This is a genomic window from Limnobacter alexandrii, assembly GCF_005871185.1.
GTDB classification, from domain to species: domain Bacteria; phylum Pseudomonadota; class Gammaproteobacteria; order Burkholderiales; family Burkholderiaceae_B; genus Limnobacter; species Limnobacter alexandrii.
The window spans coordinates 1,423,850-1,465,665 of the sequence record NZ_SWKN01000006.1; the positions used below are offsets into that span (position 1 = coordinate 1,423,850).

The following is a 41,816-nucleotide window of genomic DNA, read 5'->3' on the forward strand; positions in this document are numbered from 1 at the left end:
CACCAGCAGGCAATAACTGACCCTTTTCCAGCCTTGGTCTTCGGAATAATGCACAGAAGCAATGGCACGTTCCGAAAGGCCTTTCAGGCGATCAGACGGCCAGTGTTGTGGAACCAGTTTGGTGCCTTCCAGGTCGCGGATCCAAACGCGCACGGGCATGCCCTTGTCCAAGGCCAGCACAGTGTTTTGCAAATGCGGCTCAAGCACCACACCGTGTTTGAAAAACAGGGTCAAGGTGCTGGGTACCAGCAAATTGAAATAGTTTTGCAGCCATTTCAGGGTGAAGTCGGCTTTGTCTGAACCGTGCTTTTCAGCCTGTTCGCCAAGAAGCTGTGCCAGTTGGCTTTGGCCTGCCGTGTCCCATGACGCAAGCGTGCCCACCATGTGAATGTCGGTGTAGTGACTTTGAAGTTGTTCCCTGAAGATAATGCCGAAACTTTCCTGCAAGCTCAGGATATCTTCGTTGCTGACAGCTGTGCCGGCTTTCGATAAATCGAGTGTGCAGGCGGCAGGTTCGCGCAACATCCGAAAACCTGGGTGTGCGTGCTCAACATGTTCAAAGGTGTGTGCAAGCAGTTGGGTCATGCCCACAGCGCTTTCAAGTTCATACCACGCATTTTTGCGAATGCAATTGGTCAGCCGAACGTGAATGGAGCATTTCAAAAATACATCAAGCTCGGGTTGGTACAGGGTGCGCACCGACGAGGTGGGCCACACCACTTTGCCCAAGGCGCCCAAGTGGCGAATCAGTTTTTTTTGGCTTGCCTGCTGATAAATTCTGGAGCTTAGAACAAGGTCCACTTCCCAGGGGTGGCAGGGGTAGAGGCCCGTGCGCCCGGTCAGCACTTCAGACACTTTGTTGATCACCGGGTTGCCGAGTTCTTTCAGTAAAACGGGATCGATTTCAAACCAGTGCAACTGGAATGCGGCGCCCACCTCTGGTGAACACATCAGCAATTGATCCGCTTGAACACCTGAGCGGCTTTTCGGGCTGGGGTGAAACGGATGTCCCCATAGCAGCGATTGTTCGGTGTGCTGCACGGCGTTGATGCGGGGCACGTTTGCATGCGCCAAGAACAGTTGCATGTTGTCCAGGCTGTTGTGTATTTGGGCCTGCAATTCGATGTTCGGTTCGGTTTGCGTCAGCATGGCCATGTGCTCTAGCAGGGCTTCAATGGCTGCGTGGGTGCTCAGCACTTGCCACGGCTTGCCCATCGGTTTTCCGAACAGTTTCGAGCCCAGCTTGACCTGGTTCAGCGCGCCCCGTACTTGCACTTTGAAGGCAATTTTCAGCAAGGGGTAAGCGGTGCGAATTCTCACCGTTTCTCCTTCCAGTAAATCGCTTTGCAGGGCTTTGGGCAGGTCGCCTTGTGCGTGCCAGTCCACCAGTTGCTGAGGCACTGCGAATTCGCGCAGGTAGCAATTCAGAAGATGATTCAGGCTGTGGTGTTCGGCTTGGTGTTGCTGAATTCGTTGTTCAAATGTGGGCATGGGCGTGATCCTGTTTTTTGAATGTGGTGAACAAGTGGCATGGCAGCAAGGCTTGCCACAGCGGAAAGCAGAAAAGGCGAGGAAAGGTTCATGTGGTTGACTGCAAAACCGGCTGCAACGCCAGCGGCCACACCGGCCAGTTTTCCCACGCTGTCAAGCGAGCCAAACCAGGTGCCTGCGCGCGCTGCCTGAAAAGACTTGGCCACCAGTTGATGCGTGCCGTGGTAGCCCAGCCAAATGCCCACGCCAAACAGAACACGGGCAGCAGTAAGGGCCCAGCCGCTGTTGAATTGCCACTGCATGCACGCGGCCATGGCCAGGGCCAGCATGCTGAGGTGGCAATTCAATGCCCAGTTTGGCAGGCGTTTTTTCAGCAGCGGTTGAAGCAGCAGATAAACCAGGTGGGGCAGCACGTACAGCAGGGCAATGGCAGTGGTGCTGGCAATGCCCGGGGCTGCGTAGGGCAGGAAGTACGGGAAGGTGACCACCATGGCAAAGCAGAACAGGGCTTGCAGACTGCACACTGCAAAGGCAGATGCGTAGTGCACTTGGGTGGATTTGTTGCCCAAGGCATTGTTGGAGGCAGTGCCTGAGGTTGCTTTCGATGTGTGCGATGTGTGTGAATCGTTGGGCAGTGTGCAGGCATACAGTGCGCCCAGCATGGGCAGGGTTGCCAACACAATGTACAGGTGTTGTAATTTGACGTGTTGAACGCCAAAGGCCAACACCAAAGGCGCAGTAACCAGCGCCATGCGTGCGCTGAACTGCGTCCAGTTCAGGGTGTTGGACAGCGTTTCACGCGGCAAGGTGGTGGCCAGGTAGGAATTGGCGGCAGCCAGCGTGCCTCCCATCAAGCCTTGCAGGGTTAATGCCATGACCAGTTCCGGCACTGAACTTGAAACCCCGACCCACGCAAATGCAAGGGACAAACCTGCCAGCGCACGGATCAGCGAGAAACGCCTGCCGAAGCGATCGGCTACCTTGCCCCACAATGGGCCGCTGAGTGCGGTCAGCAGGGTGGGCCATGCAAACACAAACCCGATCCAGGGGCTGTTCGATGGCAGCCCCAAGTCGGTGAACAGCACGGGCAGGTACAGCGGCATCCCCAGCACGGTGAATGCGGCCAGAAAATGACAGACCAGTACTGCGATCAACACACGGCTCATGGCAGGTCTCGCAAGGGGTTGGGGCCTGTCATGCCGTAAAACTTGTTCACATCGCTTGCGCCGCATTCCTGTTTGCTCAACAGGCTTGCACTTTGCAGCAGGTACTTCACCGGGTGCATGCGTGCGCACAGCAACAGCTCGGTGGCCAGATCGGTGTCGAATCCTTCCAGGCGCAAGCTGTGCAAGGTGTTTTCGATGGCCTCGCGCAAGGTGAGCAAAGCCTGTTGGCGATTCAGGGCACCGCTTTGTGCCAGCCCATCGAGTACGGCAAGTAAATTCAGTTGCAGGGTGATGGTGATGAACATGTGGGCAAGCGGTGCTTCTTCGTTGACCAGAATGCGGGCGTCGTGCAGATCTCGCACATTGTGCCCCTGGCTTGCCGCGGCTGTTTCAAAGCGGCTTGGCCACAGGCGTGCGGCATCGTTGTCTTTCATCACAAGCGTAGGTGGCTGCCCGGGGCGCAACGACAGCACAGAATTCTGTTGATTCGATTCCAGCGCAATGCCGTGTTGAATCCACAAGCGAAGGTGCACGCCAATCATCAGTGTGCAATAGCTTGCCCACCAGCTTTGCAAGCCTTGCCCTTGTTGTTCCAGGTATTCAAGCAGGTAGGGTTTGCCGCTGGGCATGGGGCTGCACAACGTGGCCACGGTGGCCAGTGTTTCATCGGGCAGCTCAGGCGGGTACTGGCGGTGTAGAAAGCCAGCAATGTTCAGGTGCTTGTAGCAACCGGTGAACGATTCATCCACATGACGGTACAAACCTTTGATCCCTTCATTGGTGTGTTCGATCGACGCAAGTGCCCGGGCAAACCAGTCGCCATCCTTCAGGGTAGACGGCTTGATGTAGCGAATATTCTTCTGACCCAGTGTGGCAATTGGCATGGGCAGTTTGATGTGTGAGGCCGGGTGGTTCAGCACGGCCACAGTACGCACCGACAGCGTGGGTTTGACGGGCAAGTATGCCTGTGGTGCTTCAATGCTTTCCGGGATATCCCGTGCTATTGCTGCGCGCATCATGGGGTGAACCGGCAGCAGTGCGTGGCTGTTGCAAAGCGACTGCGGCAAGCCCACTTGTTCTAGTGTGGGCCACCAGGCCGGTTCAGTGCCGGTGCCTTCAAATTCGCTTGCAGGCACAGCAAACCAGGCCAATTCGAAAGTGGGGTTGAATTCTGGTGAAAAGGCTTTCAGTTCGCTTGTGTCCATCCCGAATTTTGCACGGGCGGTGGGGTAATAAGGGTGATCCAGAAAGCTGGCCATTTGGTCGGCGTGCAGCATGCGTTCAGCCCAGTTGCGTTGGCGTGAGTTGAAGTCCAGTAGGTGCTGCTGCTCTGTGTACGTTTGATCACACAACACGGTTTGATCAATGGCGGCTTGCACCTCCAATTCATAATTCCGGTATAGGGCGGCTGCATCTTCAGGTAGCCCTTGCGCCAGAAAACGAATCCATCGCCTTGCGCCTTGTTGTTCAATCCATTGGCTGTGTTGAAGTATTTCCCAGTGGGGGTTGATGGCCCTGTAGGCTTGCATGCCAGGGCTTTTTTTTACTTCGATCCGGCAGGCTTCGGGCAGGTGTTCAAACACCAGAAATGTGCGGTTTTCGAGTATCTCAATTCGCCCCGCGCTCAGGATGTAGCGAACGTTTTCCCGCAGGCAGGCATTGATCACCCTGAGCGCAATGCGCTGGTCGTGCAAGTTGTTCATTGAACGCTCCAGGGGTTGCGGTTTTGCGTTTCGCTGCGAAGCAGTTGAAGTTCACTGTCGGAATCGGCCTGAAAGGTGAATACACCAATGTAGTCTTTGTTGGAGTGGCTGATTTGTATGGCTTCCCCTTCCTGTTTGATCGCCCGGTACTGCACATCGGCATTGTTTTCAATGCGTGGTGCCTGGCGCAATGTGCCTGCCTGCTCGGCCACCAGGTAATCGATTTGTGCGCATTTGGGTTTTACACGGGGCACTTCAATTTCTTGCCCAAGGTGAGTTTGCAGAATGGATTTGAACCAGCCTTGCTCCACAAGCTGATCAAGCAGGAATTCGCGGTTGTCGCCGATGCTTCGGTAGTTGATTTCCACCAGAACCGGGCCGCGCGGTGTCACGATGAATTCACTGTGGCAAGCGCCTAGCGCCACGCCAAATTGCGTAAGAATGTGTGCCATGTGCGTGCGCCACTGCCGTGTGTGCGGGCCATTCCATTGCGCGGCGGTTTCAACAAAATAGGGTGGGTTGGACAGGCTTACATCAAACCCGCCGATGGTGTGCAGGTGTTTGCCATCGCCCAGCGTTTCAAGCGTAATCAGCGGGCCTTCCATGAATTCTTCAAGCAAGACGCTTTGCGATTCATCAAGCTGTAGAAGGTGTTGGGTCAGTTGCGCGGGCGTGTCGATGCGAACCACGTCCATTGATGCTACACCTTGTGTGGGTTTGACCACCAAGGGGTACGGCCATTCGGTGTGAACCGGGTCGCTGCTGCGAATGGTTTGGCTCCAGATGGTGGGCAGGCGAAGCGACTCAAGCCGTTTGCGCATCCAGTGTTTGTTTTTTGCGTGATAGCAAACCTTCCACGGCTTGGCGGGCAAACCCAGCAGCTCGGCCACCAGGGCGGTGCAGGTTTGAAGGTGGTCGCTGTTGGAGAACACCGCCTGGGGTTCGATGTTCAGTGTGGCAATCAGGTCGATCACTGCGATCGGGTTGAACACATCGCATTCATGAACGCGTACATTGGCTAGCACTTGCTGGTGGGCATGGCCGTGATCCGTCAACACAATGACGTCGTGATCCAGTGATCGTGCTGCGGGAATGAATCCATCGACGATTGCGTTGTTCAGCACATGGGTCAGGAAAACAAGGGTGGGTTTCAATTCAGGCTCCTAGGGGTGCGGCTTGGGATGTACGAAAAGATTGAAGGTTGCTTCGCAATGTTTTGCTGAACTGGCTTCGGTCTTCGCCACACAAAAAAAGATTGCAGCCCAGTTCTTGCCAGTGCCGCTGCTGGCCGGGCGTTCGTGGGTTAGGGCAAAAGGGCACATCGGCTTGAAGGCAAATTTGATGCATGTTGTTCAATGCATCGAACACGTTCGGGTGCAGTGGGTTCGGCCCAAGGCCCATGTTCAGTGCAAGGTCCAGCGCACCTTCCATGACAAAGCTGACATGCCCGGTGGCCAGCATGTGGGGCAGGGCGTTCAAGCCGGTTTGGCTTTCAATCATGGGCACCAGCAAAGTGTGTTCGTTGGCCTGCGCGATGTAGTCGTTCAAAGGCAGTTGCCCGTAGCCTGTCACTGTGCCGCCAGTAATGCCGCGCGTGCCCAGAGGGGGAAACCTCATGGCTTGTGCCAGCGTTTGAATTTGATCCGCGGTTTCTGCGCGTGACAACACAATGCCCATCGCCCCGGCATCCAGCACTTTGCCAATGAAGTTTGGGCGAATTTCTGCAATGCGTACCAATGGAATACAACGGTGGTGCCGACAGGTTTGAATGCATTCGCGCAGCGTATTTTCATCAAGCAGCACGTGTTCGGTGTCGATGATGACGAAGTCGTAGTTGCATTGGGCAATCATGTCGACAATGAGCGGGGATGGTAGGGAATTAAGCAGACCCAGCCAGGGCGATTTGCTGCTCGTTTGCTTGGTCAGCAGGGAAGAGGAAATCATCTTTAAATATGTAAATGAGAATGATTTATATTAGCATTGATTAAAATGAGAATTCAAAATATTTAACAGTTGATCACTCGAAATAGTGGTGGGGCTTGTTCCCTGTTTGCCAAAAAAATGACGTTTTTGAATTCAGTACAAGGAACAATCAGTAAAAATAACGATAATGAGAATGATTTTTATTAATAAAGGAAAATTGCAATGTCCTCTTTCGAAGTGTCTACAGACTCGCGACAGCGTCTTCGCGTTTCACCTCTGTCCATGGCAGTGGCAATGGTCTGTATTTCTTTAAGCCACAACGTTTTGGCTGAAACACTGGCCCCCGTTACAGTGCAGTCTGACTGGTTGGGCCCACCCACCGAAGAAAGCGTAAAAACCTACACGGGTGCACGCACTGTGCTTGAAAAAGAAGACCTGGAAGAGCGTGGCGCATTGAACCTTGAAGACGCTTTGCGCCGCGTGCCGGGTGTTCAAGTGCTGGATGAAACCGGTACCGGGATTTTGCCCAATATTGGTGTGCGCGGTTTGAACCCGTTGCGCAGCGAACGCTTGCAAATTCTGGTGGATGGTTACCCGATTGCAATTGGTCCCTACACCAACGTGGGTCTGTCTCTTTTCCCGGTCACGCTGCCCAGCCTTGAAGCTGTGGATTTGGTGCGTGGCGGTGCAGCAGTGCATTACGGCCCGAACAACGTGAGCGGTGTGCTCAATTTGGTGACCAAACCCATTCCGGCAAAAACCAGCCAAACCTTCCGCGAACGCCTGCAAATTTCCGAAGAGACCGGCAATGTGTTGACCGACACTTACTATCGCATTGGTGGTTTTGTGCGGGAAGACATTGGTTTGCAATTTCAGGCCAATATTGCGGATGGAAAGGGTCAGCGCGATCGCTCCGACACCGAGGTGCGCAATTTCATCGTGGATGGCGAGTATTACCTGAACGCCAACAATGATTTCAAAGCGCAATTGCAGTATTACGAGGTGCAGGCCGAATTGCCCGGTGCCTTGAGCCCGGCAGCATACGAGCAGAATCCGAACCAGTCCCAGCGCCCGTTTGATGCTTACGATGCCGACATGTGGCGCGCAACATTGACGTGGAACCACAGTTTTAATGACGATACAAAACTGACCTGGCGTAACTTTGCCCATCAGGCAGACCGCACTTTCTTCTTTAGCGATCCGATGGACCCGGCACTGCCTGCAACCAGCGTGAGTGAATCACCACGAATTTTCAGTGTGCATGGTACTGAGCCGCGCATTACTAAAAAAATTGGTAACCACACCATTATTGCTGGTGCCCGGTTTGTAGAGGAAGATGTTCGGTTCGACGTGACTCGCACCACATTGGCAACAGGTGCAGTTAACCCGTTGCGTCGCTGGGATTTTTCAACCACAGCCATGGCGTACTATTTAAGCGATTCAATTGCGTTGATGGACGGTCGTTTGAAAGTAACGCCCGGTATTCGCTACGAAGATGTTGAAACCCGTTACCGCGATTTGAACACGGGTGCACAGTTTCAGAATAACCCCGATGAATGGTTGCCCGGCTTGACCGTGGGTTATCAGGCCACGAAAGACGTGTTTGTGTTTGCCAACGCGCAACGCTCGCTGGTGCCTGTGCAAACCGCGCAGGTTACAAGGGGGGGTGATGTGGGCAATGAAACAGCTGAGAACTACGAGATTGGTTCGCGCTGGCAAATCAACCAGCAAGCCAATATTGCAGCGACCCTTTTCCGTGTGGATTATAAGGACCAAATTGTTTTCGACACTGGTGCATTCCGCAACCTGGGCGAAACACGCCAAGAGGGAGTTGAACTGGAAGGCCGCTGGAACCTGAACAGTCAAACCGAGTTGGGCATGAGCTACACCTATCTGGACACCGAGCAATTGTCAGGTGCCGACCAAGGTAAAGAGTTGCGCAATGCGCCTACCCACCACCTGGGCTTTGATGCGGTTTACAAGTTCGGCAAGTGGACAGCCAATGCCAATGCTCTGTATGTGTCTGAAAGCTTCAGTGATTCAGCCAACACGCAAGCTGAAACTGCCAACGGCAGCGCGGGTGAACTGCCTGCCTATACTTTGGTGAACATGCGCGTGGGTCGGGATTTCCCGATTGGTCAGGGCAGAAACGTGAACCTTGGTTTTGGTATCAATAACCTGTTTGACGAGCAGTACTTTTTCAGGGGTGTTGATGTGAGCACTATTGGCCGTGTGCCTGCACCCGGACGCATGTTGCTGGTTGAAATGCAGGTTGATTTCTGATCAGAACTTACCCAGTGAAAAGCCGGTGGTGAAGCAATTCATCACCGGCTTTTTTATTGCATGCCCCGTTGCTTGTCGATTTCGATTGATGCAACACCGCTGGCGCTGTTGCCCCAACTTCGCCGAATGTAAGTGACAACCGCTGCGATTTCGTTGTTGCTCAGTTCTACACGGTAAGGCGGCATGCCATGCGGGTAGGGTGTGCCCCGTGTGCTGGGTGAAAACCCGCCGTTGAGCACCATTCGAATTGCATTGACCGGGTTGGGGGCGATCACATTCACGTTGCCGGCCAGTGCTGGAAATTGATTGGCTTTCCCCTCGCCTTGTTCGCCATGACATTCCGCGCAGGTGTTGGCATAAATTTTTTCCCCACTCCGCATCAAGGGTTGCAGCGTGCGTTGTCCAAGGCCTGTTGATTCCTTTTCTGAAGGGGCTTGTGCTGGCAGACTTTTCAGGTAAACCGCCATGGCTTTGCTATCGGCTGCGGTGGCAAATTGCAGGCTGTGTGCAATCACCTCGCTCATTGGGCCGTAGGTAGAAGCGTGGCGATTGACTCCACTTTGCAAATACTGGGCAATGTCACTTTCACTCCAGTTGCCCAATCCATGCACTGGGTGATTGTTTAAAGCCGGTGCAAACCAGTTCAGCACCGGTATGGTGGCACCACTTAAATTCAAGTTGTTTTTCAAACCACCCAGCGTATTTCGGGGGGTGTGGCAGGCTGCACAATGGCCCGGGCCGTTGACCAGGTAGGCACCGCGATTCCACTCTTCATTTTTCTGCGAATTTGGCTGGTATTCGCCTTCCGTGAAATACAGGGCACGCCACACTGCCAACAGCGGGCGCTGGTTGAACGGAAACTGCAATTCGGGTTGCGGGGTTTTTTGCGCGATGGCGGGCAGGCGTTTCAGGTAAGCGAATAAATCGTCGACCTCGGCCCGGCTCATTTTGGTGTAGTCGGTGTAAGGAAATGCAGGATAGAGGTAGTCGCCGTTTTTGGAGACACCGCTGTGCATGGCTTTGTAAAAATCATCAGCCGTCCAGTTGCCCAAGCCGGTTTCAGGGTTGGGGGTTAAATTGCTGCTGTAGATTGGGCCAAATGGTGTTTCAATGGCGCGGCCACCTGCATAGGGTTTTTTAGGATCGGCCGTGTGGCAGCCTGCGCAGTTACCAAGGCGTGCCAAATACGCGCCGCGTTTTTCCTGTGCAGTGAGAACATCAAGCGCAATTGGTTCGCGCGATACAGTGGCAATATTCGGTGCGGCAGTGGCGGTGTGCGTTCCGCATTTCAGCGGAAACTCCAGGCTGTTGGCGGGCAAGGCTTTTGGATTTTTCGGCACAGGCTGGGCCGCTAAATAAGTGGTGGCCGTGTTCAATTGCTCGGAGCTTAAGGCTTTGACCAGTGCATGCATGCAATCGGGATCAGCGGCCTTGCGTTGCCCATTGCGCCACTTGCCAAGTTGCGCATTCAGGTAATCGCGTGGCAAGCCCAGCAAACCCGGCGTGTAGGGTTCGACACCAGTCAGCGCCTGCCCGTGGCAGGCTGCACATGCGGGTATTTTCTTGGATGCAACACCTTCAAATACCAGGCGTTTTCCTTGCTCCAGTTCATTGCTTGTTGCTGTGGTTTTCGCCGGTGCAGGGTAGGGTGGGTTTTGTGCTGCAAAGTATTTGGCCATTTGCAGCAGGTAGTCGTTCGACAAATGCTGAACAATTCCATTCATCGCGGCGTGCTGGCGGCTTCCATCGCGAAATGCGATCAACTGATTGTACAAATAGCCCTCGGGCTTGCCTGCAATGCGTGGGTAGTAACCCTCTGCGCTGGCACGCCCTTCAGCCCCATGGCAGGCCACGCAGGCCTGAACACGATCAGCCATGCTGGCCGCCAAATTGTTGGCGTGTGCATTGAAAGAAATCAGAAGAAGCAGGGCTGGGGCATACAAACGGGTGATCATGGTACGGCTCGGGCAGGACAACGCACCATTATAAGCCCGGGGCGATGACCAATGCCCCGGATATGCTTTGCTTCAGTTTTTAGAAGCGGTAGTTGGCGCTGAACACCACATTGCGTTCGACACCGTAGAAGCAGTCGCCACGAGACAGGCAGGTGGAGACATATTCCCGGTTGGCCAGGTTGGTGGCGTTCACTGCGTAGCGCCAATCGCCGGTTTCATAGGAAAGCATGGCATCAAGCAGCGTTACGCTGGGGGTGCGTACGTTGTCCACACCGTCCCATGATTCATCGATGAATCTCAAACCCGCACCCCATTGCCAACCGGGCAAGCCAAACATGGCAAATTGTTGGCGGCCCCACAGGCTTAGCGTTTGTTTGGGCACGGTGGCCAGGCGTTTGCCTTGGCTGTTGGGGGCGGAGTGGCGTGTTACCTTGGCGCTGGTGTAGGCATAAGCCGCGAGAACATCGACGGTAGGGCTGAGGCGGTGGTTGGCCTCCAGTTCTACACCCTTGCTTTCAGCTTCGCCCACCTGAATTTGATTGTTGGCAACAGCAGGATCAGCGACGCGGCGGTTATTCTCCTTGATTTCGTAGACTGCAGCAGTGAACAGGGATTTGCCATCGGGTGTTTCATATTTCACACCCATTTCCTGCTGTTCGGCTTGTTGTGGTTTGAATGGATTGCCAAAGAAATCGAGCCCACCAATTGGCAAGAATGATTCCGAGTAGCTGTAGTAGGGCATGACGCCAAAATCGGTGATGTAACCCAGGCTGGCTTTGTAAGTGTTGGTGGACGCATCCAGGTCAGAAGCTGGCGCATTGTCGGTTTCTGATTTGGCCCAATCCCGGCGAATGCCCACGGTAGAAAGCCAGCGCTTGGCATACTTCACCTGGTGCTGGGCGTAAATACCTGTCTGTGTTTGCAAGGTGCCTGCAATATCGGCCAGTACAGGAGCAGTGAAATTGCCATACACCGGATTTAAATAATCGATCGCGGCCGCACTGCCACCCGCACCGCGTGCGCCACCCAGGGCGACTCGCTGGTAATCAAGCCCGATGATGCTGGTGTTCTCGAACTCGCCAACATTCCATTTGGCAGTCAACTGTGAATCGGTGGTCAAGCTGTCGGCCACGTTGTATTGCGAAATAGCCACGCGGTTGATGGTTCGCCCATCGGAGTTAATCTGCGGCGTGAAGGCCGAGTAAATCGAGTTGTACGACACTGCGCTGTCGCTTTGCTTCACTTTCTGGCTGAAGGTGAATACATCGTTCAAGCGGTGGTCGAATTCAAGTCCGTACGATGTTTGTTTCGCGAGGTACAGGTCAAAGCCCGGTTCGCTGATAAAGGTGTTGGTGGGAATGCGGCCATTCGGACCTTCAAAACGTGTGCCTATGATCGGGAAAAAGCCGACTGATGAACCTGACAGATCGCGTTGCACATTCAAATAGGCGGTCAGGCTGGTGTCTGCACTGGGCCTCCAGGTGATGGAGGGGGCAAACAGTTCGCGGTCATCTGGTACAAAGTCCACTTGGGTGTCGCTGTCGCGGGTCAGTGCGATCATGCGATACAACAGCGTGCCTTCCGCGTTCAACGGGCCGGTCAAATCAAGGGCAAGTTGCTTGCGGCCATATTCGCCCAGTTGCACGCCCACTTCGCCCGCCTGTTTTTCTTGCGGACGTTTGCTGACCATGTTCACCAACCCACCAAAACCACCTTGGCCGTACAGCACTGATGAAGGGCCTTTGACCACTTCCACGCGTTCAAGGGTGAAGGGATCGGGTCGCACATTGTTGTAAAAACCAAAAAGTTGTTTCAAGCCGTCTTGGTATTGAACAAATGAGGTGCCGCGAATGAAAGCCCAATCCCCCCGGTTGTCAAACCCATAGGAGCCCGCACTGACACCTGCGGTGTAACCCAGTGTGTCTTGCAGTGTGAGCGCTCCCTGGTCTTCAATGCGGTCGCGTGTAATCACTGAAATGGACTGTTGGGTTTCAACAATGGCTGTGCCGGTTTTGGTGGCAGAAAATGTGCTGTTGGCTTTGTAACCGTCAACAGGTGTCGAGGGGCTTTGTTCAACCTGTACCTGTCCTTCTACTTTGACAGCGGGCAGGGTGGCTACGTCTTGAGCATTTGAAAGTTGGGGCCACAACAGGGCAATTGCGCCGATTGCGCCAGGCAGTATTTTTTTCGGGTTCATGATGCTTTCGTGAAAAAAACGCTGGCTGGCTGAAGTGTTTTTGGCTGGCTTGCGGTTTGAGGGTGAGAAATTTATTTGGTCAAAATCAGTTTGCCTTGAGCAGTAATTCGCAGGCGGTATTCGGTGTTGTCATGAACAATGGTTCTCTCCCGACTGCCATGGGGGAACAGCGTTTTCGTGTTTAACGGTCCCCTGGCTGGTGGCTCGGTTTGGCCTGTTGGTGCTGTTCCTGTGTTGAGAGTCGCTTGCTTGTTCATGGTGGCCCGAAAAAAGTTGATTGCCTGCGATGAATGCTGCGAAGTGTAATAGATGTTCTTATTAATTGCAAATCATTCTCATTAAGATTATCATATGGCCTGTTTTCGATTGATTCAAAGGTATTAGCTCCTCATGAAAAACTGGATGGTTGCCGGCTTGGCCCTGGCATTGTGCAATGTGGCTTTGGCCGCACCCACAGCCGATGAAGTTGCAAAAGGTTATGGGCAACTGGTGTATGCGAATTACACCGACTCTGTGAATGCTGCAAAGAAAATGCAATCGACCATTGATGCGTTTTTGACAGCGCCCTCGCAAGCGGGAATGGCGTCTGCAAAAAAAGCCTGGCTTGATGCGCGTGAGTTTTACGGACAAACCGAAGCGTTCCGTTTTTATGGCGGACCAATTGATGATGAAAACGGACCCGAAGGGCAGATCAACGCTTGGCCCATGGACGAGTCGTATGTGGACTATGTGCAGGGCGATTCAAATAGCGGTTTCATCAACAACGCCAAATTCAGCATTACCCGCGAAGCCTTGATCGAACAGAATGAACGCGGCGGCGAAGAAAACATTGCCACGGGTTGGCACGCCATTGAGTTTTTGTTGTGGGGCCAGGACTTGAACGACGATGGCCCCGGTGACCGTCCTTACACGGATTATGTGAAAGGCAAAGGCAACAATGCCGAGCGTCGCGCCCACTATTTGCAGGAAGTGACCGCTCTCTTGATTCATGATTTGGAAACTGTGCGGTCTGCCTGGGCTCCCGGAACACCGAATAACTTCCGTGCCCAGTTTGAGAAGGGTGGCAAAGAGTCTGTTCGTCAAATTCTGGTTGGGCTGGGTTCTTTGTCGCGCGGCGAACTGGCAGGCGAACGTCTCGAGGTGGCCTTGTTCAGTCAAGACCAGGAGGACGAACATTCCTGCTTCTCGGACAACACCCATCGTGATGCAGTCAACAATGCGCAAGGCATTTTGAATGTGTGGACGGGCACGTACAAGCAGGCCGACGGGGCGGTGTTGAAAGTACCCTCGCTGGCTGAATTGGTGGCATCCAAGGCGCCTAAGGTAGCCAAAGAAACCACGCAGCAAATCACGAACTCAGTGATTGCCGCAAACGCCATACAGGCGCCGTTTGATCGGGAAATTATTGGCGGTGCAAATGCACCCGGCCCGCAGCGAATCAAAGCGACTGTGGCCAGCCTGGTCAAGCAGAGTACTTTGATTGTGGAGTCTGCCAACGCAATTGGCATTAGCCAACTCACTTTGACCATGCCTTGAATTGAAGATTGCCGTGAGTAAAAACAGAAAGTTAATCGGGCTTGCCTTGGCCACAACCCTGCTGGCCGGTGCCGCCTGGGCGGCTGGCGAGGGCATGACTGCGCGTAGCGCTGGCGACGTGACCGTGTTTGCAGATGGTCGCAACGCCTTTTCATTTCCAGCCGCCAATTTGCCGGATGAGGAGCGCACCCGGTTTGCAATTGGCAACTCGTTTTTCAAGCGCAACTGGGTGCAGGCGCCTGCGTCGACCACTGCGCGAGATGGTCTCGGACCGCACTTCATTGCACGCTCGTGCGGTGGTTGCCATGTTCAGGATGGTCGCGGAAAACCGCCCGAAATATTGAACCGTTTGAACACTGAGCAGCCAGTCGATTTGTTGTTCCGCCTGTCCATTCCAGGCAAAGACAAAACACATGGTGTGGTACCCGAGCCCACTTACGGTGATCAGTTGAACAATGCCGCTGTCGATGGTGTAAAGCCGGAAGGCAAAATCAAAATTGAAACCTCGGAGGTGCGCGGCCAGTACCCCGACGGCACACCGTATGTGCTGCAAAAGCCCAACTACTCATTCATTGAATTGGCTTATGGACCAATGCACCCCAAGGTGATGGTGAGCCCGCGTATTGCGCCACAGGTAATTGGTTTGGGTTTGCTGGAAGCGATTGAGGAAAAAGATGTGCTGGCCAATGCCAGGCAACAGGCTGAGCAAGCAGGTCCGATCAAGGGTGTACCCAATCGCGTTTGGGATGCCTACGCAAAAAAGGAAATGCTGGGCCGTTTTGGCTGGAAGGCCAATGTGGCCACGTTGGCGCATCAAACAGGCGGCGCGTTTCTCGGCGATATCGGAATCACCAGCAGTTTGTTTCCTGTTGAAAATTGTACACCCACACAAAAAGATTGTTTGCAGGCACCCAATGGTTCCGAGAATGGCGAGCCAGAACTGAGCGACAAACTGTTCAATGAAATTGTGTTTTATCAGGCTGTGCTGGCGCCGCCAGCCCGTCGAAATGTGAACGACGCGCAAGTGTTGAAAGGACAAAAACTGTTTGAACAGGCGCAATGTGCCGTGTGTCATCGGCCCTCGTACACCACAGGCAAGGTGCCGTTTCCGGCCCTGAGCAGCAAGGCGCTTGAAGGGCAGGAAATTTGGCCTTACACCGATTTGCTGTTGCACGACATGGGCGACGGGCTTGCCGACAATCGTCCAGACTTTCAAGCCAATGGCAGGCAATGGAAAACACCGCCCTTGTGGGGCATTGGCTTGATTCCTGATGTCAACAACCACATGCGTTTGTTGCACGATGGCCGTGCAAACGGTGTTGAAGAGGCCATTCTTTGGCATGGAGGAGAGGCTGAAGAAAGTAAAAACCATTTCATGAATTTTTCTGCTCAAGACCGCGCAGCCCTGATTCGTTTTGTGGAGTCTTTGTAATGCATCCTCAACACCAGCATGAATTGAAGCAGGGTTTGTTGCGCGGGCTGCTTTGGATTGCCATTGCAGGGGGTTTGCTCCTGGTGGTCAATCTGGCATTCGCAGCCAAACCGGCAGACCACAGCAGCATGCTTTTTCCGTACTACAACGCAGAGGATGTGTTGAGCAGCACGGTGAACCACCACTACGCCAAAGACACCGCCAAGTTGTTGACCCAACTGAAACAGTTGGACAGTTCAAGCACAAAATACTGTGAGGGTGGCTTGCAGCGCGAGGCCTTGAAGGCACAGTACTCGCAAACCTACCTGGCATGGCTTGAATTGTCTGCCGTGGTCATGGGGCCGATGCTGCTGAACAACACCGTGCGGCAAATCGATTTTCGACCATTGCGAGTCAACTTGCTTGAACGCGCAATCAAGAAACAGCCCCAGGGTGCCCAGGCCATGGCCTTGGTGGGAAGCCCCGCAAAAGGTTTTCCGGCCCTTGAATATTTGCTGGAGCAAACCGCTTTCAAGGCAGGTGCGCCCGAGTGCAATTATGCACAGGAAGTGGTACGCGACATGATTCGCACGGTGTCTGATTTGAACTGGCAAGGTGTTGATCAAGCCGACATGCAGTTGTATTTCAACCAGTTGGTGGGCGCAACACACAACCTGGCTTGGGAGCGCATGGAAAAACCCTTGTTGAAAAACAAGGATCAACTTGCTGCGGGTGGCACGGCGGATTGGCCTTTTTCTGCGCTCGGATTGACCGAAAAAACCTGGGCGGCGCAATGGCAGGGCCTTGCAGATTTGCTGGTGGTGAACACACAAACAGTGCCCGATCCGGCGCAACAGGTGGTACCCCTGGAAGCCTACCTGCGAGGTTTGGGAAAAATTGACCTGGCGGATACCTTGTTACTTCGCGCCAACGCTGTTGCAGCGGCGCTGAAGGCCAACGATATTTCGAAACCTGCCAGTGTTGAGCAATCGGTGAAAGCCGCCAAAGTCTTGAAGGGCTTTTTGGAGACCGAGGTGGCCAAGGGCTTGAATGTGTCCATTCAGTTCTCTTCTTCAGACGGCGATTGATCCACATGGTGTTGTCTCGCCGACAATTTTTTTTGCAAGGCGGTGCATTGGCGCTGTCGCTTGCCATTCCCTTGCATTGCAAAGCGGCTACAAACAGCGGGCACACCAGTTTGCTTGCCGCATGGCAACTGCCCACGGGCGCTTATCAGGTGGGCGTGCTTACGCCCAGCTTTACCATTGAACAAGCTGTGAATTTGCCCACCCGCCCGCACGGCCTGATGCACCTTCACGGCGATGAGTATTTGGTAATTGCGCGCCGCCCCGGCGACTGGTTGCTGCGCCTGAATATTCAAACCGGAGACACTGCGCGCACCTGGCAAGACGAAGACCGTCATTTGAACGGGCACAGCGCAACACATGGCGATTGGCTTTTCACCACGGAAACTGATGTGCTCACTGGGCAAGGCGTGTTGGGTGTTCGTCACCGTGAAACTTTTGAGTTGATTGATGTGTGGCCAACATTGGGTCGAGACCCGCATGAAATGCTGGTGCTGCCCGGTGCTGTGTTGGGTATCGACGAACCCTTTTTGCTGGTGGCCAATGGCGGCATACAAACCCATGCAGACATGGGGCGTGCGCAATTGAACCAGTTGCCCATGGATTCTTCAGTGGTGGCCATGAACCCCAAAACCGGCGATGTGTTGAAGCAGTGGACCCTGCCAGACTCGCGGCTTAGCTTGCGCCACATGGCCCTGCATGCCAGCGGCGTGGTGGGCATTGCCATGCAGGCGCATCATGCGCAAAAGGCCGATCAAGAGGCTGCACCCGTACTCGCTTTGCTCGATGAAAGTGGTTTGCGCACAGTAGGGGAATCTGTTGATGTAAAAGGTTATGCGGGTGACATTGTCGCGACGCCCGAAGGCTTTGTGATCAGTTGTACCAAGAACGATTCAGCGGCAAAGTTCGACGCAAAGGGAAGGTTGCTGAGCACACAGCATGCAAAAGCCGCTTGCGCCTTGGCCGCACAAGGCAATCAGGTGTGGCTTGGACAGCAGGCCGGGGAACACAGCAATTTATTGACCCTGGACAATCACTGGCTGCTTATTGAGCCTTCAATGCCCACGCTTTGATGGTTTGCCCTTGCTTGAAACCAAACAATTTGTTGCCGCCAATTGCCACAGCCAAATATTGTTTGCCACTGACCTCGTAACTAACAGGTGGTGCATTTACACCAGCCGGGTTGGCCTGTTCCCAAACGCGTTTACCCGTGTTTGAATCAAGCGCAAAAAACTCTCCACTGCCTTCGCCAGAAAAAACCAGACCTGTCTTTGTACTTAAAACGCCGCCAATCAGGGGGGCCTTGACCCTGTGCTGCCACAGCAGCTTACCGGTGTCCAAATGAATGGCTGACAGCAAACCGTATTTTTCTCCGTCCTCGATTGGCGACATGGATGAATATTTCAAAGCAGGTTTGTTGCCCTTGGCTTTCAGTTCATGCAACTGATATTTCACAGGCCAGTGAATGCCCGCGATGAACACCATGCGGCGTTGTTCATCCACTGAAACTGGCGACCAGTTCGAGCCGCCAATGACTCCGGGATAGATTACATTGCCCTGTTCGCTGGGCAGGGTAAACATATTGTGTTGCGGCACGAAGGCTTCACTTTTGAAAAGCAGTTCACCGGTGATTCGGTTGTGTACGTAGAACCAACCTGTTTTACCGGCTTGTCCAACCGCCTGCACTGCCTGGCCTTGGTGCTGTGTCGTGAAAAGAACTGGTGGGCTGGCCACATCGTAGCCCCACATGTCGTGTGGCACTTGCTGGTAGTGCCACTTCAATGCACCGGTGCGAACATCAAGCGCAACAATCGATGCGGTGTACAGGTTGTCGCCCGGTCGTGATGAACCTTCCATTTGTGGGGAAGGGTTCCCGGTGCCGAAATAGAGCATGCCGTTTTCACGGTCAATGGCCGGAGTGCTCCAGGCTGAGCCGCCACCGAACTGCCAGGCATCCGGGTACTTTGAAACGTTGGCTTTTTCCTGATCAATGTCACGGGGAAGTACCACGCCGTCTGGCGTTTTCCGGGTGAATGTGCCTTCCCAACCTTGGTTGGGTACGGTGTCGAACTTCCAGGCTTGTGTCCCTGTGTTGATGTCGTAGGCGGCCATAAACCCGCGCCGGCCGTAATTGCCTGCAATGCCCACGACTGAACCCAGCGGGGCATCGGGGTCGGGTGAATCCAGGTGCAGACCGTAGCCCACGCCGGTAATGCCCACAATGACTTTGCCATCGAACACCATGGGGGCCATGTTAATACCCGCTCCCGAAGTTCCAGACACCTCAAGTTTTCCATCCTGTGTGTTCAGTTGTGCGCCCAAGGCGCTGGCATCTTCCTGTATGCCTTGATCGCCCTTGGTCACGTCAATGTCCCACAGCTTTCTACCGTTTGCCGCATCCAGTGCCAGCAAACGGGAGTCGACCGTACCCATGAATACTTTTCCATCGCTGACCGCCACGCCCCGGTTGGCAGGCCCGCAGCACATTGGGCGGTCTTTGATGCGATCGTGCGTGTAACGCCACAGCAGCTTGCCGGTGTCAGCTTTCAAGGCCACCACATGGTTAAAAGGCAGCGACACATACATGATTCCATCGACCACAATGGGCGTGGCTTGAAAACTGGAGGAGATCCCTGTGTCAAATTCCCAGGCCGGTTCCAGTTGCGCAATATTGTCGGGTGCAATTTGAGTCAATCGGCTGTGTCGCTGGTGATTCCAGTCTCCACCAAATACAGGCCATTCTGCGTTTGCCTTGGTCAGTGCACTTGCACCAAGCAAGATGAAAAAGGCAGTTGCGAATCGGTTGGGCAGTGTCATGATTTTGAAAGTTGGCTTGAGCATGCCCAGAACACAAGCAAGGATCAATCCATTCGGACTGTTGCAGTGTGAAGCACATGGCCTGTCACAAAACTGTCATCCAATGCAGGCCTGCTTGCGTGTATATTTCGCGTACCCGAGTTTATTGGTAAATGATCATGAAGCAACAACTTGAGCTGTTGAAAGAAATTGAACACAAGCTTGAAGAACTGAGCAAAGACAAAGACCTGAAAGAAAAGCGTCCTCTGGAAGTGAAGGAGATCAAAGGTTTGCGTTTGGTGGTGTCCTCGATCATTCGCCGCATGGCCAGCTAACCAAAGCAGATTCACAGCCTTACTGATACACCCGCAACTTTCTTGCAATCAACAAGGCGGCCAGGTTGAATGTGATCGCAATCACACTGCACAACCAGAAGTTGACAATCAGGCCTTCCGCATTGCGCGAAATAACCACGCCGCCAATGAGCGCGGCCAGCCCCATTGCAGCAGACTGCATCGATGAATTCAGCGTCATGAAGGTGCCACGATTTTTCGGGTTACCGGCTGCGCTGACCAAGGCCATGCCGGGAATCATTCGGCCACTGACAAAGACAAAAAAGCAGGTGGTAATCACCAGAATGACCGCCATGCTCATGCCTTCGGTCAGCGTAATCAGTGCCATGGGAACCACAGCAACGCCAGCGATGATTTGCAGCATTTTCAGTTTGCCAATTCGGTCACTCAACTTGCCAATGATTTGCGCACTGAACAGCGTGGCTGCACCACCAGCCAGATAAATCAGTGGAATGTCGGACGGCGACAGGCCCGCATTGATCTGCATGTAAATCGTGATGTACGGAATAATTGAAAACCCGGCAAAGATCATGCAAAACGAAAAGCAAAATGCCCGCAAGTGATTGGTGTCGCGAAGCACCTGGGCAATGCCCTGCAATGGCCCGGTTTCGCCCCGAGAATGCAAATGCCCCTGTAGCGTGGGAATAACATACCAGCCCGCGACCACCAGCAAAAAGCTGATGCCGGCAATGCCGAAGAATGGCGTGTGCCAGTCGGAATGGGCGGCCACATACAGGCCCAGTGGAACACCCATGACGGTGGACACCGAAAACGAGGTCATGATGACGCCCATGGCTTTGCCCCGTCGGGCAAAGGGCACCACATCGGCCACAATGGTTTGAATCATTGCAGACAAAATACCGCCAAACAAACCAGCGGCAATGCGTGCGCTCATCAGCGTTTCATAGGTTGGGGCCAAGCCACAAGCCAATGTGGCCACGGCGAACAGCGCATACAGGATCAACAACAATCGGCGCCGTTCAAATCGGTCAATGTACAGCGAGGCCACAAGGCCAGAGGCACCCGCAGCGAAGGTGTAGGCCGACACCAGCAGGCCGAACTTGGCATCGGAGATTGCAAACGCGGCCGTGAGTTGTGGGCCCAGCGGCATCATGATCATGAAATCAAGAATGTGGGTGAACTGGATACCCGCGAGGATTAGCAGCAGCGCCCATTCCCGCCGGGGAGTCATTGTCACTTGGCTTGCTGCTTGGGTATTCATGTACTGCGACCTGTGGATTTGAATTGTTGTTGGAATTCATTCCGAGTGTAACGCGTGAATTTAGTGCCCCAGCGCCGTGAGCGTGTAAATGCCCAAAGTCATGGTTCCGATGGACACCAGCGTAGTGAGGGCGATGATGTTGGCGGCCAGTTTGCCATCGCCCCCGGCAGCCACGGCCATTGCAAAGCTTGCTGCGGCGGTTGGGCTTGAGAAGAACATCCACAAAATAATGAGATCCCGCCCGTGAATGCCCATGGCCCATGCCGCAGCACAGGCCAGCACCGGCAAAATTGCGATTTTGATTGCGCTGGATTGTAGGGCGGACATGCCAGAAGCCTTGACCCCGGCCAAAGACAGTGTGCCACCCACGCAAATCAGCGCCAGTGGCAGGGTAAGGCCAGCGAAGTACTCCCCCGATTTCAACAGCCACTGCGGTATGTATAGCTTCACTGCGCTGGCCAACATGCCCAGCACCACAGCAATGATCAAGGGGTTTTTCAGCAATTCCTTGCCCACCGAGGCGGGGCTGAACTTCAGGGTGGGGCTGTAAACGGACAGTATCAGCACCGACAGCACATTGAACAAAAGGATGGTAAAGCCAACCAGCACGCCACCCACCGAGAGCCCGTAAGCCCCGTAATAGCTAGCAACCAGGGCGAAGCTGACGACACCACAATTGCCCCGGAAAGCACCTTGAACAAACACACCCCGTTGGCTGTACGGGATGGCTTGTGTGGCCCACCACCAGCTGCCCAAAAACCCCAGGACCGTGGCAGCACACAGGAAGAAGACCAGTTCTGCGTTGAATGCGCTTTGCAAATCGGCCTGCCAGATCGACAGGAAAAAAAGCGTGGGCATGGTGGCCCTGTACGTGAGTGTGGAGGCAGTTTGAATGAACGAGTCGTTGATCAGATTGACCCTGCGCAACAACAGGCCCATGAAGACCATGGCAAACACCGGGGCGGTGACTCCCAGAATTTCCGAGAGCACATTGAATTGGGTCATGTGGACAGGCGAGGCTTGAATTGATGCCCATTATTTCAGTAATGAACTTTGGGTCAATTGTGGATGACCCTTGCAAGGGCGGTGTTAAACTGGCGCCAACTTTGAAACTGGCAACGCAATGGAAGCATTTTTAACTGCAACAGGCCTGGTGACATTGGCCGAAATGGGCGACAAAACCCAGCTGTTGGCAATCATACTGGCAACCCGATTCAAAAAGCCCTGGCCAATTGTGTGGGGTATCCTGATTGCAACCCTGTTGAATCACGCCCTGGCTGGCGCAGTGGGTACCTGGGTCACCACGCTGATCAGCGCGGACACTCTGAAGTGGATTCTGGTGGCCAGTTTTGTGGTCATGGGCATTTGGACCCTGTTTCCCGACAAGGCCGATGATGCGGCACCCGAGACCGGCAAATGGGGAGTGTTGCTTACCACCATTGTGGTGTTTTTTCTTGCGGAAATGGGCGACAAAACCCAACTGGCCACAGTGGCCATTGCGGCGCAGTACAGCGACTTTTTGCCGGTGGTGGTCGGTACCACGCTGGGCATGATGATTGCCAATGCCCCGGTGGTGTTTCTGGGCGAAAAATTAACGCGGGTGTTGCCACTGAAAGTGTTGCGTTTGGTGGCCAGTGGGCTGTTTTTGCTGTTTGGCGCATGGATCGCATTTTTGTCGTAATTGAACTATTCCATAGGTTGTACAGGCGGCAGTGCCGCAAATTCTTCGTCGGAATACAAGCGAGACCGTGTCAGAAATCGCAAGCCACTGGGCCGTTCCAGGCTGAACATGCCGCCGTTGCCTTTCACCACATCAATGGTCAAGTGAGTGTGCTGCCAATACGCAAATTGCGATTTGCTCATGTAAAAAGGGACACCACCAATGTCGCCCAGCTTGACATCAGAGCCGCCCAAGGGAAATTCGTTTCGGTGAAAGAGCATGGGCGCACTGCCGTCACAGCAACCACCACTTTGATGAAAAATCACATCGCCGTGCTGGGTCTTCAGTGTTGCGATCAATTCAAGTGCTTGCGGGCTGGCGCTGACTCGGTTCGACATGGTTTCTCCATTTCAATGACATTGCCGCTTAACCCTTTTGGAGTCGAGCGGCGCTTGCTACATCAATTCACACGCTTAGAAAAAGCCTAAAGCGTTGGGGTTGTAGCTCACCAACAGGTTTTTGGTCTGCTGGTAGTGGTGCAACATCATCTTGTGGTTTTCACGGCCAATGCCCGATTGCTTGTAACCACCAAATGCGGCGTGGGCCGGGTACAGGTGGTAACAGTTGGTCCAAACGCGGCCCGCCTGAATGGCACGGCCCATGCGGAAGGCGCGGGCACCATCTCGGCTCCACACACCGGCGCCCAAGCCGTACAGGGTGTCGTTGGCGATTTGCAGGGCCTCGGCTTCGTCCTTGAAAGTGGTCACTGACAACACGGGGCCAAAAATTTCTTCCTGGAAAATGCGCATCTTGTTGTGGCCCTTGAACACGGTGGGCTTCACGTAGTAGCCGCCAGCCAGGTCGCCGCTTTGTTTGTTTTGTTCGCCCCCAATCAGGCACTTGGCGCCTTCTTGTTTGCCCAAGTCGATGTAGCTCAGGATTTTCTCCAGTTGTTCTGAAGAAGCTTGTGCGCCAATCATGGTGCTTTCATCCAGCGGGTTGCCTTGCTTGATTTTGCCCACGCGTTCAATCGCGCGTTCAATGAATGCGTCGTAAATGTCCTCTTGAATTAATGCGCGTGAAGGGCATGTGCACACTTCACCCTGATTCAAGGCAAACATCGCAAAGCCTTCCAGTGTTTTGTCGAAGAATGCGTCGTCGGCATCCATGATGTCGGAGAAGAAAATATTGGGCGACTTGCCACCCAATTCCAGCGTAACCGGGATCAGGTTTTGTGCCGCGTACTGCATGATCAATCGACCAGTGGATGTTTCACCAGTGAATGCGATTTTGGAAATGCGTGAATTGCTGGCCAGCGGTTTGCCAGCTTCCAGACCAAAACCGTTTACGATATTCAACACACCTGGAGGCAGCAGGTCAGCAATCAAATCCATTACAACAAGCAAGGATGCGGGTGTTTGTTCAGCCGGCTTCAACACCACGCAGTTGCCTGCAGCCAGCGCGGGCGCCAGCTTCCAGGCCGCCATCAGAATCGGGAAGTTCCATGGAATGATTTGGCCGACCACGCCCAGTGGTTCATTGAAGTGGTAGGCGTAGGTTTGATGGTCAATTTCACAAATGCTGCCCTCCTCGCTGCGAATGCAGGCGGCGAAGTAGCGGAAATGGTCAATCGCAAGCGGAATATCCGCAGCCATGGTTTCGCGCAGTGGTTTACCGTTGTCCAGTGTTTCGGCCACGGCAATGAGGCGCAGATTTTCTTCCATGCGGTCGGCAATTCGATTCAGAATCATGGAGCGTTCTGTTGGCGAACGCTTGCCCCAAGCGTCTTTGGCGGCATGGGCCGCGTCCAGGGCCAGTTCAATGTCTTCGGCTTGAGAGCGAGCAACCTTGCAAAGCACCTGGCCTGTGACTGGTGTTATGTTGTCGAAGTACTGCCCGCCTTTTGGAGCGACCCATTTGCCGCCGATGAAGTTGTCGTATTTCGCTTTGAACGGAAATGCCACGCCAAGTTTTAATTCGTCAACCATATTCATGTCCCTAACTCCTTTGTAGTGTTGATGGTGGTAGAGGGCCTTGCGCAACGGGCATGCCAGTGCCGGATGGCAACGATTTATGGAAGTTTGTTTCCAAGTGCAGATGTGAATTGACAATCAATTAGGAATAAATCTGCCGAACATTGGGCTGGGGAGTTCAAGTGCACAATGATTTATTATGCAATTATTTGCATAATATTATTGCGCTGCACAGTTTTGACACACTCAAATGAGGGGGGGTTAGTTGGCTTGGATTTCGTTGAGAAACAATTCCAGTGCACGTGTTCTTCCCAAGTTCAACGGTGTATACCCAGCAGCGCCTTGAACATGCTCGAATACTTCTGCACTGCGCAACCAAGGCAACAGAATATCCAGCGCACGGTATTGCAAATCACTGTTGTGCAACACCAAAAAATAGCGTTCTTTGGACACTGGCCTGAATTGCAGTTCGTAATGGTCGGCAGCCGCGCGAATACCCAAGCCCAAATCACCATGCCCCGCTGCGATAGTACAGGCGACTGCCAAATGGGAATTCTCTTCGTGAAAGAATCCTGGCAAGTCTTCGGCTTTCAGGCAGGCTTTGGTGATCAAGGCATCGAGTTGATGATGAGTGGATGAGGCCGAGTTGCGGTTCACCAACAGGGCGCGCCTTTGGGCCACATCTTCCAGGGTAGGTGGCTTGGCGGCCGGGCGGCTCATCCAGCCAATGTCACGCTCAAACAGTTCAACCACACTCAGGTTGGAACCACGCAACCAGCGCCGCATGATTTGATGCACATGCGAGTGTTCTTCAAGACCCACCGGCAAATGGCAACCAGCCACGCGCACTTCGCCGCGGTGCAAGGCGGAAAGTGCGGCAATGCTGCCCGACCAGCGCAGCGACAGTTGAAGCTTTTTGTACAGCGCTGTGTTTTGAAACAGGTTTTGCAACACCAGGTCGTCGCTCAGAGCAAGGCTGATCCAGGGCTTGTTTTGATCAACATCCAGCCATTCGGCGTTCAGTTGCTCGCCCACTGTACCCAGGTCGGGTGCAACGCGCACATTGCCCTGTTCCACCATCCAGATCAACTTGTGCCCAAACCTTGTCAGGCAGGCGCCCGCCCGCCCGTGCGTGGCCACCAGTTCCTCGCCCAGCATTTGGTTGTATTGCTGAATTTGAGACCATAAGGTACGGTAAGAAACACCCATTGCTTTGCAGGCCAGCGAAATGGATCCCGCGGTGTCGATGGTTTTTAAGGTGTTCAACATGCGCTGGTCGAGTTCAACAAATTGGCCGTCGTCTTTTTTCCAGCGTGCAGATATTTTTAAATTGAGCATTTGCGGATACAGGCATGTCGATTGCTTGCATTCTGACAGATTACAAAAAGCAGGAGACAGGTAATCATGATGTTCAGCAGTACAAAACAATCGATTAATAAAATGATCCCGCTTGGGGTTCTCGTTAGCAGTTTCTGGTTGATGAGCAATTTCTTCGCCAGCCCGGTTTTGGCAGCGCCCGCAGAACTGGGTGCGGTGAAAGCTGATTTGACTGGCGGCGACCCGCTGGGTTCCATGCAATGGCCCGACATGAAAGGGCAGTTTTTCGAGGCCGGTGCCAAAACGGTGTTCGATTCCCGAATCAAGGTGACAGTGCCCTTGTTTGCTGAAGACGCCATGAACGTGCCGGTCTCCTTCGATGCCTCTGCGCTTGGTGATGTGAAAAAAATTGTGGTGCTGGTGGACAGAAACCCGATTCGCAAGGTGCTTGAATTCATCCCGGAGAAAGCCAAGCCCGCCTTGAATTTCCGTTTCAAGCTGGAGCAGGCCAGCCCCATTCGTGTTGCGGCATTGACCGCCGATGGCGTGTGGCACGTCGGATATGCCTTCATTGAAGCGGCTGGCGGTGGTTGCACCGTACCCGGCGCAACGCGGGCCGATGGCAGCTGGCCTCAAACCCTGAACAAGGTGGCTGGCAAAATGTTTGATGCCAACCAGTTGCGCGATGACGCACGCCTGCGTGTGCAGGTGTCGCACCCCATGGACACCGGTTTGGTGGCCGGCGTGCCCGCGTTTTACATTGAAGAAATGATTCTGCAAGACAAGAACAAGCAGGTGCTGGCCAAGCTTTACCCCTTCGAGCCAGTCTCGGAGAACCCCTTGTTCTCATTTGATTTCGACAAAAAGCCGGTAGGCCCAATCAGCCTGGTGGGGCGCGACAACAACGGCAACCGGATTGATGCAAAGGTTACCCAATGAATTTGTGCAAAGCTGTGCGCGCAATGTTTGCTGCCTCCGCCTTAACTCTTGCTGCTGGCCCTGTGCTGGCTGAACTGCCCAATATTGCCAAGCCAACACCAAACAAATCCACCCTGGATTACGGTTTGAAAGCCACCAAACTGGCAGGTGGCTGGTATGTGATCGCTGGCGCCAACGACGACTTTTCACAGGCCAATGGCTGCAACATCATCAACACCGGTTTTTACATGGATGATGCCGGGGTGTATGTGATCAACACCGGAACTTCACGGCTTTATGGCGAGCAGCAACGGGCCTTGATTGATTCGGTCAGCAAAAACAAACCTGTGAAGCAGGTGGTGGCGCTGAACCTTCACCCGGATTATTTTTTGGGCAATCAGGCTTATCCCAAAGAATCCCTTGCCGCGACAAAGCTGACTATTCAAGGCATTAAAGCAGAAGCTGCTTTGTATGAAACCAACCTGTACCGTTTATGTGGCGACTGGATGAAGGGCACTGAAAGCGTATTCCCTGCACAAACCATTGCTCCGGGTGGTTTAAGAAACTTTGGCAGCAAACCCATTCAAACTCTCGAGTTGAAAGGCCACACCGATTCCGATTTGGTGGTGTTTGATCCTGAAAGCAAGGTGATGTGGGCGGGGGGCTTGGTGTTTTACAAGCGTATTGTGACCACGCCGCATGCCAGGTTGAAGCCGTGGATTGAAAGCCTGAAAAAGCTTCAAGCCATGAAGCCCAAAGTGGTGGTGCCCAGCCATGGTCCAGTCAGTTGGGGCGGCGAGGCAATCGACCAAACCCTGGATTACTTGAGCTGGCTTGAAAAACGACTGACTGACGCCGCTGCGATGGGTGAAGAAATGAATGACGTGATGAAGCAAGGTGCGCCCGAGCGGTTCCGAAGCTTTGCAGCTTACCCGGCCGAGTTTTATCGCAATGTGACCAACTTGTACCCCCTGTATGAAAAGCAGGCTCTGGGTGGTTTCTAAGCGAGAGAATCAGGGTTAACGCTGTAACAAGTGTGTCAAAAAGGGACAGTTTGTGCGTTGCTGAACAGGTGAGCTGTTGCAATGTCACAAAACTGTCTCTTTTTTTGTTGATTGCGATGAATGAAATCACTCAAATGAGGGTGAATTTATAACGCACTGATTTTATTGAATAAAAAATTTATTTAGATGGAATATTCTACTTGGCATGAAGCTTGCGCTAGGTTCTAACCGGGTAGCCCCGACTCTGCAAACGAGGGGCGAGAACCTCAAAGTAACGGATGAAGAGAGGAGAAACAAATAATGCGCAAAACTCTGCTTAGCGCGATGGTAGCAACCGCACTGGCGATTCCAGCAGTGGCTTCAGCCGCTGTGACAGACGCAATGATTCAAAACGATGCCAAATCCACAGGCGATGTATTGTCTTGGGGTATTGGTACAGAGGGTCAGCGTTACAGCCCATTGAAAGACATCAACGTATCGAACATTGGCAAGCTGGTTCCAGCCTGGTCATTCTCGTTCGGTGGTGAAAAACAGCGTGGTCAAGAAAGCCAGCCGCTGATTCACAACGGCAAGATGTTCGTAACCGGTTCCTACTCACGCATTTACGCACTGAATGCTTCAACAGGTGAAAAACTGTGGAAGTACGAGCACCGTCTGCCAGAAGGCATCATGCCTTGCTGTGACGTGGTGAACCGTGGTGCAGCCCTGTATGACAACCTGGTGATTTTCGCGACACTGGATGCCCAGTTGATCGCATTGGACCAGAACACCGGCAAGGTGGTTTGGAAGGACAAGATTGACGACTACGCAGCTGGTTACTCCAACACGGCTGCACCCATCATCGCCAATGGTTTGGTGTTGACAGGTGTATCCGGTGGTGAATTTGGTGTGGTAGGCCGTGTTGAAGCACGCAATGCTAAAACAGGTGAAATGGTTTGGCTGCGCCCAACCGTTGAAGGCCACATGGGTTATGTGTGGGACAAAGACGGCAACAAGAAAGAAGCTGGCATTTCCGGTACCACCAATGCGACCTGGAAAGGCGACATGTGGAAAACCGGCGGTGCAGCAACCTGGCTGGGCGGTACATACGACAGCAAAACAGGTCTGGCCTATTTCGGTACTGGTAACCCAGCACCCTGGAACAGCCACCTGCGCCCAGGCGACAACCTGTACTCCACTGCCACCGTTGCTGTTGATGTAAAAACAGGTCAGATCAAGTGGCACTACCAGTCCACACCCAACGACGGTTGGGACTACGACGGTGTGAACGAGTTCATCACCTTTGACATGAATGGCAAGCGTGTTGGCGCCAAAGCCGACCGCAACGGTTTCATGTATGTGAATGACGCCACAACCGGCAAGCTGGAAAACGCCTTCCCCTTCGTGAAGAAAATCACATGGGCCAAGGGCATCGACATGAAGACAGGTCGCCCGATTTTCGACCCGGCCAACCGCCCTGGTGACCCCACCAAGATGGACGGCAAGAAAGGCGAAACCGTATTCTCTGCACCTTCATTCCTCGGTGGCAAGAACCAGCAGCCAATGGCTTACAGCCCTGACACAGGTCTGTTCTACGTTCCTGCCAACGAGTGGGGCATGGAGATCTGGAACGAGCCAATCACCTACAAGAAAGGTGCTGCTTACCTGGGCGCTGGTTTCACCATCAAGACATTGCCTGGCTTTGACTACATCGGCGCGCTGCGTGCGATGAACCCCAAGACCGGCAAGATCGAGTGGGAAATCACGAACAACGCGCCTCTGTGGGGCGGTGTTTTGACCACTGGCGGTAACCTGGTGTTCTGGGGTACTCCAGAAGGTTTCCTGAAGGCAGCTGATGCGAAAACCGGTAAGGAAGTGTGGAAATTCCAGACAGGTTCTGGTGTTGTAGCACCTCCCGTGACCTGGAAGGACAAAGACGGTCAGCAGTATGTGGCTGTTGTGTCTGGTTGGGGTGGCGCTGTTCCCTTGTGGGGCGGTGACGTAGCCAGCAAAGTGAACTACCTTGAACAAGGCGGTTCCGTGTGGGTATTCAAACTGATGAAGTAATCAGTTTGTGAAGTACACCAAACTGCCCCGTGCGGGGTGGTTTGGTGAGTAGTGAAGTAGTAGAGCGTTTAGAAGTGTTGTCATTTTCACCCCCAAGTTTTCTGCCTGCTCCGCAGGGAACTTATTGACGCAAACGGTTTGATCAAATTGCTCCTTGGGACCTTTTTCCGGCATTGATTGGGAGCTGGAAAAAGTTGTGGCGGTTTGAGAGTCTCCTAAACGAATGCGTCTTTTCTGCCCGGCCTTGAGCCGGGCATTTTTTCGCCTATCCTCAGAGTGAGTGATCCAAAAACCCGGTTTTTTGGTTTTCTCGATGGCAGATTGATAATCGGGAGTTTCCATCCCCAGCACCCAATCATGTCTGAAGTCATTTCACCCGCAATTCGCCAGAAAGTTCTTCAATCTGCAAATTCTGTCATCGAGCTTCGACCACTTGGAGTAGTGCTTGCTGTGGATGGCAGTGCAGCAGTGCTTCGTGAACCCCACACTGCACCGGTTCAAAACCAATACATCGTGATCGATATTAAAACCGGCAAGCCAGAAGTTTCTGGTCGGGAGGTGTTGGCGGAAGGTGCGATGGCTGCGATTAACTGCACGGCGGCGGTGGTTGCGGGGGTTGTGACGTTGGGGGGTGGTGTTGGTGCGCCATTTTCAGGTGGTACAAGCTTGGCGGTATCGGCGGTGGCGGGTGCGGCGACCGCTGCCACTGCCTTAAGCTGTGGTAATTCGTTCGTCAGAACCACTAATGCAATATTTTCACCAGGTGTTAATCAGCGCCTCGATGAACTGCCTGCCTACAAAACGACTTTGCAGGTTCTGGATGGTGTGTCGCTTTTGGGTGTGGGTGCATCTGCAATGGCAGCGCGCCGTGCTGTAAAAGTTTTGAGTAATGCCGGTGTGAATATTCCCGCTGCTTTGACGGGTAATGTCAACAGGCAACAGGCTACTTTGTTGACCAAGGAAATGATCAAACTTCGCAGGCCAAATGTTTCCAACGGGGAATTGAAAAAACTGATTCGAAGTGGCAGAGAACCCAAACGTTATTCGCGACAAGAAATATCAATTGGTGCCCTTAAAAGTTTGAAAGATTCGATTGCTGCGGGACTGTCGTTTTTGTCGAGTACTTTGGATGGTCATGTTAAGGAACTTAGCATTTACCTTGTGGACTTGGCATCATGAAATTCATTTTGCCCCCTCCCTATATTTGGTCGTTATACATTGTTAGCACGGTGCTTACATTGTCCTCACACTTTGCTGTTGTTGATCATTTGTTCGTAAATCTCGAATGGTGGGGAGTACAAATTGGACTTGGACTTGCTTCTTTGTATAGTGTATTGACTGCACGGCAGCTTTACACGCACGGGCGGCTGTGGCCCAAGAAAGCCTTGTTGCTGGTATTTCCTTTGGCTTTTTTGCATCTGTTGCCTGATGTGCCCATACCTTATGGTGTGGGGCTTTGTGTCGTTACCCTGCTTTTTTGGTGTGTCGCTTATTACCTGAGTGGTCGTTTGGTTGCGGTCAGCCCGTATGGCGGGCCATCGGGTTATTTATAAAAAAGCCCGACATAAGTCGGGCTTTTTTCTGTCTACAAAACTGAATCAGAACTTGTAAGACACCTGACCTGAAAGAATGAAAGCATCACCTTCGGCGGTCCCCAACACGCGGCTTTGTGCGCCACCGGCGCCTTCCGTGCTGTCAATTTTTGCCTTGTCTGGCATCACGTATTGAAAGGCCACATCGAAGGTTGTGGCTTTGTCGAACTTGTACTGTGAACCAACTGCCAAGGTAATGCGGTCTTCATCAGGCAAACGCACTTTGCGACGCTCATCCGGTACGGGTGTCATGTCGTAAGCCACACCCGCTTTCAAATTGATGGTGTCGCTGTATTTGTAAATACCACCCACCGCAAAGCGCCAGCTGTTTTTCCACTCGTAGTCTTGAACCGGAATCGGTGCGGCACCAGCTCCGGCGTTCACGCGATCAAACTGAAGTTTTTGAATGGTAGTCCACTCGGTCCATGTGGCATCAGCCAACAATTGCCATTTGGGGTTCAAGTCAGTCACGCTTGAAATGCTTAAGGATGAGGGTAGGCGAATTTTGCTGCTTAGGTCGCTGTTTTGAGTGGCTGCTGCAGGACCGCTGAATGTCACGTTCCCTTCAAGATCCTGCTCAATTGCTGAGCGGTAAGCGACGCCAACGCGCGTTGCTGGAGTCAATTGACCCATCACACCCAAGTTGAAGCCGTAGCCCCAGCCATCGCCCGCAATGGTAGTCAACGATTCCGTGTTCAGTCCAAGTACGGTAGAACTGCTCAATTTGGCATCCAGTTTCTGTGCTGATACACCTGCACCCACTGACCACTGTTCGTTCACCTTGTATGAGACAGAGGGATTGATGTTCACCGATTTGATGTCAGAAGTGATGCCCTGAAAGCGACCGATCCAGTCTGGCTGATAGTCAGTTTTCAAGCCGAATGGTGTAGCAACCGATAAACCGAAATTGATTTTGTCGTTGAAGGGTAGAACCAAGTGGAAGTTCGGAATGTAACCTTCAGATCCGAAATCACCCACATTGCGACCGGTGTTGGTGGTCATGGCAGGTGGGGTTGTTGTGCCTTCATTGTTGAACTCACTGTTCAAATCAATGTAATGCCCACCCAGCACCACTTGGCGTTCTTTCAGGCGGCTCATGCTGGCGGGGTTGAACCAGGCCGCGCTGGCGTCTTCACCAATGGCGGCTTTGCCTGCGTAGGCCACGCCGGCACCACTGGCGTTTTGCTCAAGCAATGCGAAGCCTGCAGCCTGCACTGAACCGGCCATGCACAGTGTGGCAATGGCGGTGGAGATGATTTTGAATTGAAAAGCGGATTGTTTCATGTCGTCCTCTTGGATCCGTTTTAGGAATGGAAATTTGCGAGGACATTGTAGGTAAAAATACGAACGATCGTGCTTTAAAATTGTAGAGTTATTCTCTACAAAATCTAACTAAAAATAGTATTTTATTGATTTAAGGGCACTGCAGCACCACTTTGAGAGAACTTCCAGGTGGCCACCACCAGCATGGCGACGGTGGCAATTGCCAGAACGGATGCACTGAACAACACGCTGAATTCAGCATGGCTGCTGAAGGAATGGCGCAGCAGATCGACGCAATAAGAAAAGGGGTTGAGCAAGGCCACCCAGCGTGCCAGCGCGGGCATTGGATCGATCGGGTACAACGCGCCACTGAAGAAAAACACCGGAAAAATTACGAAGTTCATCATGACCGCAAAGCCGTCGATGCTTTTTGCAAAAGTGCCGCACAGCACACCCAATGCTGCGCAAGCCAAAGCAGCCAATACGGCGCCGGGCAGCAGCACATGCAACTGGGGCCACAAGGTGCGGCCAACCCAAGGCAGTACATTCTGCAAATCAAAACCCAGCGGAAACAGCAAGGTATAAAGGCCTTCGAAGGCCAGAAGCAAGGTGATCAGCAGGCCCATTTGAACCAGTGCACCCATGGCGGCTCCCAGGGTTTTGGCAATCAGGATGTGATGGGTTTTCACAGGGGCTGTTACCAGCAATCGCATGGTGCCCGCGTCTTTGTCCAAAGCAATGCTCAGGCCGCCCACCATGCCGCCAAACAGCAGGGTCATACCCACAATGCCGGGCAACAAACGCGCTGTGTAGTCGCCGCCAGCCAGTGCCTGCATGCCACCACCGATAATCCACAACCACAGCACAGGGCGAACCATGGCAGCGGCCAGGCGGTCGCGTTGTTTCAACAGCTTTTGGCTTTCGCGGCGTATCACAGCCCAATAAAAATGCAACAACATACTCAGTGCGCTCCGCCGTTCATTTTCCACACAAACCAGTCGGCCAATGTGGCTGTGCGCACGCTGGTTACGCTTTGATCGGGCAGTTCATCGAGTGCTTGTGCGGGGGTACCTAGCCAGCTTAATTCGCCTTGGTTCAGAAAGCCGACACGGTCACAACTGTTGGCCTCGTCCATCAAATGCGTAGCAACAAAAATGGTGAGTCCGTCAATGGCTTGCAGGGTTTTCAGGGTTTGCCACACGCTGTTTTTCGAAGGCACATCAAGCGCTGTGGTGGGTTCATCGAGGATAAGAACGCCAGGTTTGTGCACCATGGCGCGCGCAATGTCTACTAGCCGTTTTTGTCCACCCGAGAGGCTTCCTACAGTGCGGTGTAACCAGCTTTGAATCGGGAAAATGGTGTACAGGTGCTCGAGGTTGGCTTTGGTTTGCGCCTTGTTCATGCCTTGCAGGCCCGAGGCAAACAGCAGGTTTTCTTCCACAGTCATGAAGCGGTCCAGTGACACCGATTGAAACACAAAGCCCAGATTTTTTCGGGCAAGATCGGCCGCCCTGCGGGTGCTGTAACCCAGCACGGAGAGCTCCCCTTGGTGGGGTGTGATCAAGCCTGCGATCAGGCTGATCAGGGTTGTTTTGCCTGCGCCGTTGGGGCCCAGCAGGCCAAACATTTCGCCAGCGTTTAAATCAAGGCTGACATTGCTCAGTGCCCGACGTTCTCCCCAGGAGAAGGACAGGCCCTGTGCGTGCAGGCGGATTGTGTTGTCGGTTGCGTTGTTGTTGGTGTTCAAGAGCCGTTTTTGCTGAGGTGCAAGCTGTTGTGATCGCTGCGATACCATACCACGGGCACCTCGGCTGAATTGGCCAGCATTTGCTGTTCAGCCTTCTGAACTTTCAGGTAATCGTTGGGGTTGTCTCGACGTTGAGCAGCATTCACGAACTCAAGCACCTTTTCATGCTCAGGCGATTTGTGGCACACCGGGTCGGCATTCGTGGCATCACCGGTGATCAGGTAGGCCTGGCAGCGACAACCGCCGTAATCCTTCGCTTTGTCGGGGCAAGTGCGGCAAGGGTCTTTCATCCAGGCATCGCCACGATAGCGGGTGAAGCCATCGCTTGCATACCAAATGTGTTCAACAGAACTTGTTTTTACATTGGGGAATTCAAAACCGGGCAACATGCGCGCAGCCTGGCAAGGCAGGGCGGTGCCGTCGGGGCTGATACTGAGAAACACATTGCCCCAACCACTCATGCAGGGCTTGGGTGTTTTCTCGAAGTAATCGGGCACCACAAACAACAGCTTCATGGTGTTGCCCAGTTTTTCACGCCACGCGGCAACGCGTTCCTCGGCGTGTTTCAGTTGCGCGTGGGTGGGTATTAACGCCGCCTTGTTTTTGAAGGCCCAGCCGTAGTATTGGGTGTTGGCCAATTCCAGGTATTCAACCCCCAGCTTCACCGCCAGCTCGATGATTGAATCGATGTGATCCAGATTCAAGCGGTGCAGCACCACGTTCAACACCATGGGCCATCCCGCCGCTTTCACGGCCGTCGCAATTTCCAGTTTCTTGGCGAATGTTTTGGTGTCGCTGAGTGCGTCGTTCGCAGCTTGCGTTGCGTCTTGAAAACTCACTTGAATGTGGTCAAGGCCAGCGGCTTTCAATGCATCCAGCCGGGCGGGTTTCAAGCCAATGCCGGAGGTAATCAGGTTGGTGTAGTAGCCCAGTTCATGGCCGTAAGCCACCAGTTCTTCGAGGTCGTCGCGCAGCAAAGGCTCGCCACCCGAGAAGCCCAGTTGCACCGCGCCCAAGGCACGGGCCTGCTTCATGGTCTCTTTCCATTCGGCGGTGCTTAGTTCATTCGTGTTGGTTTTGTAATCAACCGGGTTGTAGCAGAACACACAGTGTAGCGGACAGCGGTAGGTCAGCTCGGCCAGCAGCCACAGGGGGCCGGCAGGGCGCATGTTTTGCTCGCTCAGGCTGTTCATGCGTCCAGCCAGTTTCGACGTGCGGCTTCTTCCAGCATGCTGCGCACATCGGCGTCCAGTCCGCTTGCGCTGAACTTGGCTTCAAGTGCGGCAACAATATCCACCACTGTTCGGGTGCCGTCGCACAGCAGCAAAATTTCGCTGGCCGACTGGTTCAGTTTCACCATGCCCTCGGGGTACAAGAGCACATGTGTTTTTTGTGCTTCTTCGTACTGAAGACGGAACAAGCGATTTAGTTTTGGGTATTCCGGCAAAACTGGGTTGGTCTCGGTGCTCATTGTTTCTTCTGTTTTGTTTTGGCAGGTTTGTCGGGGTAAGCCAGCGCAATCGCATCTGACATGCTCCACAACACATCCAGTTTAAATTGAAGAATTTCAAGTGCGCGTTCCTGCTGTGCGCGGGTCTTGAAATAATTCAGTGTCACTTCCAAACCGTGTTCTACATCGCGCTGCGCCAAACTGATTCGCGACCGAAAATAATTCAAGCCTTCAGGTGCCACCCACTTGTAATCTTTGGGCCAGTTGCTCAAGCGTTGTTTGTGAATTTCCGGCGCAAACATTTCGGTTAGCGATGAACACACCGCTTCTTGCCAAGGCGCGCGGCGCGCAAAATTCACATAAGCATCCACGGCAAAGCGCACACCGGGCAACACCAGTTGCTGGCTCCAAAGCGTGTCTTTGTCGATGCCAACTGCCTCGCCCAAGCGGCTCCAGGCTTCAATACCACCGGCGTTGCCTTCCCAGCCATCGTGGTCGAGAATACGCTGCACCCAACGTCGGCGTGTTTCGCGGTCGTCGCAATTGGCCATTACAGCGGCGTCTTTTTGCGGAATGCACACCTGGTAGTAAAAACGATTGGCTACCCAGCCACGCAATTGTTCACGGCTTAGTTTGCCTTCCCGCATGGCCACATTGAAAGGGTGGTGGATGTGGTAGCGGTCGCCTTTGGCGCGCAAGCGTTCTTCGAACTCTTTTTTGCTCCAGGCTTTGTTGCTGCTCATGCAAGAATCTCCATGCCATCGTAGGACACTTCAATTCCATTGTCGGCCAGTATGGCGCGTTCGTCGCCATGCTCGTACAGAATCGGATTGGTGTTGTTGATGTGAATCAGGATTTTGCGTTGGCCCTCGAACTGGCTCAGCTGGCTGATCATGCCAGAACCGCGCTGACCCGGTTTGTCGGTTTGTGGCAAGTGGCCCATGTCAGCGGCCATTTTTTGCGAAAACCCTTGCGTGACCATTTCATCTTCGGTCCAGAAGGTGCCATCGACCATCAACACATCGGCTTGTTGCATGTAGGGCAAAATATCAGGCGTAATTTCACCAAGCCCAGGTGCATAAAACACTTTCTTGCCGGTGTTGGTGTCTTCAATCAACAAACCAATGTTGTCGCCACGGCGTTGCGCGTAGCGGCTGGGGGAGTAGGGCGGTGCCTTGCTAATCAAGGGGATTGATTTAATCTTGATGCTGTCCAGCGGGCTGATGGTCAATGGGTCATCGCACTCGGTGCACAAGGGCGTCCATTTCACGCCGCAATAAAATCCAAGGGTGGGAACCAATGGCAAGCCGTTGGTCAGGTCTTCCCACACCGCTGGTGTTGTGAACAGGCGCATGGGGGTTTTGCCCTCTCGCATCATCAACAAGCCAGTGGTGTGATCAATTTGTGCGTCCATCAAAATGACAGCAGAAATGCCTGTGTCGCGCGGGCCGCGGTTGGGCTGCAATTCAGGGGTGTTCTTGATCTGGGTGAGAATGTCGGGTGACGCATTCACCAGAATCCAGTTGGCTGACCCATCCGATATGGCAATCGACGACTGGGTGCGCACGGTGTAGCCGGGCGCTTTGGCCCTGACAGCTTGGCAATTGTTGCAGTTGCAGTTCCACTGCGGGAACCCTCCGCCTGCTGCGGAACCCAGAACTTTGATTTTCATAGTTGCTTTTCTTCAGGGGTAAAAAAAGCCCCGCCAGCCTGAAAGGCTATCCGGGGCTGTGCGAACCGTCAAATTAACGGTTGGCGATGTACATGGTGATTTCGAAACCGAAACGCATGTCAACGAATGATGGTGTAGTCCACTGCATGAAATATCCTCCTTTTACTTTATAAAAATGCACCTTGGCACATGGCTTGGGTGAAGAACTTGGCTTGCGCCGTTTTGTTCGTCCTCAAAGGTTTAAATAGCAATTCCCGTGCCGTACATGCAGCGCTGTCGGTATTTTTGCGATGTGGGAAATGGGTGCCTGTTCGGGTGTTTCGCTTGTTCAAACTGTTGCAGTTTGAAACACAATGCAAAAAGGCGCGAACCTTGTGAGCTCGCGCCTTAGGGATAACCGTTAACGGAGGGTGGTTAACGATTAGAAGAACAGGATTGCGCCTACGGCGATTGTGTTCTCTTCACCTTTTGGTGTACCAGCAGGTGCAAAGCGATATTGTTCTTCACGAGTGATGTACTCACCCGCAATCGTCAGGCTTGGGGTCAAGTTGTGGTACACGCCCAGAACCATTTGGCTTGTTTCGTCCAGCATGATTGCCGCATCGTTGCTGGTAGCATCCAGGGTGGAGGCGCCGTAATTGATACCAAATTTGGTGTTGCCGACCTTGTATGTGGCCTGAACCAGGTAGCCGTCGGAGTCCCGTTCGAGACCTTGTAGGTCAGCCCCGCCGAATCCGATCAATGTCGTACCCAAGCCTTCGCCGGTGTAGTAATTGCCCACCAGACCCAAATTGCCGAAGTTCAAAGCGGCACCAACTTCATAACCAGCGATATCACTCTGGGCATTGTTGCCAGCTGTTGCAGGATCATCCGGCAATGTGTCTCGCCCTTGGTTGACCAATGCACCCCAGATTTTACCTGTGTCACCCAGGCTGTAAGATGCCAGGGCTTGAAGTCCGGGTGAATCTGCTTCACCACGTGGTGTTTTTGGTTGGAAAACGCCGGCAGACAGGCTCAGATTTCCAATCGCAGGTGCGGTGTAAGTAATTTGAGGTTGAAATTCCGTGTAGATGTAGCCAGCGCCGATAGAACCCAGGGTGGTGTTCAATGCACCGTTGAAGCCCGAGCCACCGCCGACCGCCAGCAATGACATGTCATTCAGAATGGCATTTTGCCCGAACAACCCGATGTCACGTCCTGCCTTGATCGTACCCATGGTTGCGTTGCCGAATTGCAGGAAAACGCGTCGTTGGTCACCAACCAATTGACCTGAAGTACCGGTGCCAGCTCCTGTGAAGGTTGTACCGGGATCGATCGAAATAACCGCCTTCAAGTCGTAGCCTGCTTGCGTAGTCGAAGCTGAAAAAATAATGAAACCTGGCAACAGACCGTTTTGGATCGAAGTGCGGTCTTGACCTGTGGCAGTACCGCCACACACACCCAAAGCACCATCGGCAGCTGCGCCAGCGTTGTCGCAGCTGGTGGTGTTGTAGTAGGCGTTTACAGAGCCAGAAATATCCATTTCCCACTCGCCAGCTTTAAAGCCGATTGCGTGTGCCGAAGTCCCCATTGCTGCCAAGATGGAAGCTGCTACTAATTTTTTGCTGATCATGAGATCAACCCTCCAGTTTTAGTTTTTAAAGGTTGTTGCTTGTTTGTCTTCTAAAGCTCGCCAGTACACTGCAGAGTAGAACTGGCTTGAGGGGACTAGGGCAAAAGACATGCCAGTGCATAAGTTATTGATTTATAATAACTAAATGAAAATGTAGGGCTTTTGATGACAGGCTGGGGCGGTGCAGTTGGTTTGCGCCAAACGGTGCGCATTGAAACAGGATTGTGTGCGGGTGGAGCAGGTGAATGACAGTTTTGTGACAACTGTTCAATTGCTTTGTACCAAAAAAAACCACCCGACAATGGGGTGGTTTTTCTGGAACGGGCGGAGCCGGCTTAATGCACGCGACTTACTTTGAATTCAGGCGCCGGTAAATTGTATTTCTTGAAATACCCAGCATGCGGGCGGCAGCGCTCACATTGCCCCGGCAGGTTTCCAAGGCATCTTGAATCGCCTGTGATTCCAGGTCGTCCAGATTGATTGGATTGTCCACTTGGGCCCGAGAAGTGGCCTGCCGGGAACCCAGGTAACCCTGTGCCCGTGCATCGTAGGCGCGGGTGTCGTAGGTGTCTTCTTTGTATCGGGGTGACTGGGGCAGCGAATTGATCTGCTCTTCCCGATTGCTCGGTCTCTGGCTGTGCGTCCAGCTGTCAAATCGACCTTCCCTGAACTTGCTGAACGTTTGGTCAAGGCCATTGTTTTTGGGTGCAACAGCCTGTCGATGATGCACCTGCACTTCAAACGATCCTGGTTTGGTTCGCGCCGGGAACGCCGGTGTTGGCTTGTGAGCAGGTGCAGCCATTTTGGTTTGCACTGAAAAATTACTGCGCACGTTAAACTGTGGGCGTGTGCTGGCCACAGGTGCTGTTGCACGCAGTGGCTGGCGATCGTCGGTTTCTGGCAGCACTTGCTCCGGCTGGCTGGTTTTGTTGTCCAAACGCAAGGCGCGCCATTCGTCGAGGAAGTCGTCGGGCAGGTGGTCCCACTCAATGGTTTCAGCTTCGTCAGTCATTACACTGGCGGTGCGCAAAATATTGGTCAGCTGGCGAATATTGCCCGGCCAAGCGTGTGTGGTGAATGCCTTCATCACTTCGCCTGAAACACGAATACGCGGGTTGTGTGATTCATTCTCCAGAATGCGCTGAATTATTTTTTGCAGATCGGTGCGCTCGCGCAGCGCGGGAATTCGCACCACCAAGCCGTGCAAGCGATAGTACAAGTCTTCGCGGAAAAGGCCAGCCGCAATTTGATCGCGCAGGTTGCGGTGCGTGGCGCATATCACTTGTAAATTCACAGGAATGCTTTTCTGGCTGCCCAGTGGTGTAACCACTCGTTCTTGCAATACACGCAGCAAACGGGCTTGCAGCGAAACCGGCATATCGCCAATTTCATCGAGGAACAAGGTGCCACCATTGGCCTGCAATATACGGCCTTGTGAGCCCTTCTTTTTCGCGCCAGTAAACGCACCGTCTTCGTAGCCAAACAACTCGGATTCAATCAGTGTTTCGGGTATCGATGCGCAATTAACGGCTACGAAAGGTTTGTCGTGTCGAGGCGAATCGTTGTGTATGGCCTGCGCAAGAATTTCCTTGCCTGTGCCTGTTTCACCCAGAATCAGAATGGGAATGTCCTTGTCAATCACCTTGCCCACTTTCTCGATGATTTTCGCCACCTGCGGGTCGCCTGTGTTCAGGTATTTCAGGCTGGACAGGTGATGGCTTTTTTGACAGGTGGTGTTGCCTTTCTGGGTTGCCGGCACCTGGTTGTGCTGAACGGCCCCGTCCTGATTGTTTTTCACCAAGCCCACCGAGTCGAAAATTCGACCGCGGCCTACACTGCCCAAGCTGGCTTTGGCTGTCACCTGGTTGCCATTGTGCAAGCACAAAATCAGCGGAATGGGGTTGCAGGTGCGGTAGTGGTCGATCAGGGCCGACAAAGGCATACCGAACAGTGAGCTGAAGGTGTGGCTTTTCAAGGCATTGGCCGACATGCCGAATTGCACCATGGCAGCCCGGTTGGCTGCCAGGAATTTGCCTGCGGGCGAGAAGGCGGCTGCGCCTTCCACGACTGAACCCAAAAACTCTCCGCGCTGGTGAAATTGCACAATGATCGCGTCTTGAAACGAGCTATTGAACAAATGATTTTCAATCATTTGTGCAGACATACGCACCAAGCCCATGGTGTGTCGGTGGTAGCTGCGATAGTCGCCAGTTACATCAAGTACGCCAATGGCCACGCCATTGGGGTCGAAGATCGGTGCTGCTGAACAAGTCAGGAAACGGTTCACATCCAGAAAATGGTCTTGACCGTGAACGACAGTGGGCAATTCTTCAATCAGCGCGGTGCCAATTGCATTGGTGCCCTTGTGTTCCTCGCTCCAGGTGACGCCTGGCGCCAGGGCCACTTTCTGGGCTTTCACCAAGAAATCATCATCACCCAGC

Annotated in this window: 37 protein-coding genes (1 of these 37 cut by a window edge); 12 read left to right on the forward strand and 25 right to left on the reverse strand. The window is 53.4% G+C overall.

Annotated elements, in window-relative coordinates; genetic code table 11:
• The 5 genes in view from FCS97_RS07055 to FCS97_RS07075 are tightly spaced (at most 1 nt apart) and all read right to left on the reverse strand, a layout consistent with a single transcriptional unit that may run on beyond the window.
• Nucleotides 1-1,491 carry the 5' portion of an IucA/IucC family protein gene (locus FCS97_RS07055; protein WP_138517677.1) on the reverse strand. The gene continues 276 nt to the left of window position 1, outside the view, so 1,491 of the gene's 1,767 nt are visible here — the first part of the coding sequence; it begins with the start codon at nucleotides 1,489-1,491; its stop codon lies off the left edge, out of view.
• Nucleotides 1,437-2,657 carry an MFS transporter gene (locus FCS97_RS07060; protein WP_171035197.1) on the reverse strand — a complete coding sequence of 407 codons (1,221 nt, stop codon included), beginning with the start codon at nucleotides 2,655-2,657 and terminating at the stop codon, nucleotides 1,437-1,439. Before FCS97_RS07060 ends, FCS97_RS07055 begins: the two co-directional genes overlap by 55 nt.
• Entirely contained in the window at nucleotides 2,654-4,360 is a 1,707-nt protein-coding gene (locus FCS97_RS07065) for an IucA/IucC family protein (protein WP_138517679.1), read from the reverse strand. Before FCS97_RS07065 ends, FCS97_RS07060 begins: the two co-directional genes overlap by 4 nt.
• Nucleotides 4,357-5,514 carry an ATP-grasp domain-containing protein gene (locus tag FCS97_RS07070; protein WP_138517680.1) on the reverse strand — a complete coding sequence of 386 codons (1,158 nt, stop codon included), beginning with the start codon at nucleotides 5,512-5,514 and terminating at the stop codon, nucleotides 4,357-4,359. The genes FCS97_RS07065 and FCS97_RS07070 overlap by 4 nt, the downstream gene beginning before the upstream one ends.
• A 1-nt stretch (nucleotide 5,515) precedes the next feature.
• Nucleotides 5,516-6,304, reverse strand: a complete 789-nt coding sequence (locus tag FCS97_RS07075; protein WP_138517681.1) for an HpcH/HpaI aldolase family protein — start codon at nucleotides 6,302-6,304, stop codon at nucleotides 5,516-5,518.
• Between the two features lie 201 nt (nucleotides 6,305-6,505).
• Between FCS97_RS07075 and FCS97_RS07080 the strand changes: the two genes are divergently transcribed.
• Entirely contained in the window at nucleotides 6,506-8,566 is a 2,061-nt protein-coding gene (locus FCS97_RS07080; RefSeq protein WP_138517682.1) for a TonB-dependent receptor family protein, read from the forward strand.
• A gap of 53 nt (nucleotides 8,567-8,619) precedes the next feature.
• Here the strand turns inward: FCS97_RS07080 and FCS97_RS07085 are convergent, their stop codons facing one another.
• The 3 genes from FCS97_RS07085 to hemP all read right to left on the reverse strand — a co-directional run bounded on the left by FCS97_RS07085 (nucleotide 8,620) and on the right by hemP (nucleotide 12,975).
• Nucleotides 8,620-10,521 carry a c-type cytochrome gene (locus FCS97_RS07085; protein ID WP_138517683.1) on the reverse strand — a complete coding sequence of 634 codons (1,902 nt, stop codon included), beginning with the start codon at nucleotides 10,519-10,521 and terminating at the stop codon, nucleotides 8,620-8,622.
• Nucleotides 10,522-10,600: 79 nt separating this feature from the next.
• Complete coding sequence (locus FCS97_RS07090) at nucleotides 10,601-12,718, reverse strand: TonB-dependent siderophore receptor (protein WP_138517684.1); 2,118 nt, start codon at nucleotides 12,716-12,718, stop codon at nucleotides 10,601-10,603.
• Between the two features lie 71 nt (nucleotides 12,719-12,789).
• Entirely contained in the window at nucleotides 12,790-12,975 is a 186-nt protein-coding gene (gene hemP, locus FCS97_RS07095) for a hemin uptake protein HemP (protein WP_138517685.1), read from the reverse strand.
• A gap of 145 nt (nucleotides 12,976-13,120) precedes the next feature.
• Between hemP and FCS97_RS07100 the strand changes: the two genes are divergently transcribed.
• From FCS97_RS07100 to FCS97_RS07115, 4 genes are read left to right on the forward strand one after another with little or no spacing between them, the layout of a single operon-like run.
• Nucleotides 13,121-14,254, forward strand: coding sequence for an imelysin family protein (locus FCS97_RS07100; RefSeq protein WP_246066096.1), 1,134 nt, complete (start codon nucleotides 13,121-13,123; stop codon nucleotides 14,252-14,254).
• A 13-nt stretch (nucleotides 14,255-14,267) separates the two neighbouring features.
• Nucleotides 14,268-15,686, forward strand: coding sequence for a di-heme oxidoreductase family protein (locus tag FCS97_RS07105; RefSeq protein WP_246065943.1), 1,419 nt, complete (start codon nucleotides 14,268-14,270; stop codon nucleotides 15,684-15,686).
• Complete coding sequence (locus FCS97_RS07110) at nucleotides 15,686-16,753, forward strand: imelysin family protein (RefSeq protein WP_138517687.1); 1,068 nt, start codon at nucleotides 15,686-15,688, stop codon at nucleotides 16,751-16,753. Before FCS97_RS07105 ends, FCS97_RS07110 begins: the two co-directional genes overlap by 1 nt.
• Nucleotides 16,754-16,758: 5 nt before the next feature.
• Nucleotides 16,759-17,823 (forward strand): DUF1513 domain-containing protein, encoded by a 1,065-nt coding sequence (locus tag FCS97_RS07115; protein WP_138517688.1) that lies wholly within the window; start codon nucleotides 16,759-16,761, stop codon nucleotides 17,821-17,823.
• On the opposite strand, the gene FCS97_RS07120 is transcribed toward FCS97_RS07115, so the two are convergent.
• Entirely contained in the window at nucleotides 17,795-19,591 is a 1,797-nt protein-coding gene (locus FCS97_RS07120; RefSeq protein WP_212746441.1) for a pyrroloquinoline quinone-dependent dehydrogenase, read from the reverse strand. The two genes, FCS97_RS07115 and FCS97_RS07120, sit on opposite strands and share 29 nt — an antisense overlap.
• A 134-nt stretch (nucleotides 19,592-19,725) precedes the next feature.
• On the opposite strand from FCS97_RS07120, the gene FCS97_RS16530 reads away from it, so the two are divergent.
• Nucleotides 19,726-19,881 (forward strand): hypothetical protein, encoded by a 156-nt coding sequence (locus FCS97_RS16530; protein WP_168426918.1) that lies wholly within the window; start codon nucleotides 19,726-19,728, stop codon nucleotides 19,879-19,881.
• 19 nt (nucleotides 19,882-19,900) lie between these two features.
• On the opposite strand, the gene FCS97_RS07125 is transcribed toward FCS97_RS16530, so the two are convergent.
• Together FCS97_RS07125 and FCS97_RS07130 are read right to left on the reverse strand one after the other, a co-directional pair.
• Nucleotides 19,901-21,121: an MFS transporter gene (locus FCS97_RS07125; protein ID WP_138517689.1), complete on the reverse strand. Its 1,221-nt coding sequence runs from the start codon at nucleotides 21,119-21,121 to the stop codon at nucleotides 19,901-19,903.
• Nucleotides 21,122-21,181: 60 nt separating this feature from the next.
• Entirely contained in the window at nucleotides 21,182-22,126 is a 945-nt protein-coding gene (locus FCS97_RS07130) for an AEC family transporter (protein ID WP_138517690.1), read from the reverse strand.
• 118 nt (nucleotides 22,127-22,244) lie between these two features.
• On the opposite strand from FCS97_RS07130, the gene FCS97_RS07135 reads away from it, so the two are divergent.
• Entirely contained in the window at nucleotides 22,245-22,802 is a 558-nt protein-coding gene (locus FCS97_RS07135) for a TMEM165/GDT1 family protein (RefSeq protein ID WP_138517691.1), read from the forward strand.
• Between the two features lie 5 nt (nucleotides 22,803-22,807).
• Here the strand turns inward: FCS97_RS07135 and FCS97_RS07140 are convergent, their stop codons facing one another.
• The 3 genes from FCS97_RS07140 to FCS97_RS07150 form a co-directional block, all read right to left on the reverse strand.
• Nucleotides 22,808-23,179, reverse strand: a complete 372-nt coding sequence (locus FCS97_RS07140) for a DUF779 domain-containing protein (protein WP_138517692.1) — start codon at nucleotides 23,177-23,179, stop codon at nucleotides 22,808-22,810.
• 75 nt (nucleotides 23,180-23,254) lie between these two features.
• A complete protein-coding gene (gene adh, locus FCS97_RS07145; protein WP_138517693.1) occupies nucleotides 23,255-24,775 on the reverse strand; it encodes an aldehyde dehydrogenase in 1,521 nt (506 codons plus the stop codon).
• A gap of 240 nt (nucleotides 24,776-25,015) precedes the next feature.
• The gene (locus FCS97_RS07150; RefSeq protein ID WP_138517694.1) at nucleotides 25,016-26,092 is read right to left on the reverse strand and encodes a substrate-binding domain-containing protein; all 1,077 of its coding nucleotides are present in this window, start codon (nucleotides 26,090-26,092) and stop codon (nucleotides 25,016-25,018) included.
• 141 nt (nucleotides 26,093-26,233) lie between these two features.
• On the opposite strand from FCS97_RS07150, the gene FCS97_RS07155 reads away from it, so the two are divergent.
• The 3 genes from FCS97_RS07155 to FCS97_RS07165 all read left to right on the forward strand — a co-directional run bounded on the left by FCS97_RS07155 (nucleotide 26,234) and on the right by FCS97_RS07165 (nucleotide 30,039).
• The gene (locus FCS97_RS07155; protein ID WP_246065951.1) at nucleotides 26,234-27,010 is read left to right on the forward strand and encodes a quinoprotein dehydrogenase-associated SoxYZ-like carrier; all 777 of its coding nucleotides are present in this window, start codon (nucleotides 26,234-26,236) and stop codon (nucleotides 27,008-27,010) included.
• Nucleotides 27,007-27,993: a quinoprotein relay system zinc metallohydrolase 1 gene (locus FCS97_RS07160; protein ID WP_138517696.1), complete on the forward strand. Its 987-nt coding sequence runs from the start codon at nucleotides 27,007-27,009 to the stop codon at nucleotides 27,991-27,993. Before FCS97_RS07155 ends, FCS97_RS07160 begins: the two co-directional genes overlap by 4 nt.
• A 300-nt stretch (nucleotides 27,994-28,293) precedes the next feature.
• A complete protein-coding gene (locus FCS97_RS07165) occupies nucleotides 28,294-30,039 on the forward strand; it encodes a PQQ-dependent methanol/ethanol family dehydrogenase (RefSeq protein ID WP_138517697.1) in 1,746 nt (581 codons plus the stop codon).
• Here FCS97_RS07165 and FCS97_RS07170 read toward each other — a convergent pair whose 3' ends face one another.
• Entirely contained in the window at nucleotides 30,040-30,381 is a 342-nt protein-coding gene (locus tag FCS97_RS07170; RefSeq protein ID WP_138517698.1) for a hypothetical protein, read from the reverse strand.
• Nucleotides 30,382-30,396: 15 nt separating this feature from the next.
• Between FCS97_RS07170 and FCS97_RS07175 the strand changes: the two genes are divergently transcribed.
• A complete protein-coding gene (locus FCS97_RS07175) occupies nucleotides 30,397-31,218 on the forward strand; it encodes a hypothetical protein (protein WP_138517699.1) in 822 nt (273 codons plus the stop codon).
• On the forward strand, nucleotides 31,215-31,592 hold the full coding sequence (locus FCS97_RS07180; protein WP_138517700.1) for a hypothetical protein: 378 nt from the start codon (nucleotides 31,215-31,217) through the stop codon (nucleotides 31,590-31,592). The genes FCS97_RS07175 and FCS97_RS07180 overlap by 4 nt, the downstream gene beginning before the upstream one ends.
• A 45-nt stretch (nucleotides 31,593-31,637) precedes the next feature.
• On the opposite strand, the gene FCS97_RS07185 is transcribed toward FCS97_RS07180, so the two are convergent.
• From FCS97_RS07185 to FCS97_RS07230, 10 genes are all read right to left on the reverse strand, one after another.
• Nucleotides 31,638-32,915 carry an OmpP1/FadL family transporter gene (locus tag FCS97_RS07185; RefSeq protein WP_138517701.1) on the reverse strand — a complete coding sequence of 426 codons (1,278 nt, stop codon included), beginning with the start codon at nucleotides 32,913-32,915 and terminating at the stop codon, nucleotides 31,638-31,640.
• 122 nt (nucleotides 32,916-33,037) lie between these two features.
• Entirely contained in the window at nucleotides 33,038-33,853 is an 816-nt protein-coding gene (locus FCS97_RS07190; RefSeq protein ID WP_138517702.1) for an ABC transporter permease, read from the reverse strand.
• Between the two features lie 2 nt (nucleotides 33,854-33,855).
• Complete coding sequence (locus FCS97_RS07195; protein WP_171035198.1) at nucleotides 33,856-34,641, reverse strand: ABC transporter ATP-binding protein; 786 nt, start codon at nucleotides 34,639-34,641, stop codon at nucleotides 33,856-33,858.
• Nucleotides 34,638-35,834, reverse strand: a complete 1,197-nt coding sequence (gene pqqE, locus FCS97_RS07200; RefSeq protein WP_138517704.1) for a pyrroloquinoline quinone biosynthesis protein PqqE — start codon at nucleotides 35,832-35,834, stop codon at nucleotides 34,638-34,640. Before pqqE ends, FCS97_RS07195 begins: the two co-directional genes overlap by 4 nt.
• The gene (pqqD, locus tag FCS97_RS07205) at nucleotides 35,831-36,112 is read right to left on the reverse strand and encodes a pyrroloquinoline quinone biosynthesis peptide chaperone PqqD (protein WP_138517705.1); all 282 of its coding nucleotides are present in this window, start codon (nucleotides 36,110-36,112) and stop codon (nucleotides 35,831-35,833) included. Before pqqD ends, pqqE begins: the two co-directional genes overlap by 4 nt.
• On the reverse strand, nucleotides 36,109-36,834 hold the full coding sequence (pqqC, locus tag FCS97_RS07210; RefSeq protein WP_138517706.1) for a pyrroloquinoline-quinone synthase PqqC: 726 nt from the start codon (nucleotides 36,832-36,834) through the stop codon (nucleotides 36,109-36,111). Before pqqC ends, pqqD begins: the two co-directional genes overlap by 4 nt.
• The gene (pqqB, locus tag FCS97_RS07215) at nucleotides 36,831-37,763 is read right to left on the reverse strand and encodes a pyrroloquinoline quinone biosynthesis protein PqqB (protein WP_138517707.1); all 933 of its coding nucleotides are present in this window, start codon (nucleotides 37,761-37,763) and stop codon (nucleotides 36,831-36,833) included. Before pqqB ends, pqqC begins: the two co-directional genes overlap by 4 nt.
• A 73-nt stretch (nucleotides 37,764-37,836) precedes the next feature.
• Complete coding sequence (pqqA, locus tag FCS97_RS16780) at nucleotides 37,837-37,911, reverse strand: pyrroloquinoline quinone precursor peptide PqqA (RefSeq protein ID WP_083797182.1); 75 nt, start codon at nucleotides 37,909-37,911, stop codon at nucleotides 37,837-37,839.
• A gap of 273 nt (nucleotides 37,912-38,184) precedes the next feature.
• On the reverse strand, nucleotides 38,185-39,375 hold the full coding sequence (locus FCS97_RS07225; protein ID WP_138517708.1) for a porin: 1,191 nt from the start codon (nucleotides 39,373-39,375) through the stop codon (nucleotides 38,185-38,187).
• Between the two features lie 349 nt (nucleotides 39,376-39,724).
• Nucleotides 39,725-41,815 carry a sigma-54-dependent Fis family transcriptional regulator gene (locus tag FCS97_RS07230; RefSeq protein ID WP_425460737.1) on the reverse strand — a complete coding sequence of 697 codons (2,091 nt, stop codon included), beginning with the start codon at nucleotides 41,813-41,815 and terminating at the stop codon, nucleotides 39,725-39,727.
• Between the last annotated feature and the right edge of the window lies 1 nt (nucleotide 41,816).

What these genes read in the sequence shown, in the direction of transcription:
- FCS97_RS07060 (WP_171035197.1), bottom strand. Translation starts at nt 2,657, where the DNA reads ATGAGCCGTGTGTTGATCGCAGTACTGGTCTGTCATTTTCTGGCCGCA.
- FCS97_RS07065 (WP_138517679.1), bottom strand. Translation starts at nt 4,360, where the DNA reads ATGAACAACTTGCACGACCAGCGCATTGCGCTCAGGGTGATCAATGCC.
- FCS97_RS07075 (WP_138517681.1), bottom strand. Translation starts at nt 6,304, where the DNA reads ATGATTTCCTCTTCCCTGCTGACCAAGCAAACGAGCAGCAAATCGCCC.
- FCS97_RS07080 (WP_138517682.1), top strand. Translation starts at nt 6,506, where the DNA reads ATGTCCTCTTTCGAAGTGTCTACAGACTCGCGACAGCGTCTTCGCGTT.
- FCS97_RS07085 (WP_138517683.1), bottom strand. Translation starts at nt 10,521, where the DNA reads ATGATCACCCGTTTGTATGCCCCAGCCCTGCTTCTTCTGATTTCTTTC.
- FCS97_RS07090 (WP_138517684.1), bottom strand. Translation starts at nt 12,718, where the DNA reads ATGAACCCGAAAAAAATACTGCCTGGCGCAATCGGCGCAATTGCCCTG.
- hemP (WP_138517685.1), bottom strand. Translation starts at nt 12,975, where the DNA reads ATGAACAAGCAAGCGACTCTCAACACAGGAACAGCACCAACAGGCCAA.
- FCS97_RS07100 (WP_246066096.1), top strand. Translation starts at nt 13,121, where the DNA reads ATGGTTGCCGGCTTGGCCCTGGCATTGTGCAATGTGGCTTTGGCCGCA.
- FCS97_RS07110 (WP_138517687.1), top strand. Translation starts at nt 15,686, where the DNA reads ATGCATCCTCAACACCAGCATGAATTGAAGCAGGGTTTGTTGCGCGGG.
- FCS97_RS07115 (WP_138517688.1), top strand. Translation starts at nt 16,759, where the DNA reads ATGGTGTTGTCTCGCCGACAATTTTTTTTGCAAGGCGGTGCATTGGCG.
- FCS97_RS07120 (WP_212746441.1), bottom strand. Translation starts at nt 19,591, where the DNA reads ATGCTCAAGCCAACTTTCAAAATCATGACACTGCCCAACCGATTCGCA.
- FCS97_RS16530 (WP_168426918.1), top strand. Translation starts at nt 19,726, where the DNA reads ATGAAGCAACAACTTGAGCTGTTGAAAGAAATTGAACACAAGCTTGAA.
- FCS97_RS07125 (WP_138517689.1), bottom strand. Translation starts at nt 21,121, where the DNA reads ATGAATACCCAAGCAGCAAGCCAAGTGACAATGACTCCCCGGCGGGAA.
- FCS97_RS07130 (WP_138517690.1), bottom strand. Translation starts at nt 22,126, where the DNA reads ATGACCCAATTCAATGTGCTCTCGGAAATTCTGGGAGTCACCGCCCCG.
- FCS97_RS07135 (WP_138517691.1), top strand. Translation starts at nt 22,245, where the DNA reads ATGGAAGCATTTTTAACTGCAACAGGCCTGGTGACATTGGCCGAAATG.
- FCS97_RS07140 (WP_138517692.1), bottom strand. Translation starts at nt 23,179, where the DNA reads ATGTCGAACCGAGTCAGCGCCAGCCCGCAAGCACTTGAATTGATCGCA.
- adh (WP_138517693.1), bottom strand. Translation starts at nt 24,775, where the DNA reads ATGAATATGGTTGACGAATTAAAACTTGGCGTGGCATTTCCGTTCAAA.
- FCS97_RS07150 (WP_138517694.1), bottom strand. Translation starts at nt 26,092, where the DNA reads ATGCTCAATTTAAAAATATCTGCACGCTGGAAAAAAGACGACGGCCAA.
- FCS97_RS07155 (WP_246065951.1), top strand. Translation starts at nt 26,234, where the DNA reads ATGAGCAATTTCTTCGCCAGCCCGGTTTTGGCAGCGCCCGCAGAACTG.
- FCS97_RS07160 (WP_138517696.1), top strand. Translation starts at nt 27,007, where the DNA reads ATGAATTTGTGCAAAGCTGTGCGCGCAATGTTTGCTGCCTCCGCCTTA.
- FCS97_RS07165 (WP_138517697.1), top strand. Translation starts at nt 28,294, where the DNA reads ATGCGCAAAACTCTGCTTAGCGCGATGGTAGCAACCGCACTGGCGATT.
- FCS97_RS07170 (WP_138517698.1), bottom strand. Translation starts at nt 30,381, where the DNA reads ATGGAAACTCCCGATTATCAATCTGCCATCGAGAAAACCAAAAAACCG.
- FCS97_RS07175 (WP_138517699.1), top strand. Translation starts at nt 30,397, where the DNA reads ATGTCTGAAGTCATTTCACCCGCAATTCGCCAGAAAGTTCTTCAATCT.
- FCS97_RS07180 (WP_138517700.1), top strand. Translation starts at nt 31,215, where the DNA reads ATGAAATTCATTTTGCCCCCTCCCTATATTTGGTCGTTATACATTGTT.
- FCS97_RS07185 (WP_138517701.1), bottom strand. Translation starts at nt 32,915, where the DNA reads ATGAAACAATCCGCTTTTCAATTCAAAATCATCTCCACCGCCATTGCC.
- FCS97_RS07190 (WP_138517702.1), bottom strand. Translation starts at nt 33,853, where the DNA reads ATGTTGTTGCATTTTTATTGGGCTGTGATACGCCGCGAAAGCCAAAAG.
- pqqE (WP_138517704.1), bottom strand. Translation starts at nt 35,834, where the DNA reads ATGAACAGCCTGAGCGAGCAAAACATGCGCCCTGCCGGCCCCCTGTGG.
- pqqD (WP_138517705.1), bottom strand. Translation starts at nt 36,112, where the DNA reads ATGAGCACCGAGACCAACCCAGTTTTGCCGGAATACCCAAAACTAAAT.
- pqqC (WP_138517706.1), bottom strand. Translation starts at nt 36,834, where the DNA reads ATGAGCAGCAACAAAGCCTGGAGCAAAAAAGAGTTCGAAGAACGCTTG.
- pqqB (WP_138517707.1), bottom strand. Translation starts at nt 37,763, where the DNA reads ATGAAAATCAAAGTTCTGGGTTCCGCAGCAGGCGGAGGGTTCCCGCAG.
- FCS97_RS07225 (WP_138517708.1), bottom strand. Translation starts at nt 39,375, where the DNA reads ATGATCAGCAAAAAATTAGTAGCAGCTTCCATCTTGGCAGCAATGGGG.